Here is a 56,963-nt window from a genome sequence, read left to right as displayed (position 1 = left end):
CTCGCACCGCGGCAAAGGCCGAGGTTCTGCACAGTCAGGGAGCGGTCACTGCTGAGGTGTCGCTGTTTGATCGTGCCGGACTCGTAGAGGTTTTCCGCGGACATGACGCGGTCGTGAATCTGGCCTCGGCGCTGCCGCCTCCGGAGCGATTCATCATGAAATCGGCGTGGACCGAATGCCTGCGCGTCCGCGCCGAAGGGTCGGCTGCTGTTGTCGACGCGGCGCTGGCGTCCGGCGTCCGGCGCGTTGTCCAAGAGTCGGTCGCGATGATCTACCACGATGGCGCAGACCACTGGATCGACGAGGATTGGCCCGTCGACCGTTATCCGATCGCCGCGGGTAATCACGCCGCCGAGTTCAGCGCGCGGCGTTTCGCCGAATCAGGAAGTGGCGCAGTCATTTTACGATTCGGATTGTTTTACGGCGCGGGCGCCGCCCATAGCGAGCAGATCTTGAACCTCGCACGTCGACACATCGCATTCCAGGCGGGTCGGCCCGAAAGCTATATGTCATCGATCCATCTCGCCGATGCCGCCGCTGCGGTCGTCGCCGCGCTCGAATGTCCCGCGGGCATCTACAACGTCGTCGACGATGAGCCGGTCACCAAGCGACAGAACACCGCCGCGCTGGCCGGAGCCGTGGACGCCGCGGCTTGGCTTCGCGGGCCAGGCCGACTCGCACTGCTGCTTGGTGAGCGCACTACGTCGATGACTCGATCGCTGCGGGTGAGCAACGCGCGTTTCCGCACAGCCACCGGGTGGTCTCCGCGTTATCGCAGTGTGCGAGAAGGCTATCGATCGATGGCTCAGACGGCCGCATCGTCATGATCGGCGAGCCGAACGAGCCTGGCGGGAAGAGACGTCTGATCGCGGCCGGCGCGTTGATGGGTAGATTCGGGTCAGCTCAGGGCTTGGACACGTCCGGCGAAAGTGGCAGTCCATTCTTTCAGGTACTCGGCATCCGACGCGGGTGCCGATGAGCGGCGGAAGAGGTTGGCGGCGAAGCGTTCTCCAAGGAGGCTATTAACGCTGAGTGAGGCGAGAACCTTTGTCAGTTTCGGTGATGCCCGTGGGGCCCAGGCGCTGATCCAACCGTTCAGTTCGTCGCACAGTCCGTCGACGAGCGCGGCGTACGCGGTGTCAAGCCTCTCGGACAGTCCCGCCGGTGTGCGGGCGGCGATCTGCAGCAGCTCGCTTTCCTGGTCGATCACGGTGAGCAGGTAACGCCCCAACACGGTCAGCTCGCTGTGGAGGTCACCGAGGCCGGCGAACAATGCGCGGATATCGGCCATGGCTGAGCGACGGTCTAGCTGGCGGTCGATCCCGGCGGAAAGTAGCGCATCTTTGGATTTGAAGTGCCGGTACAACGCACCCGACCCCGCCGACAGGCCGGCCGCAGCCTCGATCTGGGAGACGCTGGTGGCTTCAAAACCTTTGTCGCTGAACAGTTTCATCGCCTCGGTCACCAGCCGTTCACGGGTAGGCGCGGCTGCCATCGTTGACCTCCTGCAAGTGATCACTTACTGTAAGTATGGATCCACTGTACTACGCGAGTTCGACCAAGTGGGAGCGATCCGATGCCACATCACGACACGCCAGTGCCGAAGGGCAGACTGCGCCGGACGATGCCCCTGGCCGGGTTCACCGCCCGCGCTGCAGGTGGCCGATTGGTGGCCGGACTGCGCGAACGAGGTGGCGATGACGGTGCAGTACAGCGGTTCCACGAACGCACCGCCGAGCGGTACACCGACTTGCTGGGGCACTCCAAAGGCGCGCTGATGAAGGCCGGTCAAATTCTCTCGATGGTAGACAGCAGCGCGGTGGGCACCGGTGGCTTCGCGCCATACCAAAAGGCGCTCTCCCGGCTGCAATCGAACGCGCCAACGATGCCCGGGGCCCTGGTAGAGGCGGTACTCCAAGACGAACTCAACTGCGGAACCGAGCATTTCGCCGAGTTTGACACCGAGCCAATTGCTGCCGCCTCGGTCGGGCAAGTCCATCGAGCTGTTCTGCGCGACGGTCGTCAAGTGGCTGTGAAGATTCAGTACCCGGGTGTGGCACAGGCAATCCGGAACGATCTTGCCAACGCGGAATTGCTCACCACGTTCATGAGGTTCGTGATGGCAGCGTCAGGCATGGTGGTGACTGATCTCCGCGGAGCGGTCGCCGAAATCGCGGCGCGCATCACCGAGGAAGTCGACTACCGGCACGAGGCGTCAATGATCACGCGGTTCGCTGACCTTTATCGCGGCCACCCCTTCATCCGGGTCCCTGAGGTGATCTGGGAGGCGTCGGGCGACCGGGTGTTGACCATGACTTACCTCGATGGCGTGGACTTGGCGACTGCCAGGCTCGTGGATCAGGATCTGAAAAACAGGTGGGCAGAGGTGGTCTTCCGGTTCGTCAACAGTAGTGGCAGACATGCCAATCTGGCCCAGGTCGACCCGCATCCCGGTAATTTCCGTTTCCATCCCGATGGCACAGTCGGATTCATCGACTTTGGTTGTGTGCAAGTCGCCGACGAGCGACAGCGATGGCTATATGTGGCATTGATGCGCGCTGGAATCGAGGCGCGTTACGACGATTGCCGAGCACTGATGATCGAGATGGGAGTGATACCTGCCGAATCAGCGTTGAGCGACAACAGTTTTCGACAATTGGTATTGGATATGACCGACCAGTTCACCCGGCCGCAGCCGGTGACCTACGGTCCGGACATGGTCGCGCAGAGTGTTAGGGCGATGTTTGGCGACGAAGACTTTATGCCGGCCACTCACGTGGAGGTGACGCGCGACTTCGTGTTTCTCCCGCGGATTTTGGTTGCCTGCAACCACATTGCCGCACGGTTGGGGGCAACGGTTCCTGCGCGGTCCATCATCGATGATCTCGACGGAGTCGCCGAACCCACAACCGAGCTCGGTAGGCAGCACCACGTGTGGAGGCGCGAACGCGGATTACCCTGCGGCTTGGACCACCACACGGCCGAGCCGAAATCGACTCGCCTGGAGGCGCGATGAACCCCTCGGACAATTTTGTGCCCCGCGGCCGGGTCCGCCGCACCATGCCGCTGGCTGGGTTCACCGCCCGTGCCGCCGGCGGCCGTCTGGTTGCGGGGCTACGGGAACGTGCCGGTAACGACGGAGCGGTCGAACGGTTCATCGAACGCACCGCCGAGCGGTACACCGACTTGCTCGGGCACTCCAAAGGCGCGCTGATGAAGCTCGGCCAGTTGTTGTCGATGGTCGACACCGGCGGACTCGGCACCGGCGGGTTTGCGCCCTACCAACAAGCCCTGACCCGGCTGCAGGCCTCCGCTCCGTCGATGGCGCCCGAACTGGTACGCGAGATTCTCAGAACCGAATTCGGCTCTACTGCAGCATACTTCGCCGACTTCACCCACACACCGATCGCCGCCGCGTCGATCGGACAGGTGCACCGGGCGGTACTACACGACGGCCGCCAGGTTGCAGTCAAGATCCAATACCCTGGCGTGGCGGACGCTATACGCCACGATCTGGCCAACACCGAACTGGTGGCCACGTTCCTGCGCTTCGCCACGTCGGCGTCAGGCATGGTGTTCGACCCGCGTGACATCGGTCGTGAGTTGACCATCCAGATCGCCGAAGAGCTCGACTACCGCCGCGAAACGGCCATGATGACGATGTTCAGCGACTTGTACCGCGGCCACCCGTTCATCCGGGTCCCGGAGGTCATCGACGACGCATCCACCGACCGGGTCATCACGATGACCTACCTCGACGGGATGGACTGGACCGCAGCACGCCAAGCCGATCAGGATCTGAAAAACACCTGGGCAGAAACGATATTGCGATTCGCGTGGGGCAACTTCCGGCACGCCAATCTGTTGCACGCCGACCCGCACCCGGGCAACTACCGCTTCCACCCCGATGGCACCGTCGGCTTCGTGGACTTCGGCTGCGTCAAGATCCTTCCTGAAGACAAGCGCCGACAGTGGGTTTCGGTGGTGCGCAACATCATCGAAAACAACAAGAATGAGCTGCGCTCCAACCTTGTGGCTGCCGGATTCATCGCGGCCGATTCGTCGCTCACGGCAGGCGATGTCCATGCCTTCTACGCGCAAGTGTTCTACGAGCTGATCGCCGAGCGGCAACCGGTCACCTACACGCCCGACAGTGGCGCCCGAACCACGCGCTGGCTGTTCGGCCTCGACTCTGCCAATCCCCTGACCCGGATGTCGGCACCAGCTGACTATGTGTTCGCCCCGCGGGTCCAGCAAGCACTGACCAACATCTGCGGTGGGCTCAGCGCCACGCTGCATGTGCGGTCGATCAACGACGACATGGACGGCGTCGCCGAACCCACCACCGAACTCGGCAAAAAACATCACGCGTGGGTGCGCGACCGGGGGCTGCCCTTCGGATTGGACCACCATGACCACCCCTAAACTCGCTACCCCTCAGCTGCCGTGGGACGCCGCTGACCCCTACCCGTTCTATGAGGCACGTCGCCGCGGTGGCGAGGTTGTCTGGGATGACACCGCGCAGGCCTGGCTGGTCCTGGGTTACCAGGCGGCCCGAGAAGTGCTCACCGGAGCCAACTGGACCAGCGATCCCCGCGCGAACATGGCCGTAGCCGGTGCGCCAATGCTGTTCAACACTGCCTTCGCCGAAGCCAGCATGCTGTTCACCGACGGGCCCGCCCACGAGCGGCTGCGCGGCGCGGTCCGCGACGTGTTTTCCCGCACATTCATCAGCCACCTCGCCGGCGGCATCGAATCCATCTGCCACGACACGGTTTCCACGATTCCCGCCGACCAGACCTTCGACGCGATGTCGCAGATCGCCCTGCCCCTGCCGATCGCGATCATCGGCGCCTGGTTGGGTCTGGACGCCGACCAATGCACAGCACTACGTGAGCACTCCCCCGGCATCATCCGCATCCTCGGCGGTATCACCGACGAAGCCGAACTTAAACACGGCATCGGTGCAGCGGCGGCACTGATGACCGTCATGCTGCCCGCGGCCGCCGATCGGCGCACCCACCCTGGCGACGACCTGCTCAGCTTCATCGCCGCCGACCCCAACCTCACCCTCGACGAAGTCGTTATCACGGCGATCCTCATCGCGGTCGCCGGACACGAAACCACCGCAAACTTGCTCGGCGCCAGCCTCATCCGACTCCTCGCCCCTGCTCTCGACGGCACCCGCGTCGCCGACCAGATCGACCCTGACGACCCCGCGGTACTTACCGAACTGCTGCGCCTGGACAGCCCGGTGCAGGCCGCCGCCCGCACCGCGATCGCGGACCAGACAGTCGCTGGCGTCGATATCAATTGCGGTGAAACGGTTCTCGTGTGCGTGGCGGCGGCCAACCGTGATTCCGGCGTTTACACAGATCCAGACCAGTTCCGTGCTGGCCGGCCCGGACCCGCCCCGCTGACTTTCGGGCACGGCGCCCACTACTGCCTCGGCGCCCCGCTCGCGAGGCTGGAAACCACCACTGCGCTGCGCCACATTTTGGTCCGACAGCCCGTCCTCGCCGGTATTCCCACCTGGCGCGACAGCCCTGCCATCCGGGGACCGTTGACCGTGCCGATCCGATTCGACCGGTGAGACGATGGTCGCCGTCGAAGGCGGCTTGGCCCGCCTAAGATCACGGTTCGAATTGAGCTCGCTTCGATGGCGCGCAAGGATCGCGCGGCAGCGAGAGCAACTCGCCACTGGCAGCGCGTCGGGCCGGCCCGACGCGAAACGGGCTACGCAACCGCACTTCCACGGTGAGCACGAAGCCCTTTTCCGGGATGCAGCTATGCAGCGCGAGATGTACCGGCTGTGAGGATGTTGCGCGCTATGGCGGGTACACGAATCATCCTGCGCTGGGCCGTTTGAGTCCTTCCAGGGCACAAAGGATGACCGTCTCGGCGTCGGCGGTCGCCGTCGTCGGGTCGGCTGCATCGGTGATGTAAAGGACGGCGTTGTAGAACATGCTGAAGAAGAGTTCGACGGTGGCTTCAATCGGCACCGGGCGCGCGTGGCCGTTGGCCACCAACCCTTCGAGTGCTGCACGCAGGAACGGCAGAGTCTGCTGCTCGTTGAGTTCGCGCACACGCTCCCATCCCAAGACGCTGACCACCTGGCGCAACAGTGCCCGCGCATCATCGTCCGCGACGTAGCTGCGCAGGAACAGACCAATCGCGTTCTCCACCTTTGGCCATGGGTGCCCGTCGGACCCGGTGGGCATCGCCTCGATGACTTTGGCGGTGATGTCTTGCTGGCTGGCCCGGAACAGTTCGGTGAAGATCGCTTGTTTGTCGCGGAAATGGTGGTACACCGCGCCTTTACTGGCTTGGGCCACCCGGGCGATCTCATCGACCGAGGTCGCGTCGAAGCCGTTGGAGACGAACAACGTTTTGGCGGCATCAAGTACCGCTTCGCACGTGAGTGCGGCATACCTGTCGCGCCGGCTGACCTTGACGTCGCTCACCATCGCGTCCACACTCATTGACTGATCGTCGCATACCGACTCATAGTTGGTCAACGATTGGGCGTTTGCCAACGGAGCGGCGCCGTCGAATAGAGAGGCTCCACATGACCATCACCCAAGAGGAACTGATCGCCGGAATCGCTGAGATCATCGAAGAAGTCACCGGGATCGAACCGTCCGAGGTGACGATCGAGAAATCCTTTGTCGACGACCTCGATATCGACTCGCTGTCGATGGTGGAGATCGCAGTGCAGACCGAGGACAAATACGGGGTGAAAATCCCGGACGAAGACCTTGCTGGCCTGCGTACCGTCGGCGACGTCGTCACCTACATTCAACAGCTGGCCGAGGAGAATCCCGAGGCTGCCGAAGCATTGCGCGCACAGTTCAGCAAGCGCGATGAATGACGGGCTAGCGGGACAATTGCCCCTACGGCCGAGGAAGTCACTAGATCCCTTCTGGGCCAGCGCTCTTCAGAGAGCAGTCGGACCAGTAGCAATCTTCAGAACGCCCAGCGGCGGGAGACGCTAACCGACCGGAGCCCACGTCGTCGACGACGCGTACTTCCGTGTCGGGCCTGTACTTAGCCGGAGGCAGCGTCCATCCCGGTGTACCCGGGTCTCTCGGGTCGGGCTACCTGGCCGCCGGGGCAGTCACTGCGGACCTCGGACTGAACCGATGGTGGCCCGAACCAGATCTCACCGCAGGCTAGACGGTGGCTGCGTGTATCTGTTCGGCGAGGATGTCGGCGTGACCAGCGTGTCGGGCGAACTCGGCGATCATGTTCACGTAGATGAATCGGAGGCTCACCCTGCCGACCAGACGATGAACACCGCTGTCGTCCAGCGTGTATCGCGCGGCGATCTCGTTCGAGCGTGCCCGTGCGGCAGCGTATTCAGCGAGCACATCGGCGAGGGTTTCGTCATCGGTGACGTGGAAACTGGGGTCGCCGCCGGTGGCCGCGTAGCCGTCGCAGTCTTCGACTTTCAGGCCTGCGAGGGTCCGTTGGAACCAGATGCGTTCGGCGACTGCGCAATGCTTGATCAGTGAGATCGGTGTGGTCAGCGATGGCACCAGCTTTTGGCGAGCCTGGGCGTCTGACAGCTGCTGGACGGCTCGGACAAGTTCGTCGCGGTTGAGTTCAAGGGTGTTCTCCAGCAGTTCGCGTTCGTCTCCGGTGAACGGGCGTCCGGCGTCGAGTGCTGCGGTCATAGCTAACTCCTGTTGTATTGAGTGTTGTTGAGGCGATTGAATTTTGGTGTGTGAGAGGCGGTAGGGATGGTGCCGGTCTCGGCAGTGTTGCCGCTGAATGTGAGGTGACCGACGATGGCGGCGCGGAGATTTGCGACTCGACAGGATGGCAACGCCGCGACTGGTGCAAACCCAGGGTGGCCCGTGATCACAAACCATTGGCAGGAGGCGTTCGGCTGCCAGCCGGTGCTGTGGGTGAATCTCCCGGAGAGATCTGATGTTTCGGCGGCCAATGCCGATATTCGCCGATAGCATTTCCGTAGTCAACTTGCGGGGGCAACAACGTGAATGTGGACTTCAAGACTCGGTCACACTGGCTGATGGGATATGGGCTGCCCCGTGCGACGCTGAAGCTGCTCGCCCGCCGGGGTGATCCGTTTTCCCAGCTGTTGCTCGATGACGACCGGCCTGATCGCGTGTATCCCCTGATTGAGCAGGTTCGCCAGCGGGGACGTATGTCGCCGGTGTTCAGGGGTAACGCGTGGGCCACCGCTGATCTGAAGCTTGTTCGTGAGGTCTTGCGCGACAACAGATTTCGAACAGCTAAGCCGCAGGACCGGTCTCCGTTCCGTACCGTCCAGCAGCTGCTCGAGAAAACCAATCCCGGTGTGCTCAATCCGGTGGAGCCACCGTCGCTGCTCATGGTCGACGCACCCGAGCATGCGCGACTACGACGCCTGGTGTCGCGGGCATTTACCCCTAAAGCGATCGATGGGCTTGGACACCGCATCCGTGAGGTTGCCGACGGCCTGCTCGACGAACTCAGCGACAGCCGTGACTGCGACTTGGTCGCAAACTAAGCTTCGCGGATCCCCATCGAGATCATCGCCGACATGCTGGGAATCCCCCGCAAGGAAACACCTCACCTTTACGAATTCGGCGACTCTGCCTCCAAACTGATTACCACCACAGCACCGTCCTGGCGCAACTTCCGGACCGCCATCGCAGCATTGCGCGAGTTCGAAAACTACCTCGCTATGCACATCGAGCGCCTCCGCGGCAGAAACACTGATGACAGCATTCTGTCTGCGGTCCTCCAGGACACGGAGCTCACCGATTTCGAGGTCAGGATGTTCGCGGGGTTATTGCTGGGGGCTGGGTTCATCACCACCGCTCATCAATTCGGCAATGCAGTCGTAGCGCTGGTCAGTCACCCGGATCAGCTGGGCCGGCTCCAGACAGATCCGGAGGGCTGGCCCAACGCCGTCGAGGAAGCATTGCGCTACGACTCCGTCTCACAAATCGGAGTGCGGGTGGCCACTGAAGAACTTCAGCTCGACGGTCACACCGTGCGAAGGGACACGGCCATCTTCTTGCTTATCGCCGGCGCCAACCGTGATCCGGCCGTTTTCGAACACCCAGACGAGTTCGACACTGCCCGTGCCAACGCCCGCGATCACGTCAGCTTCGGCACCGGTGTCCATGTCTGCCTAGGCGCTCCATTGGCTCGCATGGAATTGCAGATCGGCCTGCGAGCACTATTCGAACGATTCCCCGAGCTGGTACTCGCCGGCGCGCCGACGATGAACGACAGCTCGCTGTTGCGAGGAATGAACCATTTGCCTGTGTCCCTCGGACCCGCAAGGATCAGCCATGGCTAATCATATTGCAGTGGAGGGGAATTCAAAACATATGACGCTGCAGCACCGCAACAATCTCGTCCGCGCATCCCGCCGTAATTCCCGTCGCGGGGATTAGCGTTGTGTCATGAGTGAGGTTTCACCGAGCGATCCGCACTACACGCTGCCCAACGACTGGGATTTCGCTGACGAGCGCCTCGCGTTGCTAGGCGCAGCCTACGACCCGGAAAGCATTGCACTGGCCGAGCGACTGGGCGTGCGCGCGGGCAGCCGATGCCTGGAAGCAGGCGCAGGCGGCGGGTCTTTCGCGCGATGGCTCTGCGACACCGCCCTGCCGGGAGGTCGGGTGCTCGCTGTCGATGCTGACCCACGCCACCTCACAGACCTGCCCGACCGTGGCGGAGAGGTAGCCCAACTCGACCTTGTCTCGGGAGAACTTCCGAGAGGCCAATTCGATTTCGTACACACAAGATTCGTGCTCCTGCATATCGCGCAACGGGAGGCCGTCCTGGAGCGTTTGGTAGGGATGCTGGCACCCGGTGGTGTCTTGCTCGTTGAAGAAGGCGATGGGCTCGGTGTGCTCGACGAGATGCCGGGGCCGTTTGGGCACGTGTGGCGGGCGTTTGCCCGTTCGACGGAAATTGCTGGCGCCGATCAGTCGTGGGCCCGGAGGGTGCCGGCGCAATTGGAATCGCTGGACCTTGTCGATGTGCAAGCCAGCGCCGAGATTCAGATGTTCCGTGGCGGTTCAGCGCTCGCCCGGATGTGGAGCCTGACCTGGACCCAGGTCCGTAGCGCTCTGGTCGGGCACGGCGTTTCGTCCGGCGTCATTGCCGATGCGCAGGCAGAGCTGGCAGATGATCGGCGATGGTTCTACGCACCGCCCACGGTCCGGACGTGGGCCAGGGCGCGCGAATAGCGTTTCGTAACAGGGTAAGTGGGATCCCGTCGTTGCGATCCATGGTTGATTCGCGCGGCGCGGAATCTCGGCCACGGCGTCACAGTAACGACGACGGGCCTAGGGTGGCGTTGTGGACCTGCTCGATCGGCTCAAGATCGATCATCGAGTGGCACAGGCCGGCATGGGAAATATGGCCCCCGCGGCGTTGGCCGCTGCCGTCGCCCGTGCCGGAGGCTTGGGCACCATCGGAATGTGTGGGCCCTCGATGTTGCCCGCGGCCATCGATCGGGTGCGCCAGGAAGCGCCCGGCCGTGCGGTGGCGGCCAATCTACTGATGCCCTTCGCCCGGGCGGGCCACGTTGACGCCTGCATCAAGCACCGGGTCGACGTCGTAGTCCTCGCGTTCGGTGGCGATAGCGCTCTCGTTCAACAACTACGTGATGCCAAGATCATGGTCTTCATTCTCGTTGGCACCGAAGAGCAGACTCGGACAGCCTTTGACCTGTGGGGCGCAGACGGCGTGATTGCCCAGGGCAACGAGGCGGGTGGCCACCTTGTGGGGCGCGGACCAGCACGCGCCTTCCTGCCCGCGGCCCTCGCCATCGCAAGGGGGCGGCCTGTCCTGCTGGCCGGTGGTATCGCGGACGCCGCGGACACGCGGGTGGCCCTGGCTGCCGGCGCTGCCGCGGTGGTTGCGGGCACGCGATTTCTGCTGACCGATGAATCGGCCGCCCATGTTGAGTATCAACGACGAATTATGAATGCCGACAAGACAATTGAGACCACGCTGTTCGGACTCGGATGGCCCGCACCGCACCGCGTGATCCCCAACGACGCAACCCGCCGCTGGTGCCGCCCCGACGGGACTGCGAAGGCTCTCCCGGCGATGATCAACGCCAGAAGTGCCGCCCTCGCTCGTCTGGCGCCCGAGGAACCGGGAGACGGTGCGATTCTTCGGCTACAACGGCCGGCGTTCCCGTTCTTCAGCCCGGCAGCCCCGACCAAGGGCGTACCGGATCACTGGGTCGAACGATCGGCGCTGTACGCAGGCGAGTCGGCCCGGCGTATCGGCTCAGTCGTCAGCGCGGCGGAAGCCGTCGCGTCGCTTGCGCCCTAACGGCGACCGCGTAGTGAAATTACGACCTCAGGTAGGCGTTCTTCGCCTCCAGGCCGGACCGCCTGCGGGCGGCGTGCCGACGCGGCCGGCAATCTGCACGGCGTGGTCGGCAAATCGTTCGTAGTAGCGGCTCAACAACGTCGCGTCGACCGCGGCCGTAGTGCCATGCGGCCAGTCCTGTTCCAGGACAAAGGAAAACACCCGTCGATGCAATGCATCGAGGGCATCGTCGCGGGCGGCCAACTCGGCGCCTTGATCACCGTCGCCACGTTGCACGGCGGCACCTGCATCGCTCGCGAGGCGCACGGCGATGAGGCCCATCGCGGCGAACGATCCCCGTAGTTCGGCGGGGACGGCGTGGGCCGGATGGCGGCGCCTGGCGATCCTCGCGATGTGCAACATCAGCGCACTCATCCGCTGAACATCGGCGACACTTTTCAGCAGGCTCAGCGCCACGCGCTGATCGTCGATTGGCGCGCGCAGGGCCAGCGCGTTGAATGCTGTGGCTTCGAGCCGACCGCACTCGTACGCGATGTCATTCTGGCGGCCCAGCACCTCTTCGGCCAGCACCAGATCCGCCGTCGACAACGACACCGTGGCCTGCCTCATCGACTCACCCACCAGATCGCACAGTTGAGAGACCCCGGTCGTGAGGGTCTCCAGATGGCCGTGAAATGTCGTCGGCATTGACCTGTGCCCTCCTTTCGGCACCACCTGCTGTGCGCTCGGCTGCTTGGGTTGAGTCCGCCCGATCGGTGATGCACTCCGCTGAGACCCAAATATAGTTCGTACTATTCGTATGAATCCTGACAAGGTTGTCGCGGTCGGTGAAGCCTAGGCGTCGCCCCGAGTCCCTCGGGGCCCTACGGACAGTCGGCAAAATTAGCCACATTCAGAACTCAACGGCAATGACGTGCTTTTCTTCCATCCGTAGACATAGCTATTGCTGGCTGCTAGCGTGCGAGTTATCGGGCGGGGGATGTCGGCGCCCAAAATTTCTCATCGCGAACGGGGACCGATGTGTTGGCAAAGCTGCGCAGCTTGGCAGCGGTTGCCCCGTCGGCGCGCAGTTGGTGGTCCGAGCCTGTCGACTACGACACGCAGATCGGTTACTTCGCCCAGCGCGGGTTGCTCGATGGGGTGCAACTGCTGGTCGGGGGGTGCGCGGCGCTGCTAGCGGCGATCTCGGTCGTCATCCAATTCTCCCCGGCGGGACCCCACACGACCCCGTCGCGCGCCGTCTCATTGGTATTCGCCGCATCGGCGCTCGTATGGGCATTGGTGTGGTGGTTCGGACGTTGGCCGTCGCGATCGGTGTCCATCGCATTCATCGTCTACGCGGACGTCGGGATAGCCACCGTCGCGCTGCTGGACTCCAATCGCCTCGCCGGCTTCTTCGGCCTGAACGCGCTGCTCCTCATCTCGGCCTACGTCAAGTTCTTTGAAGGACCGAAAAGCCTTGCCCTACATACACTCTGGACTCTCATCGCGACTTGCGCATTCGCGGTCACCATCGCTTTTGGCCCACATGGTGATCCGTATCTCGCGGCCGCGAAGACGCTGGCAGCGGTCGGCTCGTTTGTTGTGCTGCCGGCGGTCGTCCAATTCGGTATCTGGGTGCTGCGCAATGACGCCAACGACTCGATCACCGACCAGCTCACCGGGCTGCTCAACCGTCGCGGCCTGAACCTACGGATCGGACACCTGCTGACCCACCACCGCGGTGAGACCGACGCGGGCGCGTGCCTCCTGGTGATGGTGATCGACTTGGACCGTTTCAAGGGCATCAACGACCGCTTCGGTCACGCGGTCGGCGACGCTGTTCTGGTACGCAGCGCTCGCAGAATCGTCCAGGCCTCGCGTCCAGATGCGCTGGTCGCCAGGGTCGGTGGTGAGGAGTTCGTAGTCGTCGACGTCGTTTCACTGAAGTACGTCACGGGTATCAGTGACCGCGTCCGGGGCGCCATCGCGGAAGCCGCGGATGAGGCTCCTGTGACGGCCAGTGTCGGCGTCGCGACCGTTGCACTGGAGGACATCTCTCACCGGGACGCCGACGTGCAGGGCCTGCTCGGCGCCGCGATCGACTGCGCCGACCAGGCGATGTTCGCGGCGAAGCGCACCGGCGGTGACGCCGCCATGCGACGGCCATTGCTCGTCGAAGGTGAGCCGGACTGCGACTGCGTCGGCGCACGCCTGAACGACGTGTGAGCCCCGGCGGCCCGATCCTGAGCCGCCGGAGGCACGGACGCGGTTGCGCGTCCGGGAGGTCTTAGTGCGGCGCCTTGACCCTCGGGGCCGCAAAAGTGATCGCGGGTTCGGTTCCCGCGACCGAGGGCATCTGTTCGGTCGGGCCGACGGTGGTCGCGCCCATGGACATGGCGGGTTGGGTCGGCGAGGTGTACTCCGGATCGCTGCCGTGGCGGGTCCGTTGTGCCGACGTGGTGTCATCGGTTCCTGGGGACAGCAGCGCCGCCGCGATGAGCGCGAGTGCCGCGGTCCCGCCGACCAGGGCGCTGACCGGCTTCGTGCGCTCTGTGGACGCAAAGCGGTGCCAGGTGAACGTCATGTGCTGCCTTCCGATGAGCCAGGTGTGCCATACGCACAGGTTGTTTGCGCCGTCGATGCTGGGCGAACCCGTCTCACCGCCGAATGGCGTTTACGAGTATGTCAATTGGTCGTTGAGAAATCGCTGAGAAGCAGGTAGTAATACCCTTTCAGGTGCGGATAGCTGGAATGACGCGATCAAGGGGCCTGCTTGGTCCGAAAAGCTGATCTTGATCGCGAAGGTCAAGAAATTTGCTGGAAGTTCACTACCGAGCGACTCGGACGTATTGTCGACGCTGGGGTGTCGGCGTCACTGACCCACTGAGATCCGGTTGCGCCCGCCGACTTTGGCTTTGTACAGAGCCTTGTCCGCCGCATCGAGCAGGGCATTCAACTGTGATCCGGAGTTGCCGGCGGTGATGCCGAAACTCGCGGTCACTGTGGTGATTTCGCCGCGCAGCTCGACGGGTTGGGAGGCCATCCGGATCCGCGCGGACTCGGCCCACTCGACCGCCGACTCCAATCCGGTGTGCGGCAGGAGCACGGCGAACTCCTCGCCACCGATGCGACCGACGATCTGGCCCGGCCCCGCGGAATCGAGGAGTATCCGAGCGAAGACGATCAAGATCTTGTCGCCACTGGAGTGTCCCAGGGTGTCGTTGACCGCCTTGAAGTAGTCGAGATCGGCCAGGATCAAGGTGCTGTGCTCGGTGGTTCGCAACGTCGCTTCCGCGCGGCGGTTGAATCCGCGGCGGTTGAGTAGGCCGGTCAGTTCGTCACAATCACGCTGTAGCCGCAGTTCACGCGCCATATCGATGACAGTGACCGCCAGCAGCGTGATCATGCAGGCGGGCAGCACGACCGTGCTGGACACGATCAAGCACAGCTCCAAGTGGGAGTGCATGTAGCTGTCCAGGTCTGCTGGCGTCACGAGCTCGCGCGGCACCGTCGAGAATTGCGCCGCCACCACGTCGATGCCAAGCGCGGTTACCAGCGTGACCGTGGCGACCAGCGCCGCCCGGTCGGGGCCGGTCTTCGGGGCGCGCTGCCAGAGCCTCCGCGCCACGATGCTGAGCAGCAGCGCCGTCCCGAGGTTCTGCGTGACGACCCGCCCGACCAAGAGTGGTGTGCCATAGGCGAAATACCAGACGATCACGATCATCGGGACCAGGTATCCGGCCATCGTGCGGCGCGGCAGCCGGTCCGCCACCCGGCGCAACAAGCCGTCGGCCAGTAGGACCATCGCGACAGGGAACAGGACGCCGTGGATAGACGACGCAAGTGCCGCTGTCGACGGCACCGACAGCGCGAGCGTCCCGGCGATATAGCAGCCGATGGCGCCGGCGAAGGCCGCGGCGCAGGCGCGGCTTCGGTCGATGGCCCAGACGACGACGAAGAGCAGTCCGATGCCCGCCATCGCGAACGACCCGAGGTCGACCGCGAGCAGCCAGTCCTGAGACATGACCACTCTCCTAGCTAACTACGTGAACCGAAATCCGCTTAACGATCCTTGCATTTCCAGTGGTTTGTACCAGATAATCGCGCATATATTCTGCTCAACGTTCGTTGTTGGCAAGCATCTGGGCAAACGCTGCGAATCGTTGACCGAGATCCGCGGCCGTCTGGTATCGACGATGTCGGAGGCGCCGGTCCCGGCACAGCGTCTGCTTATTTGTGACCGGGTCTCCCGACCTCAGTAATATGTCGATGGTGCTGGACTGGGGTGCAAGGATGGCCGAATTCACAGATGCCGACTACCTCCGTGGCATGGAACGCTTGGTCCTCGCAGTGCAGGAGTTATCGCTGGCGCGCAGCCTGGCTGACATTCAGTGCATTGTCCGAACCTCAGCCCGTGAACTCCTTGGCTGCGACGGAACGACCTTCGTCCTGCGCGACCACGACAAGTGCTACTACGCCGACGAGGATGCGATCGCCCCGCTGTGGAAGGGCAGTCGCTTCCCGATGGCCACCTGCGTCAGCGGGTGGGTCATGCTCAACCGCACCGCCGCGGTGATCCCCGACATCTACGTCGACCCACGAGTCCCCCACGAGGCGTACCGTCCGACCTTCGTCAAGTCATTGGCGATGGTGCCCATCCGGAAACTGGACCCGGTCGGGGCGATCGGCGCGTATTGGGCAGTGCAGCGTCAACCATCGGAGCGAGAGGTCTCCCTGCTGCAGGCCCTCGCCGATTCGACCTCGATCGCCATGGAGAACGTGCGGGTCTACTCGGAGTTGGAACAGCGGGTGCGCGAGCGCACCGTGGCGCTGGAGCGGGCCAATGCGGCGATTCACAAGCTCTCGCTCACCGATGATCTGACCGGACTGTGCAATCGCCGCGGCTTCTATCTGCTGGCCGAATCGGCTCTGCACTCCGTTCATCACAACGGTCGGCGGTGTCTGCTGGCTTTCATCGATGTCGATGGTCTGAAACAGGTGAATGATCAGCACGGCCATGAGGTCGGCGATGCGCTGCTGGCCGATATCGGCAAGTTGTTGCGTGAGACTGTGCACGAATCGGAATTCGTGGCCCGGATCGGTGGCGACGAGTTCTGCGTGCTGTTACCCGGATACGGTGCTGAACCAGAATTGTTGCGCCAGCGAATTATTGGTGCTTTCGACCGCTTCAACGCGGCGACCGCCCGGCCGTTCCGGCTGTCGGCCAGTATCGGTCTTGTGCAGACGCAACTAGGCGTCGCGAGCACGTTGGACGAATTGCTCAACCGGGCCGACAAGCTGATGTATGACGACAAGAAGAAGCGGGCCGCAACGCGGTGACGAAAAGGCCCGGCGCCCCATGAGGAGGTACCGGGCCTTCGATCTCGTTGTCTACGACTGCATTTGGCCCAGTGTGACTTGCACGGTGTGGGAGCCACCGGACGGGTCGTTGAAGGTCAGCGCGACGTTGTCGCCAGGAGCCTTGGAGCGGACCGCGGCGATCAGGGCATCGGGGCCGTCGATCGCTTTGTCGTCGACCTTGGTGATGACCGCGCCCTTGGGCAGACCGGCGGCCGCCGCCGGGCTGCCGTCGGCGACTCCGGCCACCGTTGCGCCCTGTGCGTTGTCGTCGGCCGCCAGCTGCACACCCAACGAGGCGTGCTGGACTGTACCGTTCGAAACCAGTTGGTCGGCAATACGTTTGGCCTGATCCACCGGAATCGCGAAGCCCAGGCCGATCGACCCGGCCTGCGCGCCCGCCGACCCCTGACCACCGCCCAGCGAGGCGATCGCGGAGTTCACCCCGATCAGGTCGCCGTTCATGTCCACCAGGGCACCGCCGGAGTTGCCCGGGTTGATCGGTGCGTCGGTCTGGATGGCGCTCATCACCGAATGCTGCCCGGACTGCTCGTCACCGGTGGCCACCGGACGGTCCAGCGCACTGATGATTCCCGTGGTCACGGTGCCCTGCAGCCCCAGCGGAGAACCGACGGCGACGACGCTCTGGCCCACCCGCACGTCCTTGGAGGACCCGATGGAGATGGGGGTCAGCCCGGAGATGTTCTGCACCTTGATGACCGCCACGTCGTCATCGGGGTCGGCGCCGACCACCGTGAACGGCGCGGTGCGGCCGTCCGCGAGGGTCACCGTCGCCTTCACGCCGCCACTGCTGCGGCCCGACGGCGCGGCGCTGCCCGGATCCTGTGCGTCGGGTCCGTCTTGGCCGCCGGGGTCCTGGCTGCCGAAGCTCGGTCCGCCGGGGAGCTGGCCGCCCGGGAACATGCCGCGCGGCAAGTTCGGCATCTGTTGGTTCGGCATCGCCTGGGAAGGCATCGGGCTCCGATTACCCGCGACGTCGGCCACCACGTGGTTGTTCGTCAGGATCAATCCGTCGGAGCTGAGGATGATGCCGGAGCCCTCCTCGCTGGCCTGCCCGGTCTGGATCTGAATCTTGACCACGCTGGGCAAGACCTTGGCGGCAACCTGCTCGACCGAACCCGCCGGCGCGGCATCCCTGGCCGGCGCGGCCGGCGCTGCCTTTGCCGGACCGGGCTTCTGGAGATTTGCCGGAGCCGGGACCTGTGAACCGGACGCCGGATGGTTGAGGTGATCGAAAGCCAGGGTCACACCGACCCCGGCGGTCAAGGCGATGGCAGCAGCGCTGATCACCGCGACACCGGTGCGAGAACGCTTCTGCGGCTGGGTATTTGGCTGCGCGGTCCGCGGTACCTGGAATTGTTGGGTGGCCGCGTTGGAGTACTGGGTGAAGTCGGTCGTGTCGTAGGGCTTCTGGTAGCGGTTCTGGCTCCAGTGCACCGGATTGGGCTGCGGTGTCGCGCTTCTGGGAGACCACGGGGAGTCGTCGCCCTGAGGCGAATAATCCGGCCGGTAGTTCATGGTTAGCTTCCTCTTTCTGGGGACGCCGACGAGTAGTGCGCCGCTCTCGGCGCGTGACTCCACCGTGCCGACGCGATCTGAGGCTTTGCTGAGAATGAGTTCGGTTATGCCCAAGACTTTTTACGGGGCCGTCAGCGTCCCGGCGTTCGGGAAGCTGCCCGTACTGTCCAAGCAGTGAGTCTGGTCCTACTGTTCGGCGTCGGAGTGCTGACCGGCGTCACCACGGTGTTGTTCGGCTTCGGCGGCGGCTTCGTCACGGTCCCTGCGGTGTATGTGCTGGCCGCGGCGTCTGGAAACAGTGACAGTGCCATGCACACCGCAGTGGCGACCTCGACCGCAGTGATGATCGTCAATGCCGGCTCGGCGACTGTCGCGAGCGCACGACAGGGGCGGCTGGCCGAGCAATACCTTTGGCCGATAACCCTGTTCATCGCGGTCGGTGCGGGTCTGGGTGCCTACGCCGCGATTCTGGTGCCGGGTTACGTATTGCACTGGTTGTTCGTGGTGTACATCGCGGTCACCATCGCCGACTGCCTGCTGCGTAGCGGCTTCGTCACCCGGTCGGGTCCCCGTGAGCCGCTCAGTGCGACGCAGAAAACGCTGGGCGGCACGCTGATTGGATGCGTTGCCAGCTTCCTGGGGGTGGGTGGCAGTGTCCTGACGGTGCCACTGTTGCGACGTAAAGGTGTTGATATGGCGACCGCCACCGCCATGGCCAACCCGCTCAGCCTCCCGGTCGCCGTCGTCGGAAGCCTGGTGTACGCCTTCGCGGGGCCGGTCAGCACGACCGCGGGTGAAATCGGGCACATCAATCTGATTGCAGCCGCGTCGTTGCTGGCCGGCTCGTTGCCGACCATCGCGGGACTCAAGCGCATCCTGGCCGGCCGGGCGATCCCTGACCGTGTGCATGCGGTCATGTATGTCGCATTGTTGGGCCTGGTCCTGGTGGCGATGGTGCTCCACCGCTGAAACTCGGCGCGATTGCCCGAGGTGTTCACCACAATGTTCCTATCAGTTCGGCAAGTTGAGTGGCCGGACGGAAAGCTGTGGTCCACCATCGGGGGGTGCCCATGAATCCCCTGGCCGCCGATGGCGAGATCCCCGAGACCGGCATTCCGACCGCCGTCGCATCGGGCCTGACGATGGCCGAGCAGTATGACTGGCATCAGAGCTACCTGCGCCGGCACCGGGTGTCACGACGAAACTTCCTGCGTGGCTCAGCCGCCGCGGCAGCCGTTGCAGCACTGGGTGTTTCACCGTTCGGTCGGCGGGCCTACGCCGAGGGAACGCAACTGGGAGTCGGTAACAGGCACGTGGGCTTCGGTGCAGACGCCTCCGGGCAGCTGCGGTTTGGTGCCCAGCTGTCCCGAAACCCGGGTACCACCAAGGTTTTCATCGACCACGGACCGACTGCGGATCTGGGTGCCACCGCGCAGGCCGAGATCCGAAACCTGATCACCCAGATTCCGTCGAGCGACGGCGGTGTGCTGGCGGCAGAACAGTTCTACGCCCACGTCCCGATCGATGGCTTGCCCGGCGGCACCCCACACTTCTACCGTTGGCGCACCGCTGATGGCTTCGTCAGCGACGTGCTGTCGGCCAGGACCGCGGTGCCGAGCGCACGCAATGCCCTGGTGCCGTTCCGTTTCACCATGATGGGCGATCAGGGCACCGATGAAACCCCAACGCAGCCAGCAGGTTTGAAGCGTGGCGATTACGACGACAGCTACTACAAGTCCGACGACGATCCTGACGTGTCACACACCGTCAACGTCCTCAACCAGATCGTCGCGGCCAGACCGGACTTTCACCTCTTGGCCGGGGACATCGCCTATGCGGATCCGTCCGGGATGGGCCGCCGGCCCTCGTTCGTCCCGTCGGGAAGCAATCCCGCGAGCGGATTCGACAAGTACAACCCGTTCGTCTGGGACGTATACCTGGGCTCGATCGAGGCCAGCGCCGCTACCACCCCGTGGATGTTCGCCACCGGCAATCACGATATGGAAGCCGCCTACTCCCATCACGGTTACGGCGGCCACCTGGCGCGACTGGACTTCCCGGCGAACGGGCCGTCCGGATGCCCGTCGGTGTATTCCTTCACGTACGGCAATGTGGCAGTACTGTCACTGGACGCGAACGACGTGAGCTACGAAATCCGTTCCAACACAGGATATTCCGGCGGCTCACAGAATGGCTGGGTACAGCGCACTCTGGCGGCGCACCGAGCCGACCTGAACGTCGACTTCGTCATCTGCTTCTTCCATCACTGTGCCTACTCGACCACGCAGTCACACGCCAGCGACGGTGGCGTCCGGAACGCCTGGGGTGCGTTGTTCGATCGGTACCAGGTTGATCTGGTGTTGCAGGGCCACAACCACGTGTTCGAGCGCACCGACCCGATCAGGGCGGGCCGGCCGACGACGGCCGCCGGCGACTACTCCACCGTCTACCCGGAAACGGACGGCACCGTCTACTACACCGTCGGCGCCGGCGGCCGGCCGCGCTACGAGTTTCAGCCCGGCGAACGGGAAAGCTACCGCGGCAACGAGATTCCGGATCTTTCGGTGCCGAACAGCTATGTATGGACACCCGACGGCGGTAAACAGGCAGAAGCCGTCGGCTGGTCGCGGGTGCGGTCCCGCAACTACTCCTTCATCAGGGTCGACGTACGCCCCGGACAGCTGCTCAGTGAGATGGACGTGATGGCCGTCGACGAATACGGCCGCGAATTCGACAAGGTCACCTATCGCCGCACGGTGCGCGCCTAGTCCGGGCGACCGGAAACCGTGGCAGGTCAGGCACCTGCCTCTTATGGTTAGCCCGTGGATGGGACACCGTTCGGCCGCTACCGGCTGGTGGAGCTGCTGGGCCGCGGCGGCATGGGCGAGGTGTGGAAGGCCTACGACACCACGATGAAGCGGGTGGTCGCGATGAAGGTGCTACCACCGAACTTCGCCGACGACGAGCAGTACCAGGTGCGGTTCCGCCGAGAAGCCCACGCGGCCGCCGGGCTCGATGAGCCGCACATCGTCCCCATCCACGATTTCGGCGAGATCGATGACCGGCTCTACGTGACGATGCGGTTGATCGACGGAAAGACCGTCCAACAACTACTCACCGACGGACCGCTGACACCGGAACGGGCGGTGTCCATCATCGAACAGATGGCCGCCGCGCTGGGTGCCGCGCACGGCGTCGGGCTGATACATCGCGACGTCAAGCCCGCGAACATCCTGGTGACCCCGGACGACTTTGCCTACCTCATCGACTTCGGCATCGCCCGGGCCGCCGACGAGACCAAGCTGACCAGCACCGGTGCCACCATCGGCACCGTCGCCTATATGGCACCCGAGCGCTTCACCACCGACCGCGCCGACGCGCGTTCCGACATCTACGCGCTGACATGCGTGCTGTACGAGTGCCTGACCGGGATGCAGCCGTTCCCGGGGGACAGCGTGGAACGGCAGATCACCGGCCACCTCTACCAGGAGCCACCGCGGCCATCGACGATGCGGGCGGGGATCTCGACGCAGATGGACCACGTCATCGCGTGCGGGATGGCCAAGGATCCCGACCGGCGTTTTGCCACGACCAAAGACCTGGCGACGGCCGCCCGCGCCGCGCTGAGCGCACCTGTTCTGCCGGTTCAGCCCGCCCCGCCGTCGGCGCCGGCTTGGGCCGCCGCGGTCCCCTACCCCGCCACCAACCCGACCGCGTACGCAGCGAGCGCGCACACACAGCACGCCGCCCCGGCGGGGCCACCGTCGTGGTCGGCGCCGCCCACGACGAACGGTCAACCACCGCAACGGTGGTGGCGAAACCCTGCGGTCGTGATCGTGGCGGCGTTGTTGGCTGTCATCGTGATTGCGGCCGCCGTGATCGTGGTCGCGGTCTGGCCCCAGGGTGATCGCTCAGTTGCGACGAATGAGACCAGCGGGCAACGCTTTTCGCCGACGTCGGAGGCGAACACATCGGGGTCGGACCCGCAATCGTCGGAATCGGCCGCGAGTACGTCCGCCGCGCCCGCCACCCCGGCGGGACCCGGCGAACTCCAGTCCGCCGACGGTCTGACCAACCTGCTGGCGACCATCCGCGCCAAGTTCGGGGACACCATGGGATTCAAGCTGGTGGTCTACCCCGATTACGCGATCATGGACCGGGCCGATCCGAAGAACAGCCACCTCGATCAGAGCTACATGTACCGCGGAGGTTGGAGCAACTGGGCGCCCGATTCGACGACCAGCTCCTTCGACGTGCTGGTCGATCTCGGCGCGTTCAACGTGCCTGCGGTGGCCGCCACGTTGGCCAACGCGCCCGGAGCCCTTGGCGCGCCCGGCGGCACCGGGACCTACCTCATCGTCGAAGGTGAGGACGGCGGCGGCCTGGGCCTGGCAATCCATTCCACAGCCCCGGGTACCGGCTATATGCAGGTCAACCCGGACGGCAGCGTGAAGCAGATCTATCCGCCGTAGCCCGCCGAATAATAACAGAGCGATTGCTCTGTTATGGTGGTGCGGTGCCCCGCCCGCGCGTATACGAACTGGACTCGGTGCTCGACGCCGCCGAGTCCCTGGCCGGACAGGCCGGTGCCGCAGGTGTGACGACGCGCGCGGTGGCCGCGGCGGCGGGAGTGTCCAACGGCGCGATCTACCACAATTTCGGGTCCCGGGCCGAGCTTGTCGCCCGCACCTGGTTGCGTGCGGCCGGCCGATTCCTTGATGTACAAACCGAATTGGTAGACGAGGTGCTTGCAACACCTGGTGTCGATCCGGTGGAGGCGGTGGTGGCCGCTGCCGACGCCCCGGCCGAATTCGCGCACCGGCACCCGCAGTCCTCTCGGCTGCTGTGGCGCATCCCCCGGGATCAATTGCTCGCGCCCGACCTGTCGGAGAGTCTGTCCGCCGAGCTCGGTGCGCTCGAATCCGACCTGATCGCGCTGATGATCAGGCTGTCGATGCTGCTCTGGGACCGGCGGGACGGCGTGGCCGTCGACGCCGTCACCCTCTGCATCGTCGACTTGCCCACGTCGATCATCTTGTCCCGCAACAGAATCACCAATACCTGGGCGCGCGACCGGTTGAAAGCCGCGGTGCGGGCCGTGCTGGCCGAAGAACCCACGAAAAGGAGCAAGAAATCATGACGATCAACCTGACCTATCAGGAAAACATCGCGATCCTGAACCTCGGCGACGACGAAAACCGTTTCAGCTTGGGCTTTCTCGACGATATCAACGCCGTGCTCGACGACGTACAGGCCAACGCACAGGGATTGGTCACCACTGGTGCCGGCAAGTTCTACTCCAACGGCCTGGACCTGGATTGGCTGATGGCGCACGGTGACCAGATGCAGTGGTACGTGGGCCGGGTGCACGCTCTGTTCTCCCGGGTCCTGACCCTGCCGATCCCCACGGCGGCGGCGGTCAACGGACATGCCTTCGGCGCCGGCGCGATGCTGGCCATGGCCCACGACTACCGGACCATGCGCGCCGACCGCGGCTTCTTCTGTTTCCCCGAGGTCGACATCCATATCCCGTTCACCCGCGGCATGGCGGCGTTGATCCAGTCCAAGCTGACCCCGCAGGCCGCGATCGCGTCGATGACCACCGGTCGGCGCTTCGGTGGTGACGATGCCGCGCGGTATGGCCTGGCCGACGCTGCGGCTGCCGAAGATGCGGTGGTCGCGGATGCGATCGCCATGCTGATTCCGTTGGTGGGTAAGGACTCTGGGACCCTGGGCGCGATCAAGGCGACCATGTTCGCCTCAGCGGTGGAGGCCCTGGCAGCAGACTAGTCGGCCCCGTGCTGGCCAGTGAAGGCTCCGCCTGATAGGGATAAGACGTGGGAACCAACGAGCGCAAGAAGATCCAGATGACCGACGACGAGGTCGCCGAGTTCATCGATCGCAGCCGGACCGCCACCATGGCCACGATCTCCCCTGGAGGCAAGCCTCATCTGGTGGCCATGTGGTACGCCCTGCTCGACGGCGAGATCTGGTTCGAGACCAAGGCCAAGTCGCAGAAGGCGGTCAACCTGCGTCGCGATCCGACCATCACCGTGATGGTCGAAGACGGTCTCACCTACGGCACCCTGCGCGGCATGGCCATCGACGGGCGGGCCGAAATCGTCGATGACCCAGACCAGTTGCTGCGCGTTGGCATCAGCGTGTGGGAGCGCTACACCGGCCCCTACACCGACGAGATGCGCCCGTTCGTCGATCAGATGATGAACAACCGAATCGCGGTGCGGGTGGTGCCGATCCGGGTCCGCAGTTGGGATCACGGCAAGCTGGGACTGCCGGACATGCCGGTCAGCGGGACCACTGCGCAGTACCTCAACCAGTGATCTCGGCGCGCTCCGTAACGATACGAAGCGCCGAGATCACTTAGGCCGGGTCGACCAGTGGGTCGTACTCGGGATGTTTGGCGAGGTAGCCGCTGACCATAGAGCAGGCCGGCACGATACGTAGACCTGCCTCGCGGGTGGCCTGCAGTGCCTCGGCCACCAAAATCGTTGCCAGACCGCGCCCTTCGTAGGCCGGCTGGACTTCGGTGTGCGGGAAGATGCGGCGGCCGTCGCGATCAACGAATTCGATCAGCCCGACGGTCTTGCCCTCGACCGCGATGGTGAAGCGGTCCGCTTCGACGTTGATGGTGGTTGGTGCGCCGGTTCGGTCGGAAGTGCTCACCCCGCCACGGTAACCGTGGCGGGGTGAGCTTCACGCAGGACCGCTCGCGCTGCCGCCCCCTCGATCGGCAGCGCGAGCGGTCGAAGATTCAGGCGACCTCGGCGACCTCGGTGAAGCGGCGCTTGCGGACCGGGTAGCCGTTGTGTTCGGCCAGCGACCGAAGTTGCTTGATGGCGAAGGTGCGGCCTCGGCCCTCTTCGGCGGGGATCATGATGCCGGCCCAAAGTCCTTCGGCGCGTGGCAATTCCACGGCCTCGCGGGCGCAGGCCCAACGCCGCGGGCACTGTCGACAGACGGTCTTTGCGTCGTCGTCAGCAAACGTCGTCCATTGCTCCGGGTTCTGCGTGCACTCGCCGAGCGGCAGTCCGTCCATACCCACTGCAGTCATCGGGTTGCTCCTTCGTTCTTGCGCCGCCACGGTCGGTCGCTGTTGAGCTCAATGTATAGCAGCGGACCGTAGTAATGCAACAGTTAAACCGTTGCACTGAATCGAAAACCGACGGATGGGATGAAAACGCAGGTAGAGGCGGTTTGGGCAGTGGGAAACACAGGAGCAGTGCGCGGTGGATGATGGCAAACTGCAGCAATGACAGCGCTGTGATTCGGTTTAGAAATCATCGACGCGACAGTTATGTAGCGGATGCGAACCGTCTAAGCTGTAACACACGCAGCGGCGCGCTTCAGGTTTTGCGTTGGGCACGCGAGCACGGACTGGAGGTGACACGGTTGGCCAACATCGATCCGGACGAGGCCACCGAGATCATCTCCCTGCCGCCGGTAGACCCGGGAATGGCACGGGCCGGCGCCGCCGCAGCTGCTCGCCGGCGCCAACTCGACATCAGCCAGCGAAGTCTGGCGGCCGACGGTGTCATCAACGCCGGCGCGCTCATTGCCTTCGAGAAGGGGCGCAGCTGGCCCCGCGACAAGACGCGTTCCCGTCTCGAGGAGATTCTGCAATGGCCGATCGGGACCATCGCCCGCATCCGTAGCGGTGAATCGGCCCCGGAGGCGACGGCGATGCCCGCAGCGCCCGCGCCGAACGCCCAAATCGGCGAAGTCCCATTGATCGCCCAGGCGGTGGTGGCGGCAGTCAGCACGTTGAGCGCCACGGCCGAGGCACTTCCGGCGATCGACCACTCCGAGTTCACGCCATGGATCACCTCGATCCTGATCGACCTTCGGCAGCTCGAGGGCGTGGCCGCCAGTGCGGCCCGACTGGGACCCGTTTCGCCGCCACTGATCAAGGCGCTGGGCCTGGTGCGGTCCCGCATCGACGAGCTGACGTTGCTCAGCGCAAAGTCACCCACCGCGACGCTGGGACAGCGGCTGTATGCGGCGCGGCGCAGTGCGAATCTGACCGTCGCCGAAACCGCCCAGGCCGCGGGTGTAGCCGAAGGCGTGGTGCTGGGCGCCGAAGCCGGGGCGCCGGTGCCTGCGGATGCCGCCCAGCTGGTCGAATCCCTGATCAGCCAGCTGGCCTAGGGCCGCCGCTCGCGGTGACGGTCGTCGCCGGTGGGGAAAAACGCTGCCAGGGCCGCGGCGACTTCGATGAACTTGCGGCGCGTCGCGCGGGACATCTCGCCGGTTCCGGCGATGACGCCACCCGGACGCAGATGCGCATCGAACGGCACCTCCACCACCGGCTGGCCCTGTCGGGCGAACTGTTCGGCCAGGCCTGATCGGGTCCGCTTGTCGGCGTGCCCATCGGAATCGTTGAGCACCACCACAGTTCGTTGCAGCAGGCCGCGTAGGCCGCGAATGGCCAGCCAGTCCAGCGTCTGGCCGGCGGCTGATGCTCCGTCGAGCCAGGGCGAAGACACCACGACCAGGGCATCGAGGTCGCGCAGGACCTCTTTGGTCACCGGGGTGTCCATGGTCGATCCGCAGTCGATGATCGAGATGGTGAAATGCCGGTCCAGCCGGGAGATCGCCTCGCGGTAGATGGCCGCGTCCAGCACCCGGCGGCGGGCGGGGTTGGCCTCGCCGGCCAGCACGTACAGGCCCGCGGCGTTGTTCCCGATCCGGTTCCGGATATCGGCGAAGGTCTCCAGATGCTGGTCGGAGGCCAACTCCCAATACGAGCCCACAACTTTGGGGTCGACCCGGTTGCCGAGCTTGCCGAAGGCAGTGTCGGCGTCGACGGCCACCACCCGGTCCTGGCGCAGTTCGGCGAAAACCGAACCTATGGAGGCGGACACGGTGGTCTTGCCCACGCCGCCCTTGCCCATGACGCCGATCTTGTAATGCCCACGCAGAACGGACCGGACCCGCGCTTCCAGCTCTGCCTCGTGGATCTCATCGGGCGACTGACCCAGGTTGACCAGCCCGAAGGTGGCCTGGAACAGCGTCTTGCGCCAGCCTCGGGTCGGCGCGGGTTTGCGCGGTGCCGGTTCGGCAGGCCGGATCAGCGCGGCGTATGACGCCGGCGGCCGAGGTGCGCCGAGGTCCGGAGGCTGCTGGCCTGGTCGAGGGCCCGGAGGTACCGGCCACTGACCTGGTACCGGTCCCTGGTGCGGACCAGGTCCGGGCCACGGCGGCTGTTGCGGCGGGCCGGGCTGACCATGATGTGGGGCGCGACCAGGCGAAACGGGCCCACGCTGCAGCGGTTCGGTGAGCTGGACAGGTCGCGGTGGTGTCTTCGGCGCCGCGGGCCAGGCGCGCGGGGTCGCGGGGCTGGGGTCGTCGAACGGCTCTGGGCGCGCGTCGTCGGCGTGCGGGGCGTCGTCGTGATCTGTCACCGGGCACGGCTTTCTCTTCGGGGCCATCTCGTCGGCATACAACAAGTATTCAACTACGGCCGGTGACCTAACCCCGGTAGCCGCCGCGGTCGGCCGGTGTCGCGGGCGGGTCGGACACCACCGCGGTGGCCGACCACTATCGGAGCTAAAGATGTTCTGCGCCAACATCGTTCGACTCTGCCAGAGTGCTTTGCGGCCGTCGAACGAGCGTCGTGCCGTTATCGAATCCGCTGATAAGCTCGATACGGCGTGGCGGTGATGCCGCGGGGGTCGGAGGTTCCGGAGCGTTTGACCGGGATGCCGGCGCCGGCGTTCGGGTCGCGTCGGACGGGGTTTTGTGACGGACTGGCCACCGGCGAGGCGGCGGCGGTCCGATACTGGGGTGAGGGCCCGCGCCGGCCGCGATGAGCGGCCGGTAACGGTGCCGCGAGTGCAGCTGGGGGTGCTTCATGTCTGGTCCGTACACCGCTGCGGCCAATGCCGCGGGCGGCATCGATGACGTCGTCGGTGTCGAGGTGACCATCGACGGGATTCTGGTGATCGCCGATAGCCTGCACCTGATGGAGTTCCCGACATCACTGGGAATCCGCCCGAACATCCCGCAGCTGGACCTGCGCGACGTGGTGTGGGACCAGGTCCGGCGGGACCTCACCGCGCAAGGCATCTTGGACATCTACGGTTCGGTGCACCCTGAGGTGGCGGCCATGGTCGACACCCTGAGCCGAGCGGACCGTGCGCTGGAGGGCCGTTGGTGGCGGCGCAATCTGGGCGGCAAGATGCTGCGATTCGTGGTGTGTCGTAAGGGCGAGCGGCACGTGATCGCCGCCCGCGACGGCGAGATGATCGTGCTGCAGCGCGTTGCCCCGCAGGTCGGCCTGGCCGGCATGGTGAACGCGGTGCTGGGCTCGGCGGCACCGGCCAACGTCGAGCCGCTCACCGGGTCCACCGAACGATTGGCCGCTTCCCGAGATCCCGAACAACTGACCCAGTTCGGCATAGCCCTGAGTTCGGCCCGGATCTACGCCGAGCTGGTCGGCAACCCGGACAGCTGGGTCGAGATCACGGCCAACGAACGGCATCCGGGCGGGACGTACTCGGGAGCCGATGTGGCGGCCGGTGTACTCGATTCCCGCCTCGGGCGCATCGTGTCGTTACCGCGCAAGGTCAGTGGTGAGTTGTACGGCAGCTTCCTGCCCGGCACAGACGAGAACCTGGAGCGCGCGCTGCAAGGGCTGGTCGAGTTCCTGCCGTCCCGCTCGTGGTTCGACCGATCCGGCGCCGACGGCGCCGAGGCGGAGTGAGAGGCCGACGACCTTGGTGGACCGCCCACGTCCCGACACTTCCGACGGGTTCGACGACGACGCGCCGGCAGACGGCCCGGACGAACCTGGTCACGGCCTGGACGCATTCGACTTCCTCTACCGCCCTGAGCAGGGTTCGGTGCAATCGGGCGCCGAGTCGTTCACCGTCACCAACCCGCCGCGGACGGTATCGGTCACGGCTCACCTGGACGGCAGGATCCAGCAGGTGAGGTTGTCGGCCGACGCGGCTGCCCTGTCGGAGGCCGAACTCTGCGAGGACGTCCTGGTGCTCGCCGATCTGGCGAACCAACAGGCCCGATCGGCCCAGCACGCGATGGCCCTCGAGGCGATGACGCAGTCCGGCCACGACACCGCGAGCACTCGCGACTTTTTGACCCGAAACCTTGACCTGCCGTCGCCAGAGGACGCCGCTGCCGCTCGGGCCCAGGTCTTCGCAACCCGATACCCAGGTGAATGAGACGAATGACAGAACAACTAGCTGCCGTATTCAACAGCGCCGTCGGCATGCTGAGCAGTTCGCCGGCCCGCTCGCTGCAACTGTTCTGTGAGATCACCGCGACCGACGAAGACGCCTGCGATGCCTGGGTCGGCCGGATCCGCTGCGGTGACTACGACCGGGCCACGCTGTTCCGGGCGTGGTACTCGCGGGGCAATCTCGGCACGTTGGCCGGTGCCGCGGAGGTGTCCCTGAGCGCCGTCGGCGCCCGGGTGCGCATCGGCGGTGAGTTCGGCGACATCACGTATCCGGTGGCGTCGGCGCTGGCCCTGACTCTGGCGTTCGCGATCAATGAAGCGGCCGAGGGTAATCACGGCGACGCTCTCGATGCGTTGGAGAACGCGCCGGCCACCGGGGCCGAGCATCTGGTGGCCTGGGCCAAGGCGGTGATCTATGCGTCCGGGCAGCGCTGGACCGACGTCATGGAAGTGCTCCGTACCTCCGAAGGTTGGCCGGACGCCTTCTTGGCGGCCGCTGCCGGGGTTGCGCGTGGTGTGGCGGCGGCCAACCTCGGCTTGTTCACCGAGGCCGAACGCAGGCTGGTCGAGGCCAATGACTCACCGGCCGGTCAGGCTTGCGCCCGCGCCATTGCTTGGTACCTGGCCATGACCCGGCGCAAACTCGGGAACGAAGACTCCGCGCGGGTGCTGCTGGAGTGGTTGCAGGCCAGCTACCCGGAGCCAAAAGTGACTGCTGCACTTCGTGATCCGAACTACCGGTTGGAGACCACCACTCCCGAGAAGATCGCTGCGCGGACCGACCCGTGGGACCCGGCCACCGTGGTTGCGGACACGGCGGAACGGGACCGCCTGCTGGCCGAGGCGGAGGCCGAACTCGAGCGGCAGATCGGCCTGGCGGAGGTCAAAGAGCAGGTCGAAACCTACCGCGCTGCAACACAAATGGCGAAGATCCGGGCGGCGCGCGGGATGAAGGTCGGGCAGCAGTCCAAGCACATGATCTTCACCGGGCCGCCGGGTACCGGCAAGACCACCATCGCCCGCGTGGTCGCCAACATCCTGGCGGGGCTGGGCGTCATCTCCGAACCCAAGCTGGTGGAAGCCTCCCGCAAGGATTTCGTCGGCGAGTACCTCGGGCACACCGCGGTCAAGACGTCCAAGACCATCGACCGGGCGCTGGGCGGCGTGCTGTTCATCGACGAGGCCTACACCTTGGTGCAGGACAGCCTGCAGGGCGGTGACGCCTTCGGCTCGGAGGCGATCGACACCCTGCTCGCCCGGATGGAGAACGACAGGGACCGTCTGGTGGTGATCATCGCCGGCTACGGATCGGACATCGACCGGCTGCTGGAGGCAAACGACGGCCTGCGATCTCGGTTCGCCACCCGGATCGAGTTCGAGTCCTACTCCCCCGAAGAAATCGTTGAGATCGCCAAAGTCATTGCCAAAAGCAATGACTCGTCACTCGACGAAGACGCGGCCAAGCAGGTATTCGAGGCCGCCACGCTGCTGAGCCAACGTGAACTGGGCGACAAGCCTGCCATCGATATCGCCGGCAACGGCCGATACGCCCGCCAACTGGTCGAGGCCGGCGAGCAGAGTCGCGACATGCGACTCGCGCGCTCAACGGATTTCGAGAATCTCGGCGTCGACCAGCTCAGCTTGATCAGCGGCGAGGACATGGCGAACGCCATTGCCGGTGTCCACCGACGTCTGAACATCGGCGAGTAACCCCATGGCAGATTTCCGGCTCACCACCAAGGTCCAGGTCAGCGGCTGGCGCTTTCTGCTCCGCCGCGTGGAGCACGCGATCGTACGGCGCGACACCCGGATGTTCGACGATCCCTTGCAGTTCTACAGCCGTTCGGTGTCACTGGGCTTGGTGATCGCGATCATCATCTGCATCGGCGCATTGATGCTGGCCTATTTCAAGCCGTTGGGTAAGCGCGGCAGCGATTCGCTGCTGGTCGACCGGACCACCAATCAGCTGTACGTCCTCATGCCCGGCAGCGATCAACTGCGGCCGGTGTACAACCTGACCTCGGCGCGGCTGATCCTGGGCAACAGCGGTGAACCACATGCGGTCAAGTCCGAAGAGCTGGCCGGCCTCCCCAAGGGAGCCGTCATCGGCATTCCCGGAGCGCCTTACGCCACACCGGTTTTCGGCTCGTCGTCGACCTGGTCGGTGTGTGACACGGTCACCAAGCCGGACAGCGTCACCCCGACCATCGAGACCTCCGCGTTGATCGAGCCACTGGACCTCGGCGGCGCGGTCGGTCCGATACGTCCCGACGAGGGCGTACTGGTGAAGTTCGGTGACAAGAACTGGCTGATCACCAAGGCCGGCCGCCATGAGATCGATCTGAGCGATCGGGCCGTCACGTCCGCGGTCGGTATACCGGTCGGGTCCAAGTCGGCGCCCATCTCGCCGGGGTTGTTCAACGCCCTGCCCAATGCCGGACCATGGCTGCTCACCCCGGTACCGGGCGCGGGCGCGCCGAATACCGTTGGGCTACCACCCAATCTGGTGATCGGTTCGGTCTTCCAGGTGGCCACCGACAGTGGCAAACAGCAATACGTGGTGCTGCCCGACGGCGTCGCCAAGGTCAACGACCCCACTGCGGCGGCGTTGCGGGCCACCAACTCATACGGGCTGGTCTCGCCGCCGTCGATCGAATCCAGTGACGTGGCCAAGATCGCCGAGCAGACGTACTACTCCCCGTTGCCCGCAGACGCGATGACCATGCTGCTGCCGCAGGATGATCCGACGCTGTGCTGGTCGTGGCAACGTGAGGTGGGCGATCAGTCGCCTAAGACCACGGTGATCGTCGGCCGTCACCTGCCGGTGTCGACGTCGGCGTTGAATTCGGGTATCAAACAGATCAATGGTGACGCAACCGTGTTCATCGACGGTGGCCATTACATCCGGCTGCAGTCGCCGGATCCGCGATACGGCGAGTCGCTGTATTACGTTGACCCGCAGGGCATCCGGTACGGAATCGCCGATGAGGCGACTGCCAAGGCGCTGGGCCTGACCGCGCCGCTGACCGCGCCGTGGCAGGTCGTCAGCCTGTTGGTGGAAGGCCCGGTGCTGTCGAAGGGGGCGGCCCTGCTGGAGCACGACACCTTGCCCGCCGATCCGCATCCCAACAAGGTGCCCGACGGCAGTGCGCCTGCGCCGGTCGCCCCGCATCCGGGAGGAGCGTCATGACAACCAGGAAGTTCACCCCGTCGATGAAGCGGGGACCACGGCTGACGCCGGGCGAGATCAATGTGACCCCGCCCGATGATCTGGGCATCGAGGTTCCGGCATCGGGGGTGCAGAAGGCACTGCCGTACGTCATGGGCGGCGGCATGCTCGGGATGATCGCGATCATGGTGTTCACCGGTGTGCGCCAGCTGTCGCCGTACATGCTGATGATGCCGTTGATGATGATCATGGGCACCGTCGGATACATGTCCGGTGGCGGCCCGGGCGGCAAGAAGGTGCCCGAGATCGACGCTGATCGGAAGGAATATCTGCGCTACCTCGCCGGTCTGCGCACGCGGGTCACCGCGTCGGCGTCCGCGCAGGTGACCTTTTTCGCCTACCACGCACCGCATCCCGATGATCTGGCCTCACTCGTGGGCGGCCCGAGGCAGTGGTCGCGCGGCAGCAATTCCGAGTTTCTGGGCGCTGCGCGGATCGGTATCGGCGCGGAACCGGCCGTCGACCGGCTGCTGAAGCCGAACATCAACTCTGATCTGGCCGGGCCGATGGCCGCGCCGCAGGCGCATCTAGAGCCGGTCAGCCACATGTGGGTGACCAAGTTCCTGCGCACCCACGGTCTGGTGCACGATTGCCCGAAGTTGGTGCAGCTCAAGGCATTTCCCACCATTGCCATCGGCGGTGATCCCGAGCAGTCCCGGGGTCTGCTCACCGCGATGATTTGTCATCTGGCGGTCTTTCATCCGCCGGACCTGCTGCAGATGCGGGTGCTGCTGGACGATCCGCAGGATCCGGACTGGGCCTGGGTCAAGTGGCTGCCGCACGTTCAGCACCAGGGTGATTCCGACGGTGCCGGTTCGACCCGTCTGATCTATACCCGCCCCGATGGTCTGGCCGACTTGACCGCACGCGGCCCGCACAGTGCCGATTCGATACCGACCGGTCCGTACGTGATGGTGATCGATCTGACGGGTGGCAAGGCGGGGTTCCCGGTCGATGGCCGGGCCGGGGTCACCGTCATCACCAAGGGCAATCACCGTGGTTCGGGGTACCGCATCAAGGCCGACCCTGACGGCACGGCCCACGACAAGCTACCCAACCAGCCCTATCGGTTGGTGACGAACGTGACCGACACGATGACGCCGACGCAGGCGGAACGGTTGGCGCGGAAGCTGGCCGGCTGGTCGATCACCGGCACCATCATCGACCGGGGTACCCGGGTCCAGAAGAAGGTCGCCACCGAGTGGCACCAGCTGGTGGGTGCCCGGACGGTCGAAGAAGTCACGCCGCGGCGCTGGCGGATGTTCGCCGACCAGGACCAGGACCGGTTGCGTATTCCGTTCGGGCATCAGCTCAAAACGGGTGACATCATGCACCTGGACATCAAGGAGGGCGCCGAGTTCGGTGCCGGCCCGCATGGAATGCTCATCGGAACGACCGGTTCGGGTAAGTCGGAATTCCTTCGGACACTGATCCTTTCGCTGGTGGCAACCCACCACCCGGACCAGGTGAACCTACTGCTGACCGACTTCAAGGGCGGTTCGACCTTCCTCGGCATGGAGAAGCTTCCGCACACGGCGGCGGTGGTGACCAACATGGAGGAAGAGGCCGAGCTGGTCGGCCGCATGGGTGAGGTGCTCACCGGTGAACTCGACCGGCGACAGTCGATCCTGCGCCAAGCCGGAATCAAGGTCGGTGCTGCCGGTGCGCTCTCCGGCGTCGCCGAGTACGAGAAGTACCGCGAGCGGGGCGCCGATCTCGCCCCGTTGCCAACGCTTTTCGTGGTGGTCGACGAGTTCGCCGAGCTGCTGCAGAACCACCCCGACTTCATCGCGCTGTTCGACCGGATCTGCCGCGTCGGCCGATCACTGCGGGTGCACCTGCTGCTGGCGACGCAGTCGCTGAACACCGGTGGTGCCCGCATCGACAAGCTCGAGCCGAACCTGACTTACCGAATCGCGTTGCGTACCACCAGCTCTGCCGAATCAAAGGCGGTGATCGGGACCCCAGAGGCCCAGTACATCACCAACAAGGAAAGCGGTGTGGGATTCATGCGGGTGGGCATGGAGGACCCGGTCAAGTTCAAGAGCGTCTATACCGGCGGCAACTATGTGCCCACCGTCATCGACGACGACGGCGGTGACACGCCGCGGGTGGTACCGCAGAACACCTTCCGGATTCGTCCGTTCACCGCGGCGACGATGGTCGACTCGGGGACGCGCTGATGACCGATATCGAATTGGCCGATGCCGACCAGCGTGTGCTGCGCGAAGTGGTGCTCGAACAGCTGACCACCGGTGAGAGCCGGGCTTACAAGATGTGGTTGCCGCCGCTCTTCGATCCGGTGCCGGTAAACGAACTCGTCGAGCGGGGCCGGCGGGATCCGCTGTGGTTCGGGCTCGGGATCATGGATGAGCCCAGGCGGCACCGCCAAGAGGTGTGGGGTATCGACGTGTCCGCGGCCGGCGGCAACATCGCGGTCGGTGGGGCACCACAGACCGGCAAGTCGGTGTTTCTGCAGACCTTGATCCTGTCTGCGGCAGCCACCCACACCCCGCGCCAGGTGCAGTTCTATTGCGTCGATCTCGGCGGCGGTGGCCTGATGTATCTGGAAGACCTGCCGCACGTCGGCGGAGTGGCGACCCGGTCCGAACCGGACCGGGTGAACCGCCTGATAGCCGAGATGAAAGCTGTTCTGCGGCAACGTGAAGCGATGTTCAAGGAGCACCGGATCGGCTCGATAGCGAGCTATCGACAGCTCCGCGAAGACCCGAATCACCCGGCGGCGGCGGATCCGTTCGGTGATGTCTTTCTGGTGATCGACGGCTGGCCGGCCTTCGTCAACGAGTTCCCGGAGCTGGACGCGACGGTGCAGGACCTGGCCGGGCAGGGACTGGCCTTCGGCGTGCACGTCGTCATCTCGACGCCCCGATGGACCGAGCTGAAGTCCAGGGTCCGGGACTACCTCGGTTCCAAGGTCGAGTTCCGTCTCGGCGATGTCAACGAGACCCAGATCGATCGGATCACCCGGGAGATTCCGGTCAACCGGCCTGGTCGCGCGGTCTCGGCGGAGAAACACCACCTGATGATCGGTGTGCCGCGGCTGGACGGGATACACAGTGCCGACAACCTCGCAGCGGCGATGACCGAGGCGGTGGACCACGTCGCGGCACGCCATACCGACATGGCACCGCGCGTCCGGGTCCTGCCCGACCGGATCTACCTGCACGAGGTCGATCCGAACCCGCCCGGTCCGGACAGTGACTACCGCACGCGGTGGACCGTCCCGCTCGGGGTGTGCGAGTCCGACTTGTCGGTCGCCTACGACCAGATGCACACCACTCCGCATCTGCTGATCTTCGGGGCGCCCAAATCCGGCAAGACCACCATCGCTCACGCGGTGGCCTCGGCGATCTGTTCCAGGAACAGCCCCGAGCAGGTGCGGTTCATGCTGGCGGACTTCCGCTCGGGTCTGCTCGATGCGGTGCCGCAGAGCCACCTGCTCGACGCCGGCGCGATCAACCGCAACATCGCGAGTCTGGAGATGTCGATCAAGGCGCTGGCAGCCAACCTCCAGAAGCGGCTGCCACCGCCTGATCTGACCACCGCGCAGCTGCGCGCGCGGTCGTGGTGGTCGGGACCGGATGTCGTGTTGTTGGTTGACGACTGGCACATGATCACCGCAGCCAGCGGCATGATGCCGCCGATGACGCCGTTGAGCCCGTTGTTGCCTGCGGCCGCCGATATCGGCCTGCACATCATCGTGACCTGCCAGATGAGCCAGGCCCAGCGCGCGACCATGGACAAATTCGTGGGTACGGCCTACGGCGCCGGTACGCCGACGATGTTCCTGTCCGGCGAGAAGATGGAGTTCCCGACCAGCGAGTTCAAGCTGCGGCGCAGACCGCCAGGTCAGGCACTTTTGGTGTCACCTGACGGCAAGGAGGTCATCCAGGCGTCGTATGTCGATCCACCCGCGGAATAAGTGTCGGCGACCCGGTCAAATCGCCGGTACTATCAATTCGTACGGCCAGCAAAGAAGTCATTCGCTGGCCAGAACTGGGGGAACGGGGGTTCCATGGGTGGACTTCTGATTTCAATTCCCGTTGTCTTGTGAACAACTTCATACCGCGCTTTCAATAGGTAAGGAGAACAGCAATGCAACCTCTGGAGCACAACCCCGGCGCGATCGGCGTCGGAACCGAGGTAGTAGCGAACGGTGCGCGCGGCCTGGCCACTGGTACTGCCGCAACGACCGAGGCCAGCGCGTTGGTACCGGCCGGCGTCGACGAGGTGTCGGTCCAGGCCGCTCTGGCTTTCGCGACCGAAGGTATTGAGGCGTTGGGTCTCAATGCGTTAGCGCAAGAGGAACTGGCGCGTACCGGTGCGGCCTACGTCGAGGCGTCCACCATCTATGAAGCAGTCGACGGCGCCAACGGCGCGACGCTCCTCTAGCGCCTTCATTGAGCACCTGCCCCGGAGCCTGAGGACAGCAAACTATGTCGGCCGTGCCCGCAATGCTGGCAATGTTCTACGGAGCGTTGCCGCCGGAGATCAACACCGGTCGTTTGATGGCCGGTGCCGGGCCGGCACCTATGTTGCAGGCGGCTGCGGGCTGGGAGGCACTGGCGATCTCGCTGGAGACCCAGGCAGAAGAATTGGCCAGCAGCCTGGCGGCGCTGAGTGAGAACTGGGCCGGTGAGGCAAGCGAGAACGCGGTGGCGTCGACCATCCCGATGGTGACTTGGCTGCAGACCACGGCGATACAGGCCCAGAAGCGGGCGATGCAGGCCATCGCGCAGGCCACGTCGTACAGCACGGCGTTGTCGACCACGCCGCAGCTGCCCGAGATCGCGGACAACCAGATCACGCACATCGTGCTCGAGGCCACGAATTTCTTGGGGATAAACACCATGCCCATCGGCTTCAATGAGGCCGATTACGCGCGGATGTGGAGCCAAGCGGCCGGCGTGATGGAGTCCTATCAAGCCGAGACCAGCTTGAACACCGTGTTCGAGCCGATCATGCCGGCCCAACCCGTGGTGGTGCCGGGCGTCGGTGAGAGCACGGCGGCGGCGGTCATGGCCGAGACCGCTGCCACCGTGCCCGGGGGACTGGCACGGGACCTCATCTTGGCCCAGGTGACCGGCCAGGGAGTGTTCGACAACGCGAGGGCCCTGGCCGGCGATGCCATCAGCGCCGGTACCTTCGCCGGCGACCGTGCCGAGGGCGCAGCGCAGATCGCGCAGTCGCATGCGCAGAATGCGGGCAACCAGCAGGCGAAGCCGCAGCAGGCTGCGCAGCAAGGCGGCCAGATGATGATGCAGATGGCCAGTCAGGTCGGCTCGCAGGTTGCACAACTACCCCAGCAGCTCGGCCAGCTGATCACCCAGCCGGTGCAGCAGCTGAGCCAACCCCTGCAGCAGATGACGCAGATTTTCACCCAGCTGGGTAGCAGCTTCGGCAGTCAGAACGGACCGCAGATCGGGTTACTCGGTGCCAGCCCGTTCTCCAACCATCCGCTGGCCGGTGGATCGGGAGCGGCTTCAGGGGTCGGCCTGGTGCGGGCGGCATCGTTGCCGGGCATGGGTGGCACGGCGACACGTACTCCGCTGATGGCGTCGCTGGTCGGCAGTACCGAGAGTGCGCCGGCACCAGCGGGGGCCGGGGTAGGGGCAGCGCCGGGTGCGTCGACGGCTGGTCGTGCTCCGGTGAGTAGCGGGGGTGGGTCGCCGATGGGGATGAGCGGCAAGGCGGATAAAGGCACGACCAAGCAAGAGCTCAAGGCCCCGGGACTGCTCGTCCAGGACCTCGATGACGAAGACGACGACTGGTGAGTTGTCGCCACCAAATAGCGCTTTCCGGCCCCGGGGGGTCGGTTAGGACTCGCCATTCATTCCAGTGGTGAGGACACAGGATGAGAAAGGTGAAGTGATCAAATGGCATTGCAAGCAGATGTTGCGGTACTGGCAAGTGAGGCATCGAATTTCGACCGCATCGCCGTCGAGTTGCAGGGCGTGATGGCGCGTGTGGAGCAGGTCGGCGCCGACCTGGCCACACACATGAAGACGCCTCAGGCTGGCATGGCAGCGCAGGCGGCACTGGCCCGGTTCAACGCCGCGGCGCATCAGCAGAACCAGCTGTTGATTGAAATCTCGCAGAAGATCCACGTCAGCGGCGTGAAGTATTCGACGACCGACGACGACAACTTTCAGCACATTCAGTCGACGATGAACATCTGATCGCAGTCCGTGAGTCTGTAACCACCACCCGGAATATCAAAAGGACAATCTGATGACAGACATGACATACAACTTCGCAGGGATTGCCGATTCTGCGTCGGGGATCATGCAGGCTGTTGGCACCACCCAACACCTGCTTGACGAGGGCAAGGGTTCGTTGGCCAAGCTCGGTGCCGCGTGGCACGGCGATGGCCAGGGTGCCTACGAAGCCGAGCAGATGAAGTGGGACAGCAACGCACTTGAGCTCAACGAAGCCCTGCAGCAGCTGGCGCAGGCTGTTGCCGGCGCAGGCGAGCACATGATGAGCACCGAGCAGGGCGTGACCGGGTCCTTTCACGGGTAGTTTTGACTACCTACATGAGGTGGGCAGGCCGGCGTAGGGTCGACCTGGCCCGCCTCATGTGCGCTCTGACGTAATACCAACAGGAGAGGTACCCATGTCCGCCGACTACGACCGGCTTTTCCACAACTCGGACTCGGGTCAGGCCGACAACGAGGAAGCGACGCGAACGGTCGACCGCGCGACTCTTGCTGCCGCAGTTCAGATGTCGGCCGACGCCGCCGCTGCGGCGCCGACCGCGGGAGCAGAGCCCTCGTCGGGTCCGCCCGTCGGCGGTCCGCTCGCACCGCCACCGGTGGCCGCGCCGCCGCCCAAGCCGGCCGAGATCACCAGCCAACTGCCGCCCACTCCCCCAGTGGCCGCGCCGCAGTACCCGCCGAACCGACTCCTGCGGAATCCGCAGGGGCCGGGCCCCACCGGCGCCCAGTACGAGCAGCCCGCCCCGCCGCCGCTCCCCCAGCACAACTTCGCCCCGCCCATGCCGCCGGCTCCCCCGCAATATCTGGCAGAGCCGCAGGCCGACGTGCGGTGGACCGAGCAACAGATGCCGGACCAGACCTCGGCCGCCACCATCGGCAACCACCGGGCAATCGATGCGCTGTCCCATGTCGGCGTGCGCACCGGTGTCAAGGCACCTTCGCAACGCGGCTGGCGGCATTGGCTGTACCTGATGACGAGGATCAATCTGGGGCTGTCGCCAGACGAGCTGTATGTGCTGGATCTGTATGCGCGGATCCGCCGAAACGCCCGGGACTCGTACCAGATCGGCGTGCTCGGCCTCAAGGGCGGAGTTGGAAAGACCGCGGTGACGGTGGCGCTTGGTTCGATGATGGCGAAGGTCCGCGGTGACCGGATCTTGGCGGTCGACGCCGACCCGGATGGCGGCAACCTGGCTGATCGAGCCGGGCGGCAGTCGGCGGCGACAGTGTCGGATCTGTTGTCCGACAAGGATCTTGATCGCTACAACGACATCCGCGCGTACACCAGCATGAACGGCTCCAACCTTGAGGTGCTCTCGTCCGCCGAATACAGCGTGGCCCGAAGGGATTTCAACGAGGAGGACTGGAAGGGCGCCGTCGGCGTCGTCTCCAGGTACTACAACCTGGTGCTGGCCGACTGCGGTGCGGGCTTGTTCCACTCGGCCTCGCGCGCTGTGCTTTCGACGGTCTCGGGTTTGGTCATCGTGGCCAGCGCCTCGATCGACGGTGCCCGGCAGGCTGCGGTGACGATGGACTGGTTGCGGCAGAACGGGTATCAGGACCTGCTGAGCCGCTCGTGTGTGGTGATCAACCACGTGACGCCGGGCAAGACGAACATCGACGTCGAGGATCTGGTGCAGCAGTTCGAGCGGCACGTACAGCCCGGACGAGTGGTGGTGCTCCCCTGGGACAAGCACATCGCCGCCGGCACCGAGATCCAATTGGACTTGTTGGACAAGACGTTCCGGCGTCGGATCACCGAACTGGCCGCGGCCTTGTCCGATGACTTCGACCGGCTCGAGCGGCGTTGACCGCCACCGCCGGTCCCGCGACCGTAGCTCCCAGCGAATCGGGCGCGGCTGCAACGCGGCAGTCGACCACCCGGGTGACCATCCTGACGGGGCGACGGATGACCGACCTGGTGCTGCCCGCTTCGACGCCGATCGAGACCTATATCGACGAGACGGTCGATGTCCTGACTGAATTGCTCGATGACGCTCCGGCCGAAGTGTTGGCCGGATTCGATTTCAAAGCCCAGGGTGTGTGGGCATTTGCCCGGCCTGGGGCGCCGCCGCTGAAGGCCACCGAGTCGCTCGACGACTCCGGAGTGGTCGACGGCGCCTTGTTGACGCTGGTGTCGGTGAGCCGCACCGAGCGGTATCGGCCACTGGTCGAAGACGTGATCGACGCCATTGCGGTGCTCGACGAGTCGCCGGAGTTCGACCGGCCCGCACTGAATCGCTTTGTCGGCCTTGCTATTCCATTGGTGACCCTGATCATTGCCGGCACTGCGCTGTGGGTGTGGGTGCAGTCCGGGCACGGCTGGTGGTGGATCGCGGCGCTCGGGCTGCTCGGTGTGGGGGTATTGGCCGGCAGCTTTGCCGCGCACAGCCGTTACCAGAACATCGATCTGGCCGAGAGCCTGCTGGTGGCGTCCCTGCCGCTACTCGCCGGTGCGGCGGCTCTGGCGGTACCACTGCCCCGAGGCGTCAACGGCCTGGGCGCACCCCAACTGGCCGGTGCGTCGGCCGTGGTGCTGCTGATCGTGCTGGCTACTCGCGGTGGGCCGCGCAAGCGCTCCGAAGCGTCGGCCTTCTTGGCCGTCGTCGCCACTGCCGTGACTGCCGCCGCCATTGCCTATGGGTATGGCGGCCAGTCCTGGGTGCCCGCAGGCGCGATCGCCCTGGGTCTGATCGTGGTGACCAACGCGGCCAAGCTGACCGTTGCGGTGGCGCGAATTGCGTTGCCGCCCATCCCCGCTCCGGGCGAGGTGGTATCCAACGAGGAACTGCTCGATCCGGTGGCGGCGAGCAGCAACGTCACCGACGAAGAATCGGCGACCTGGCGCGCCATCATCGATTCGGTACCGAGTTCGGCGGCGCGGCTGACCGAGCGCAGCACGCTGGCCCGGCAGTTATTGGTGGGGTTCCTCAGTGCCGGCGTGCTGGTGCTGACCTTGGGCGCGATTGCCGTGGTCCAGCAGGGACACTTCTTCATCCACTCGCTGATCGTGGCTGCGCTGGTGACCGTGGTGTGCGGGTTCCGGTCCCGGCTGTACGCCGAACGTTGGTGCGGCTGGGCGCTGGTGGCGGCGACGGTGGCGATCCCCACCGGCGTCATGGTCCGGCTATGCCTGTGGAATCCGCACGGGGCCTGGCTGGTGCTGGCGCTCTACGTGGCCGCGGCCCTGGTGGCCCTGGTGATGGTCGGCGCGACTGACGGTGTCCGGCGCGTATCGCCGGTCACCAAACGCATTCTGGAGTTGTTCGACGGTGCGGCGATCGCGGCGGTGATTCCGTTGTTGCTGTGGATCGGCGGGGTGTACGACCTGATCCGCAATATCCGGTTCTGAGCGCCGCTCAGGCGTTACCGGTGATTTCGGCGACGATCCCGTTGAGCCGTTCGCGGTCGAGTTGAATAGAGGCCGACGCCAGCGCCGTGGCATTGCCCAGGGCTTCGTTGATCCGTGCTTGAACGGTCGCGACGCCGAGCCGCAGCAGGCCGTCCTCGATGAACAGATCGGTCAGCCAGTGGTGACCGTTCAGCGTCACCTCGACGGTCCTGGCTTCGTCGGTAGCGGTGAACGTCTCGGAGTTCATCTTGGCCAGCTGGTCGTCCATCGCGGCTTGCAAGCGTTGTGCCTGTTGGAGGATCGCCGCGACCTCAGGATGCATCTCGATCACTTCGACTCCTTCGGGTCGTCGATTCTGGTGCGCCGGGTGTGGCCGATGACCGGATCGGTGTAGTCGCGGTCTTCGACGTAGAGGGTCTCGTCGAGCGACAGGTTGGGATTGCGCTTCTTCTCCTTGCCGCTTTCCCGGTTGCCGCCGTGACCCATGCCGCCCATGGGACCGCCCATGACGCCACCTGCGCCGCCGCCACTGCCGGGCGCTCCGCTGTGGCTCGTACCGCCCGCTGCCGGGGCGACCCCCAGTGCCGGGGCGGATGCCGCCGGTTGTAGCGGCTGCCCACCGGATCCGCCACCACCGGATCCGCCGCCCCCGGCCGAGGCCGGAGCAACACCGGCGTCGCTGGGTAAGCGTCCGGCGCCGTGTTGAGATCTGCTGTCATGATCGCCCGGACCGCTCGGCAGCCCGCCGCCTGAGCCGCTTCCCGAGCCACCGGAGGGGGATCCGCCAGACGGCGTACCGCCGCCGGCCTGGCCGCCATCCCGCTTCTGCGGCGAATCACCTTCGGCCGCTGCAGGTTTGACACTTGCCGAATCCGGTTGTGGAGTACCAGCCGGCCCCGCTTCCCCGCCCGACGGCGCGCTACCGCCGGGCTGGCCATTCCCACCGGGCGAGCCCGCATTGGCCCCGGTGTTGTTCCGGGTACGTGCGGCGACCTCGCTGGTCTTCACCGGCTGCGAGGGATAGGCGCCGGCAGGTGGTCCGTTGAAGGTGAGGTCGGCAAAATTGACCCGGTTGGCGTAGCTGCGCCGGACCCCGTCGGATTGGTTCTGCTTCGCCGAATACGCAGTGACCCAATCGGATCCGGTCAGCCGGCTGACCGCATCAACGTCGGACTGGGTGGGGTGCTGGGGGTGTTCTGAGATGTGCACATCGGTGAAGTCCTGGGCCTGTTTGGCCAACGTCTGGGCCTGCGCGGCCAGGTCGTAGAGCCAGGACTCGTGGCGGCGCAGGGCGCCTTCGGCGGCTTCGGCCGCGCCGCCTTCCCAATGGACGTTGCCCATCGAAAACTTCTTGCCGTGGCTGACGAGGTCGTCCGACAGTTTGTACAACGCATGTGCGAAGTCCAGTAGTGAGGTGCCTTGATCGCCGGAATTGATCTGTGCCACCGCGCTGACCCAATCAACGCCTGGATCTTCCGGCGGGGCCGTGCACCGAGCCGGCGGCCCGGCGGTGGCGGCCGGCGGCAACACCGGATTGACTGACACTGCATCGGAACCTGTTGGTGCCCGGCCTGATTCGATCGCCGCCCCGGCGAGCACGTCGGCCTCGTCATAGGCTCGGGCGGCCGCTTCCAGACAGGCCGCCAACCGGGCCGCCTCGGCCTTCCCGGCCGACAGGGCCGCCGTCAGTTGTTGGTAGTTGTCATCGATCTTGCGTGCGGCCAGGCCGGAGACGAGCAGCATGCATGGCGGCCCAACCGTGGTCGACATGGTCGGGTAGCCGGTGGTGATGTCGGCCGCCTTGGCCGTCAAGGTCGAGGAGTCGACCTTGACGAAGGTCTGATCAGCGCCCATCCCGCGACCTCTCCCTATGGTTCCAACGCCATCTGGAAGCGACTTTCCTCACGCGGGTTGATCAGCCGAATCGGTAGCTGCCGATGTCGCGGAGTGTCGATGAAGTTGTGTCGCAGCAGAATTCGTGACACGCCAGGATGTGGTCCCAGGTATGTGGTGGCGTTGGGCCAGGCCACCATGGGGACATTGCCGATCCGGGCGTTGATGAAGCCGGCGAACTCGCGGAATTGCGGCGCGAGGGTCACCACGGCTCCGGCGGCCGCCGACCGCACCACGAACTGGGTGAACAGATGCGCATCGCCCAGGTTGACGGTGGCATCGACATTGTCGAACGGCATGTAGACCGGGTAGCGGTCCGCGGTCTCACCGACCAGGACGCCCGCCGAGCCGATGGGCAGCTCGTAATGCCGGTCGCTGATCGGGCTGATCCCTTCCAGTGCCGCTCGCTGGCCACCGAACAGGCACGAAAAACCCCGCGGTGTAGTCGGATTGGCGAGCGTGGTCAGTAGCACGGTGGTGGTCGGCGCCGATCCGGGCCGTACCCGGACCTGGGTGATGGTGTGGTCGGCCCGGGCCGACCACCACGCGTTCGGCCCGCCCGGCGCAGAGTATGCGGCCGTGAATGTGCTGCGGCCCTTGATATGGGACCAGGTCTCACGTTCGAAGCTGATTTCCGTTGCGCGGTCGAACTCTTCGAAACTGCGGCCGCAGATGGCGTCGATTCCGTTGCTGGCCAATTGATCTGCGATGCGGGTGGTGGTGGCTACCAGGTAGCCGGCCAGGCCGGCGATACCGGTGTCACGGCGCTGCGCGGACCTGCGGGTCCGCTCGGGATAGGCGCGGAGCACCACCCACGTCCGCCTATTGGCCGGCGCCGGGTACGGGCCGACGACCTGTTCGTACAGCGCAACCACGCTGGAGGGAGCCGTCTTTCCGACGCGGTAGCCCGATGACACGACGTCGGCTTCCAGATCCGGCGCATGCGAGGCCAGCAGTTGCTCGACCAGCCGGGTATCGATCTTGTCGTCGGTGAAGGCCTCGCCATTGACGATCACCGTAGGGGTGAAAGGCCGAGGTATCAGCTCGATGATCGACATCAGGTGATCGCCCTGCCAGCGCACGCCCACGTGGTCGCCGGGCAGTACGGTGGTGCCGACCGACGGTTCGGAGGGGTCCGGCGGCGCGGTCTTGCGCCGGCGTCGCCAGGCGAACAGTGCGGCGATCCAACCGGTGACTCGGCGGCCCCGGATGGTCAGGACCGATATGACGGCGATCAGCGAACCCAGCGTGATACCCAACCACAGCAAGTGAATTCGTGGGCCGATCAGAACACACGCGGGGATGAGTATCCCAGCCCACAACAGATGACCGGTGCTGAAACGGAATCCGAAACGACTGAGCAATCCCCTCATCGGCGCCTCAACGCGCGTCGGGTCAGTGCACCGAGACCCAGCAGGACGGCCAGCGCCACACCGCTGATCACCACGATATTCATCGGACCGCGGTCTGGTGGTGGCACGTAGGGCGGTGGCGGAAGCTGCTTGATCTGGTAGGGCGCCTGCTGCGGCCCGTCGGGCACGTCCCAGGTCAGCGCGGCCACCGGATCGATGACGCCGGCGCCGACGAAGTTGTCGACACCTCCCCCGGGATGCCGGGCGGTCGCGGTGATCCGATTCATGATCTGGGCCGCAGTCAGATTCGGAAAGCGTTGGCGCAGCAGGGCTGCCAACCCGGACACGTATGCCGAGGCAAACGACGTGCCGTTGATCGGGATGGGTCCGTCCTGGCCGTTGAGCGCGTTGACCGGGTTGCCGTCGTAGCCCAGCGCGACGATGTTCTCGGCGGGAGCGGCCACCCCGACCCACGGGCCGGACATCGAGAAATTGCTCGGCTGACCGGTCTGGCCGATGCCGCCCACAGTGAGGACCAGCGGTGAGTACCAGGCCGGCGACACGATGGTCTGCACCTGCTTCCAACCGCGCGGATCAGCCGGCACGCCGGCATCCGGCGGCGGGTTCTGCGTGCACTCCTGCCCGGTGTTGCCGGCCGCGGCCACGATCACCGCATTCTTGACGTTCACCGCATAGGCGATGGCCGCGCCGACGGTGGTTTCGTTGATGGCGCGGGTGACCTTGTAGCAGGCGGCTTCGCTGATGTTGATCACCTGGGCGCCCAGGTTCGCCGCGTGCACGATGGCTCGGGCCAGGCTGCGCAGCGAGCCCGCGGTCTGGGTGGAGTTGGGATCGTTCGGGTCGGCGCGGGAGCCGCTCAGCTGGAAGGCCTCGGAGGTCTGCCGCAACGAGACCAGCTTGACGTCGGGTGCGACACCGATGAAGGCGTCGGTCGGTGCGGGCCGGCCGCCGATGATGGACGCGGTCAGGGTGCCGTGGGAATCGCAGTCGGACATGCCGTTGCCGCCCTTGTCGACGAAGTCGCCACCGGGCACTGCCGGAACCCGGGGCGATCCGTTCACCCCGGTGTCGATCACCGCAACGGTGATCCCAGCACCGGTGGCGAACTTCTGGGCATCGGCGATGTGCAGGTAGTCGTTCGCCCAGGGTTTGTCATTGAAGTTGGCGCCGGGCAACACCGCCGGCGTCGAGCACACCTTGCGCTGCTCCATCGGCTGGTCAGGGCCGGTGTCGTCCGGTGGCACGGCGCCGGGATCGATCGCGGGCGGTTCGACGGCCAGGGCCGGCGGCGCGCTGGCGACGATGACCAGAAGGGAAGCGACGAGGGCGGTCAGCCGGCGCACGGACCGGCACCCCTGGTCGGGCTACGGTCGCTCGTCCTGTGAGTCCCCCGTAGCAGGTTTGCAGTCGCCTCCCCGGCGCGATCCCCGCGTACCAATTGCACGCATTGAATCCTAGTCGGGCTACAGATGAGCCCACCGCGCTTTTTGCCGCCGACGCGGGGACGCGACCGGTGCGCGCGTTCGTGCGCTGAACCAACTGTCACGGTGCCTGCAGCTCGATACGATCCGGTTGTTCAGTGGCGCGAGCGAGGGGGAAGCAGATGTCCACACTGTTGATTCGTGCGGCGGCAGCCGCGGTGGGAGTCGGAGCTCTGCTGGGCGGAGCGGCCGCTCCGGCCTGGGCCTGGCCGATACCGATCACATCGGAGGAGCAGAACTACATCAACCGGGCGCACGCGACGGGGTTCCCGGGCGACGACGACCAGATGTTGATGGCCGGCCGCCAGGCCTGCCAGATGCTGATGACGGGGCAGAACACGCAGGGTGCGGCTGATGCGCTCGCCGGCCAGTACGGCGCTGATCCCGGCCAGGCCGTGGCCTTGGTGCGGGCCGCGCACGGCATCCTGTGCACCTCGGCGCGCGGCTGACCTCAGGTCAGATTGCGGGCTGGGCGTACAACAACTCCAATTCGCCCAGGCTTGCGGCGACCGTCACCAACGGCAGGGCGGCTTCGACGGCCAACGTGGTGCCGGCCGCCTCGGCGCGCAGCGCGCGGACGAAATCGTCGCTGATCGGTGGCAGGCCATCGGTTCCGTGCCCGGCGATGCGGTCGCGAATGATCGCCGTGTGCGCTTCCAGGACAGTCCGAACGGACGGGTAGGCCTGCAGCGGTGGTGGCACCACGTCCGCGATCATGTCGGCCGAAGTCCGAAGCCGGACCGTCTGATTGGCTGCCCGGACCACCGGGGCGCGTTGGTCGCTGGACCCGCTACTTTCCGAAAGCACATGGCGCACAGCATCGTCCACCGTGCGCGCCGCGGACAGTGCGTCATAGCTGAGGGCATGCACGCGGTCGGTGGCGGACTCCGAGGCGCCGCGGGTCACCCGCCGTACGGCCGCGTCGAGGTACCGGGCGCAGATCGTCCGAGACTGATCTAGCGCGCGTGTCACCACTGCGGCCGCGCCGCGCGGCCACAGCAGCAGCGAGACGACGATACCCACCGCGGCCCCGACGAGGACGTCCTCCAACCGCACCAGGCCCACCCGCCACCCCGTCGGGTTGAGCAGGTTGTAGATCGTCAACACGAGCATGGTGTACAGCGCCTGACCGGCCGTGAAGGAGAACACGTCGGGCACGTACGCCGAGCCGAATGCGACCACCGGCAGCAGCGCCCACATCAGGGCGGGATGCACACCGAGCAGTTCCACCAGGACCGCGCCGAGGACGAACCCGGCGACGGTGCCGGACACGGCTCGAAGCATCCGGGTGCCGGTGGTCAGGGCGCTGCTGCGCAACACCGAGGATGCGGCCAGCACCACCCAGAACCCGTGTTGCACCGGGAACGTGTGCACCACCACGACGGCGGCCGCCAGGCCCAAGCCGGTGCGAATGCTGTTGCGTACCACCACGGCTCGCGTCGTCAGGAAACCCGACGGGATGCTGGCCACCGCCTGCGATTCGGACAACACGCGGTCGGCAATACGGGTGGTGGGCAACCGTCGACCCAGCACCCGCGCCCACACCGGCCGGGCGTCTGCATCTGCGGCGACCCCGATCACCCGCCCGATCACCCCGACACATGCCGAAAAAGTGCGTAGCTGCAACAACTTTCGACCGACAGCAGCGGCCTTGAGATCGTCGGGCTCGCCGAGGATCTCTTCGATGTCTTCGCGGTAGCGGCCGTGTGCGGACTCGGTATGGGCGGTCAGCGCCGCCGTCAGATCGGTCCGGCGCAGGTCGCGTCCGTCAGCGCGTGAGGTGGTGAGCACCAGGGCGCAATCGGTCAGCACTCGGACCACGGGCCCGCGCATCTCGCCCAGCAATGCACCGGTGTTGTCGGTGACACGGTCGCACAGCCACTGCAGGTCGTCGACCACCCGAACCAGAGCACGGCTACCGGCGGTCAGGCCAACCGGGCGGAAGTCGGCACCCAGGAAGTTGTCGTGCAGAGCGGTCATGGCATCGGTGACTTGGGTCGCGGTGGCCGTTCCGGTAAGCCGGGCCGCCAGCACCCGGCACACCTCCGCGGCGTGCCGGCGCAGCTCGTCGTGGTGGGTCGGCGGAAACAGCAGCAGGGCGGCCGGTACCGCGACCACCCAGGCGATCGCCCAGCCCAGGAGCCGGTCCGGGATCGGTCCGGGTGGGGTGCAGACCGGCAAGATGAACGTCATCAGGGTGGCCCGCTGACCGGCGGCGACGATCTCGCTGAGCACACCGGAGAAGGTCACCGCGACACCGATCACGAACATGCTCACCACAGCCAGCACCGGCATCGGCGACACCAGGGTGCCCAGCGTAATCAGCACGGCGCCGTTGAAACCCAACCCGCAGTACGCGACCGCCCGGGCCGGGCGGTTACCCGGAAAGTCGGCGACGATCAGCAGTGCCACGGACCCGAACAGCGCGAACAGCGTGGTCTGTGAGCCGCCACCGACGACAACGCCGGCCAGCGCTGCGACCGGCAGCGTCAGAGCTGCGCGCGATGCGCGCCGCAGGGCGTCTCGCTCGGGATCGCGTTCTGCCATTCGCGCCACGACGGCGCGCCACTTCGCGACCGGCGCTTCAGCCACCCGGCACCGTCGAAAAGCGGCCCGAGTCGAGTGCGTCGAGGAGCTGTTCGGCGATCCAGTGCAGGTCGGCGGTGGTGGTGTGCTTGAGCGTCGACTGTTCGTACCCGACCAGCACGTACAGCCCCCACGAGGCGAAGACGTTGGCCTGGTGGCGGTCGCCGAGGATCTCGAAAGCGGCCTCCGACATGGCATCGAAGCGCTGTTGATCGACCGCGCTCTGCACGGCGTGGACCTTCGGGTCGAGCGCGCTCCAGATCCGGATGGCGGCCTCGGCACCGTGCGGGAGAGCCAGCGCGCGCCGGATCAAGGTGTCGATGCGAACCCGCGGGTCTGGCTCCCCCTGCTGCGTCTCGTCGACCTTCATGGACCGGGCCTCAGCCCAGTGTTCCAGGAGTGCGTCCGTGTAGGCCGCCCAGTTCGGGAAGTAGTGATAGAACGAACCGGTCGTGACACCCAAGCGCCGGCACACTTCGGCCAGTTTCAGGCCGTTGTAGCCGGCCTCTGCCAGTGCCTCGACTCCAGCTTCGAAGTACGACTCCCGCGAAACGCCCCCCACCATGGCGTCTGAGCGTAGTGGTCAAACCTGGAGGGCAGGTCGAACTCCGGTAGACAGACCGTTCACAGGCAATCATATGAAAGTGGCTGCAGCCACCACTTACCTTTACTGAACAGGTGCAAACACGGAATTGACGCCTGTGAATATTTGCTGATTTCGACTTTCGCGGCACGTATTAGCAAATGTGGTACTCGAGGTACCCGTGAACTGTGGCACAATTTGACGATGCCGTATATCGCCACCCGAGGTCCGGGACGCCCGCCTGCAGCTAAGGCGGCGGAAACCCGTGAGCGGATCGTGCGCGCGGCCCGCGAGGTTTTCAGCGAACTCGGATATGACGCCGCCACGTTTCAGGCGATCGCCATCCGGGCCGATCTGACCCGCCCGGCCATCAATCATTACTTTGCAAACAAGCGTGTGCTGTACAGCGAAGTGCTCGAACAAACCAACTCCATGGTGGTTGCCGCCGGCCGTGCGCGAGCCGAAAGCGAGACGAGCTTCCTCAAAAGATTGTCGGCGTTTTTCATCTCGACAATGCAGGCCGAGTCCGACGATCGTTCAGCCGCGGCGTTCCTCGTCACGTCGATCCTGGAGTCGCAGCGGCACCCCGAGTTGGGCCAAGAGGAACACAACTCGTTGAAGAACTCCCGTGAGTTCGTGACCTGGGCCGTCACCGAGGCCATCGACCGTGGTGAGTTGACCACCGATACCGATGTCACGGGTGTGGTCGAGATGCTGGTCGCCGTGATGTGGGGTATGGGTTTCTACGCCGGGTATGTCGGCACCAATCAGGAGCTGGTCGGGGTGCTGAACCGGCTGGAACTGCTGCTGTCCAACAAACTCTGGAAAGTCGCCGACTGAACACGGTGTGACCGGGGTCACCGAGCCGTCTAGCTGGGCTAAGCTTCTGGGCACTACATCACCGGACCACCTTTAGGGACACGGCCATGAGCACAGCCCGCACCCACGATGACACCTGGGACATCGCCACCAGCGTCGGAGCCACGGCGGTGATGGTGGCCGCCGCCCGTGCCGGTGAGACCGAGCGTCCCGACGCGCTGATCCGCGACCCGTACGCCAAGATCCTGATCGCCGGCGCCGGCACCGGGGTGTGGGAGACGATCCTCGACGGCGATTTCAACGACAAGATGGCCGACGCGGACCCCGAAGTGGCCATGGTGCTTGAGCACATGGGCAACTACCAGGCGGTGCGCACGCACTTCTTCGATGCGTTCTTCGCCGGCGCCACCGCCGCGGGTATCCGCCAGGTGGTGATTCTGGCCTCCGGCTTGGACTCGCGGGCCTACCGGTTGGACTGGCCGACTGGAACCACCGTGTTCGAGATCGACCAGCCGAAGGTGCTGGAGTACAAGGACGAGACCCTTCGGGCGCATGGTGTCGAGCCACTGGCGCAGCTGCACCAGATACCCGTCGACCTGCGTAATGATTGGCCAAAAGCATTGCGGCAAGCGGGTTTTGATGTGGCATCACCTACGGCGTGGTTGGCCGAAGGGCTGCTGATGTACCTGCCCGCCGACGCCCAGGACCGGCTCTTCGAGAACATCACCGAACTGTCCGCGCCGGGCAGTCGGGTGTCGGTCGAGACTGTCGGTGAACACGCCGCCGAACGGCGCGAGCGGATGCGCGACCGATTCGAGAAGTTCGCCGGCCAGCTCGGTGTCGAACGGACGGTGAATGTTCAAGACCTCATGTACGACGACCCCGACCGGGCTGACGTCGCAGGCTGGCTGGACTCGCGCGGCTGGACTTCGATATCGGTGACTTCGCAGGACGAGATGCAGCGTCTGGGACGGTGGGCGCAGATCGGTGACGTCGACGAGAAGGCGTATTCCACCTTCGTCACCGCTGAGAAGAACTGACCCAGGATTCTCAGACCCTTCAAACCAACTGGCTGGTTGGCTAGGATTTCGGTGTTGCCTGGCTCACGTAAGGACACCGTAATGACCACCGAATCCGTCGCATCCGCGCGCGTCACCACAGATATCCCGGCCCTTGTCGCCGGTCTGCGTAAGACCTACGCCACCGGGCGCACCCGGCACCTGGCCTGGCGCCGCAAGCAATTGCTGGCGCTGGCACAAGCGATGGAGGAGAACGAGGCTGCCATCGCCAAGGCCCTGGAGGCCGATCTGGGCCGCAAACCTTTCGAGGCCTGGCTGGCCGACAGCGTCGGCACCATCGCCGAGGCCAAGGACGCTGCCAAGAACCTGGGCAAGTGGACCAGGCGTCGCTATCGACTGCTGGAGCGTTCGCAGCTGCCCGGCCGCGGTTGGGTGGAGTACGAGCCGTACGGCACCGTGCTGATCATCGGTGCGTGGAACTTCCCGTTCTATCTGACCCTGGGCCCGCTGGTCGGTGCGCTCGCCGCGGGAAACACGGTGGTACTCAAGCCATCTGAGCTCGCGCCGGCGTCGTCCCGGGTGATGGTCGAATTGATGACGCGGTACCTGGACAATGACGCGATCGCGGTCGTCGAAGGCGACGGAATGGTCAGCCAGGAACTCATCGCGCAGGGCTTCGACCGGATCATGTTCACCGGCGGCACCGAGATCGGCAAGAAGATCATGGCAGCGGCCGCACCCCATCTGACCCCGGTCACGCTGGAGCTGGGTGGTAAGAGCCCGGTGATCGTGGCGGCCGATGCCGACATCGACGTCGCCGCCAAGCGCATCGCCTGGACCAAGCTGGTGAACTCCGGGCAGATCTGCGTCGCACCGGATTACGCGATCGTCGACGCGTCCGTGAAGGACCGCTTCGTCAGCAAGGTCCTCGATGCCATCGAAGCATTCCGCGCACAGGACGGTGCCGGTATGCCGATCGTCAACGAACGGCAGTTCAACCGGCTCAGCGGATATCTCGGCAGCACCGGGGGACAGGTGGTGCTCGGCGGCGGATCGGACCCGGCCACCCTGACCATCGAACCGACCGTCGTGGTGGACCCGCCGCTGGACGAGCCGCTGATGACCGAGGAGATCTTCGGCCCGATCCTGCCGATCATCACCGTCGACTCCATCGACGAAGCCATCGGATTCGTCAACGCCCGGCCCAAGCCATTGGCCGCGTACCTGTTCACCAAGACAAAGGCCGTGCGCGAGAAGGTGATTGCGCAAGTGCCGGCCGGCGGCATGCTGATCAACCACCTGGTGTTCCAGGTGTCGACGTCCAAGCTGCCGTTCGGCGGTGTCGGACCGTCCGGTATGGGCGCCTACCACGGCAAGTACGGGTTCCTGGAGTTCAGCCATTGCAAATCGGTGATGACCAAGCCGACCCGCCCCGACATCACCGGATTGATCTACCCGCCCTACACCGATAAGGCGTGGAAGCTGGCCCGCAAGTTCTTCTAGAAGCGGACCCGACCATGCGGTGGTCAGGTGACCGCCGTATACACAAGGGGGCGCCCACCATGGTGGGCTGCCCTGACCTTTCAAGAGAGGAATCCCATGCCCGGAGTGCAGGATCGCGTCGTCGTCGTCACCGGTGCCGGAGGTGGACTGGGCCGCGAATACGCGCTGACCCTGGCCCGCGAAGGCGCTTGCGTCGTGGTCAACGACCTCGGCGGTGCCCGTGACGGCACCGGTGCCGGCCACAACATGGCCGACCAGGTGGTCGACGAGATCAAGGCCGCCGGTGGCCGTGCCGTCGCCAACTACGACAGCGTTGCCGAGCCCGAGGGCGGCGAGAACATCGTCAAGTCCGCCATCGAGGCCTTCGGCAAGATCGACGGCGTGGTGAGCAACGCCGGCATCTTGCGGGACGGCACCTTCCACAAGATGACGTTCGAGAATTGGGACGCCGTGCTCAAGGTGCACCTGTACGGCGGCTACAACGTCATTCGCGCCGCCTGGCCGCACTTCCGCGAGCAGAGCTTCGGCCGCATCGTGGTGGCCACCTCCACCAGTGGCCTGTTCGGAAACTTCGGCCAGGCCAACTACGGCGCTGCCAAGCTCGGCCTGGTCGGTCTGATCAACACGCTGGCCCAGGAAGGCGCCAAATACAACATCAAGTCCAACGCCATCGCGCCGATCGCCGCCACCCGGATGACCCAGGACATCCTGCCGCCGGAGGTCTTCGAGAAGCTGACACCCGAATACGTGGCGCCGGTGGTGGCCTACCTGTGCACCGAAGAGGTGCCCGACACGGACTCGGTGTTCATCGTCGGCGGCGGCAAGGTGCAGCGCACCGCGCTGTTCCAGAACGACGGTGTGACCTTCGGTAGCGTGCCCTCGGTCGACGATGTGGCCGCCAAGTGGGGCGAGATCACCGATCTATCCGCCGCTCAGGCCGCCAGCTTCGCCCTCGGCTGATAGGTGAAAGCGCTTGTAGCGCAGTCGCTTACCGGTCCGTCCGGTCTGGCCTACATCGATGTCGATGATCCCGTGTCTCCGGATGCGGTGGTCATCGACGTCGGTGCGGCCGGCGTCTGCTTTCCCGACCTGCTGTTGATCCGCGGCGAGTATCAGCTCAAACTGCCCCCGGGGTTCACCCCGGGTATGGAGGTCGCCGGCACCGTCAGATCCGCCCCGGACAGCTCGGGTTTCGTTTCCGGTCAACGGGTTTCGGCGTTCACCATGATGGGCGGATACGCCGAGCGGGCATTGGCCTTACCCTCGTCGGTGATCCCCACGCCCGACGGTCTGGACGACGCCGAGGCGGTCTGTCTGCTGGGCAACTACTACACCATGTACTTCGCGTTGGCCCGCCGCGGCGGACTGTTGGCGGGGGAGACGGTGCTGGTCCTCGGCTCGGCCGGCGGCATCGGCGTGGCCGCTATTCAGGTGGCCAAGGCCATGGGTGCCAAGGTGATCGCCATGGTGCACCGGACCGGCGCCCAGGAATTCGTGGCCGGAGTCGGCGCTGATGTGGTGCTGCCGCTGACCGATGGCTGGCGTGATGCTGTGCTGGAGGCCACCGGTGGCCGCGGAGTGGATCTGGTGGTCGACCCGGTCGGTGGGGATGCCTTTGATGACGCGATTCGCGTTCTGGCCCCGGAGGGCAGGTTGCTGATTCTGGGTTTCGCTGCGGGACAAGGTATTCCGACGGTCAAGGTGAATCGGCTGTTGCTGCGCAACATCAGCGTGGTGGGTGTGGGTTACGGCGAGTTCATCAACAAGGTGCCGGGCTCGGCCGCGGAGGTCGGTGCGGGGCTGGCTACGTTGGTGCAAGCCGGGCTGCGGCCGCCGGAACCGGTGCGCTTCCCGCTGGCTTCCGGTGCGGATGCACTGCAAGCCTTGGCGGACGGCAAGATTCACGGCAAGGCGGTTCTGGAGCCGGCCCAGGGAGGCTGGTGAGCACTGTCGGTTTGGTGCTGGTGGCGCTGTTCATCGCCATCGGCCTGGTGTGCATCGTGGTGCCGGTACTGCCCGGCGGGCTGGTGGTCTTTCTGGCGATCACGGTCTGGGCGCTGGTGGTGCAAAGCACTGCCGCCTGGGTGGTACTCGGCATTGCGGCGGCGCTGTTTCTTGCCGCCGAGATCATCAAATACGTCTGGCCGATGCGCCGGATGCGACGCGCGGACGTCGCCACCCGAAGCTTGGTCGTGGGTGGAATCCTCGGCATCATAGGATTTTTCGTGATCCCCGTGCTGGGGCTGGCGCTCGGCTTCGTGCTGGGTGTCTACCTGGCGGAGTTGACCGCGCGCGGTGACCGGCGCCGGGCCTGGGCGTCCACCGTGCATGCCGTCAAGGGCGTGGCGCTGGCCATGGGAGTGGAACTGACGGCCGCGCTGCTATCGACGGTGGCGTGGCTGGTCGGGGTGCTGGCCTGACGGGAAGCGAACTTTTCCGGTCGAACCGGGCCATGGGAACAGGACGGTCATCGTCGAGGGCTCAGCCCACCAGTGAGCTCCGCAAGCGGTTCACCTGCTCGTCCGTAACGCCAATGGCCGCAAGATAATTCGATACCGAGCCGTACTCGGCATCGACCACGCCCAGGGCCGCGTCCAGGTACTCCTCGCGCACCCCGAGCACTTCCTCGGTGAGCCGGGCCTCGGCGAAGGTGAGCACCTCGGCCGTTTCGCCGGCCCGAGTGCGGAGGGTTTCCAAGATGCTGTCGCGCAGTTGCGGTACTGCGGCATTGCTCCGCAGGAAATCGGTGAGGATCCGGTCGCGGGAGATCCCGACGGCCGACAGCGTCACGGCGACGGTGAACCCGGTACGGTCCTTGCCGGCGAAGCAGTGCGCGATCACCGGCTTGGCATCGGCCAGCATCGAAATCACTTGCCGCAGTGCCAGATGCGCGCCGGCCAGCGTCGGAAATCGGCGGTACTCATCGACCATGAACCGACCCGCAGCCGCAGCGACGTCCTCGTCCGCGGGCTTTTCGATCATCATCTTCTCGAAGGTCTGCTCGTGCGGCGCACCATCGGCAGCGGCGTCAGTGGCCAGTTCGTGGAACGGCAGCAGGTGCACGGCCACCCCGTCCGGAACCTGGCCGGGACCGCGCCGCTGTACCTCTTTGAGGGACCGCAGGTCGGCGACATCGGTGATGCCCAAGTGGGCCAGGGCATTTCGGCCGTCCTCATCCAGAGCACTGAGCTCGCTGGACCGGAAGAACGCCCCAGGGACGATGCCGGCCTCCTCGGCGACGTCCCGGAAATTCCACGCGCCGGAGAGCTCCAGCCCGGTGGACCGCATCAGTGGGCCGCCTTGAGCGCCGCTGCCGCTAGTGTTGACTTTTCCCGGCCGAGTTCAGCGCGGGCGATGGAACGCATGTGTACCTCATCGGGTCCGTCGAACAGTCGCATCGCCCGATGCCAACCGTAAAGCCGCGCCAACGGCACATCATCACAAACCCCCGCCGCACCATGGACCTGAATGGCCCG

General features: G+C 65.4%; 55 protein-coding genes (1 of these 55 running past the window's edge). 37 read left to right on the top strand and 18 right to left on the bottom strand.

Features of this window, described 5'->3' with window-relative positions; translation table 11 throughout:
• Positions 1–827: the 3' portion of an NAD-dependent epimerase/dehydratase family protein gene (locus ABIA30_RS23440; RefSeq protein WP_370069869.1), read on the top strand. The gene continues 91 nt to the left of window position 1, outside the view; 827 of the gene's 918 nt are visible here — the last part of the coding sequence; its start codon lies beyond the left edge, outside the window; its stop codon occupies positions 825–827.
• Between the two features lie 71 nt (positions 828–898).
• Here ABIA30_RS23440 and ABIA30_RS23435 read toward each other — a convergent pair whose 3' ends face one another.
• The gene (locus ABIA30_RS23435; RefSeq protein WP_370069867.1) at positions 899–1,495 is read right to left on the bottom strand and encodes a TetR/AcrR family transcriptional regulator; all 597 of its coding nucleotides are present in this window, start codon (positions 1,493–1,495) and stop codon (positions 899–901) included.
• Positions 1,496–1,576: 81 nt separating this feature from the next.
• On the opposite strand from ABIA30_RS23435, the gene ABIA30_RS23430 reads away from it, so the two are divergent.
• From ABIA30_RS23430 to ABIA30_RS23420, 3 genes are read left to right on the top strand one after another with little or no spacing between them, the layout of a single operon-like run.
• Positions 1,577–3,016: an ABC1 kinase family protein gene (locus tag ABIA30_RS23430; protein WP_370069865.1), complete on the top strand. Its 1,440-nt coding sequence runs from the start codon at positions 1,577–1,579 to the stop codon at positions 3,014–3,016.
• Positions 3,013–4,425 (top strand): ABC1 kinase family protein, encoded by a 1,413-nt coding sequence (locus ABIA30_RS23425; protein WP_370069863.1) that lies wholly within the window; start codon positions 3,013–3,015, stop codon positions 4,423–4,425. Before ABIA30_RS23430 ends, ABIA30_RS23425 begins: the two co-directional genes overlap by 4 nt.
• Positions 4,412–5,593 carry a cytochrome P450 gene (locus ABIA30_RS23420; RefSeq protein ID WP_370069862.1) on the top strand — a complete coding sequence of 394 codons (1,182 nt, stop codon included), beginning with the start codon at positions 4,412–4,414 and terminating at the stop codon, positions 5,591–5,593. Before ABIA30_RS23425 ends, ABIA30_RS23420 begins: the two co-directional genes overlap by 14 nt.
• A gap of 253 nt (positions 5,594–5,846) precedes the next feature.
• Here the strand turns inward: ABIA30_RS23420 and ABIA30_RS23415 are convergent, their stop codons facing one another.
• Positions 5,847–6,482 (bottom strand): TetR/AcrR family transcriptional regulator, encoded by a 636-nt coding sequence (locus tag ABIA30_RS23415; protein WP_370069860.1) that lies wholly within the window; start codon positions 6,480–6,482, stop codon positions 5,847–5,849.
• A gap of 86 nt (positions 6,483–6,568) precedes the next feature.
• Between ABIA30_RS23415 and acpM the strand changes: the two genes are divergently transcribed.
• Positions 6,569–6,871: a meromycolate extension acyl carrier protein AcpM gene (acpM, locus tag ABIA30_RS23410; RefSeq protein WP_370069858.1), complete on the top strand. Its 303-nt coding sequence runs from the start codon at positions 6,569–6,571 to the stop codon at positions 6,869–6,871.
• A gap of 301 nt (positions 6,872–7,172) precedes the next feature.
• Here the strand turns inward: acpM and ABIA30_RS23405 are convergent, their stop codons facing one another.
• Complete coding sequence (locus tag ABIA30_RS23405; RefSeq protein WP_370069856.1) at positions 7,173–7,676, bottom strand: DinB family protein; 504 nt, start codon at positions 7,674–7,676, stop codon at positions 7,173–7,175.
• Between the two features lie 329 nt (positions 7,677–8,005).
• Here ABIA30_RS23405 and ABIA30_RS23400 point away from each other — a divergent pair, with 329 nt between their 5' ends.
• From ABIA30_RS23400 to ABIA30_RS23385, 4 genes are all read left to right on the top strand, one after another.
• On the top strand, positions 8,006–8,515 hold the full coding sequence (locus ABIA30_RS23400) for a hypothetical protein (protein ID WP_370069854.1): 510 nt from the start codon (positions 8,006–8,008) through the stop codon (positions 8,513–8,515).
• A gap of 33 nt (positions 8,516–8,548) precedes the next feature.
• Entirely contained in the window at positions 8,549–9,316 is a 768-nt protein-coding gene (locus ABIA30_RS23395; RefSeq protein ID WP_370069852.1) for a cytochrome P450, read from the top strand.
• A gap of 106 nt (positions 9,317–9,422) precedes the next feature.
• Complete coding sequence (locus tag ABIA30_RS23390) at positions 9,423–10,214, top strand: class I SAM-dependent methyltransferase (RefSeq protein WP_370069850.1); 792 nt, start codon at positions 9,423–9,425, stop codon at positions 10,212–10,214.
• Positions 10,215–10,326: 112 nt separating this feature from the next.
• The gene (locus tag ABIA30_RS23385) at positions 10,327–11,313 is read left to right on the top strand and encodes an NAD(P)H-dependent flavin oxidoreductase (RefSeq protein ID WP_370069848.1); all 987 of its coding nucleotides are present in this window, start codon (positions 10,327–10,329) and stop codon (positions 11,311–11,313) included.
• Between the two features lie 27 nt (positions 11,314–11,340).
• Here the strand turns inward: ABIA30_RS23385 and ABIA30_RS23380 are convergent, their stop codons facing one another.
• Entirely contained in the window at positions 11,341–12,000 is a 660-nt protein-coding gene (locus ABIA30_RS23380; protein WP_370069846.1) for a phosphate uptake regulator PhoU, read from the bottom strand.
• A gap of 354 nt (positions 12,001–12,354) precedes the next feature.
• Between ABIA30_RS23380 and ABIA30_RS23375 the strand changes: the two genes are divergently transcribed.
• Positions 12,355–13,521, top strand: a complete 1,167-nt coding sequence (locus ABIA30_RS23375) for a diguanylate cyclase domain-containing protein (protein WP_370069844.1) — start codon at positions 12,355–12,357, stop codon at positions 13,519–13,521.
• Positions 13,522–13,582: 61 nt separating this feature from the next.
• On the opposite strand, the gene ABIA30_RS23370 is transcribed toward ABIA30_RS23375, so the two are convergent.
• The gene (locus tag ABIA30_RS23370; protein ID WP_370069842.1) at positions 13,583–13,879 is read right to left on the bottom strand and encodes a hypothetical protein; all 297 of its coding nucleotides are present in this window, start codon (positions 13,877–13,879) and stop codon (positions 13,583–13,585) included.
• 288 nt (positions 13,880–14,167) lie between these two features.
• On the bottom strand, positions 14,168–15,319 hold the full coding sequence (locus ABIA30_RS23365; protein ID WP_370069840.1) for a diguanylate cyclase domain-containing protein: 1,152 nt from the start codon (positions 15,317–15,319) through the stop codon (positions 14,168–14,170).
• Between the two features lie 269 nt (positions 15,320–15,588).
• On the opposite strand from ABIA30_RS23365, the gene ABIA30_RS23360 reads away from it, so the two are divergent.
• On the top strand, positions 15,589–16,635 hold the full coding sequence (locus ABIA30_RS23360; protein WP_370069838.1) for a diguanylate cyclase domain-containing protein: 1,047 nt from the start codon (positions 15,589–15,591) through the stop codon (positions 16,633–16,635).
• A gap of 51 nt (positions 16,636–16,686) precedes the next feature.
• Here the strand turns inward: ABIA30_RS23360 and ABIA30_RS23355 are convergent, their stop codons facing one another.
• Positions 16,687–18,192: a S1C family serine protease gene (locus ABIA30_RS23355; protein WP_370069836.1), complete on the bottom strand. Its 1,506-nt coding sequence runs from the start codon at positions 18,190–18,192 to the stop codon at positions 16,687–16,689.
• Positions 18,193–18,366: 174 nt separating this feature from the next.
• On the opposite strand from ABIA30_RS23355, the gene ABIA30_RS23350 reads away from it, so the two are divergent.
• The 6 genes from ABIA30_RS23350 (at position 18,367) to ABIA30_RS23325 (ending at position 24,533) form a co-directional block, all read left to right on the top strand.
• Positions 18,367–19,161 carry a sulfite exporter TauE/SafE family protein gene (locus tag ABIA30_RS23350; protein WP_370069834.1) on the top strand — a complete coding sequence of 265 codons (795 nt, stop codon included), beginning with the start codon at positions 18,367–18,369 and terminating at the stop codon, positions 19,159–19,161.
• A gap of 95 nt (positions 19,162–19,256) precedes the next feature.
• Positions 19,257–20,960 (top strand): metallophosphoesterase, encoded by a 1,704-nt coding sequence (locus ABIA30_RS23345; protein WP_370069832.1) that lies wholly within the window; start codon positions 19,257–19,259, stop codon positions 20,958–20,960.
• A gap of 54 nt (positions 20,961–21,014) precedes the next feature.
• Positions 21,015–22,664, top strand: coding sequence for a serine/threonine-protein kinase (locus ABIA30_RS23340; protein ID WP_370069830.1), 1,650 nt, complete (start codon positions 21,015–21,017; stop codon positions 22,662–22,664).
• 44 nt (positions 22,665–22,708) lie between these two features.
• Positions 22,709–23,332, top strand: a complete 624-nt coding sequence (locus ABIA30_RS23335; protein WP_370069828.1) for a helix-turn-helix domain-containing protein — start codon at positions 22,709–22,711, stop codon at positions 23,330–23,332.
• A complete protein-coding gene (locus ABIA30_RS23330) occupies positions 23,329–23,982 on the top strand; it encodes an enoyl-CoA hydratase-related protein (protein ID WP_370069826.1) in 654 nt (217 codons plus the stop codon). Before ABIA30_RS23335 ends, ABIA30_RS23330 begins: the two co-directional genes overlap by 4 nt.
• Positions 23,983–24,029: 47 nt before the next feature.
• The gene (locus tag ABIA30_RS23325; RefSeq protein ID WP_370069824.1) at positions 24,030–24,533 is read left to right on the top strand and encodes a pyridoxamine 5'-phosphate oxidase family protein; all 504 of its coding nucleotides are present in this window, start codon (positions 24,030–24,032) and stop codon (positions 24,531–24,533) included.
• Between the two features lie 40 nt (positions 24,534–24,573).
• Here the strand turns inward: ABIA30_RS23325 and ABIA30_RS23320 are convergent, their stop codons facing one another.
• Positions 24,574–24,876 (bottom strand): GNAT family N-acetyltransferase, encoded by a 303-nt coding sequence (locus tag ABIA30_RS23320; RefSeq protein ID WP_370069822.1) that lies wholly within the window; start codon positions 24,874–24,876, stop codon positions 24,574–24,576.
• An 88-nt stretch (positions 24,877–24,964) separates the two neighbouring features.
• Positions 24,965–25,264 carry a WhiB family transcriptional regulator gene (locus ABIA30_RS23315; protein ID WP_370069820.1) on the bottom strand — a complete coding sequence of 100 codons (300 nt, stop codon included), beginning with the start codon at positions 25,262–25,264 and terminating at the stop codon, positions 24,965–24,967.
• A 338-nt stretch (positions 25,265–25,602) separates the two neighbouring features.
• On the opposite strand from ABIA30_RS23315, the gene ABIA30_RS23310 reads away from it, so the two are divergent.
• Positions 25,603–26,358, top strand: coding sequence for a transcriptional regulator (locus ABIA30_RS23310; protein WP_370070079.1), 756 nt, complete (start codon positions 25,603–25,605; stop codon positions 26,356–26,358).
• Here the strand turns inward: ABIA30_RS23310 and ABIA30_RS23305 are convergent.
• Positions 26,355–27,614 (bottom strand): MinD/ParA family protein, encoded by a 1,260-nt coding sequence (locus ABIA30_RS23305; protein WP_370069818.1) that lies wholly within the window; start codon positions 27,612–27,614, stop codon positions 26,355–26,357. The two genes, ABIA30_RS23310 and ABIA30_RS23305, sit on opposite strands and share 4 nt — an antisense overlap.
• A gap of 449 nt (positions 27,615–28,063) precedes the next feature.
• Between ABIA30_RS23305 and ABIA30_RS23300 the strand changes: the two genes are divergently transcribed.
• From ABIA30_RS23300 to eccD, 12 genes are all read left to right on the top strand, one after another.
• Entirely contained in the window at positions 28,064–28,915 is an 852-nt protein-coding gene (locus ABIA30_RS23300; protein ID WP_370069816.1) for an ESX secretion-associated protein EspG, read from the top strand.
• Between the two features lie 16 nt (positions 28,916–28,931).
• Positions 28,932–29,393 carry a YbaB/EbfC family DNA-binding protein gene (locus ABIA30_RS23295; protein WP_370069814.1) on the top strand — a complete coding sequence of 154 codons (462 nt, stop codon included), beginning with the start codon at positions 28,932–28,934 and terminating at the stop codon, positions 29,391–29,393.
• Between the two features lie 5 nt (positions 29,394–29,398).
• Positions 29,399–31,120 carry a type VII secretion AAA-ATPase EccA gene (gene eccA / locus ABIA30_RS23290; protein ID WP_370069812.1) on the top strand — a complete coding sequence of 574 codons (1,722 nt, stop codon included), beginning with the start codon at positions 29,399–29,401 and terminating at the stop codon, positions 31,118–31,120.
• Between the two features lie 4 nt (positions 31,121–31,124).
• The gene (eccB, locus tag ABIA30_RS23285; protein ID WP_370069810.1) at positions 31,125–32,600 is read left to right on the top strand and encodes a type VII secretion protein EccB; all 1,476 of its coding nucleotides are present in this window, start codon (positions 31,125–31,127) and stop codon (positions 32,598–32,600) included.
• Complete coding sequence (gene eccCa / locus ABIA30_RS23280; RefSeq protein WP_370069808.1) at positions 32,597–34,822, top strand: type VII secretion protein EccCa; 2,226 nt, start codon at positions 32,597–32,599, stop codon at positions 34,820–34,822. The genes eccB and eccCa overlap by 4 nt, the downstream gene beginning before the upstream one ends.
• Complete coding sequence (gene eccCb / locus ABIA30_RS23275) at positions 34,822–36,582, top strand: type VII secretion protein EccCb (RefSeq protein ID WP_370069806.1); 1,761 nt, start codon at positions 34,822–34,824, stop codon at positions 36,580–36,582. Before eccCa ends, eccCb begins: the two co-directional genes overlap by 1 nt.
• A 173-nt stretch (positions 36,583–36,755) precedes the next feature.
• Positions 36,756–37,052: a PE family protein gene (locus ABIA30_RS23270; protein ID WP_370069804.1), complete on the top strand. Its 297-nt coding sequence runs from the start codon at positions 36,756–36,758 to the stop codon at positions 37,050–37,052.
• Positions 37,053–37,096: 44 nt separating this feature from the next.
• Entirely contained in the window at positions 37,097–38,434 is a 1,338-nt protein-coding gene (locus ABIA30_RS23265; protein WP_370069802.1) for a PPE family protein, read from the top strand.
• 102 nt (positions 38,435–38,536) lie between these two features.
• The gene (locus tag ABIA30_RS23260; protein ID WP_370069800.1) at positions 38,537–38,839 is read left to right on the top strand and encodes a WXG100 family type VII secretion target; all 303 of its coding nucleotides are present in this window, start codon (positions 38,537–38,539) and stop codon (positions 38,837–38,839) included.
• A 52-nt stretch (positions 38,840–38,891) separates the two neighbouring features.
• Positions 38,892–39,182 carry a WXG100 family type VII secretion target gene (locus tag ABIA30_RS23255; RefSeq protein ID WP_370069798.1) on the top strand — a complete coding sequence of 97 codons (291 nt, stop codon included), beginning with the start codon at positions 38,892–38,894 and terminating at the stop codon, positions 39,180–39,182.
• Between the two features lie 94 nt (positions 39,183–39,276).
• The gene (locus ABIA30_RS23250; RefSeq protein WP_370069796.1) at positions 39,277–40,689 is read left to right on the top strand and encodes a MinD/ParA family protein; all 1,413 of its coding nucleotides are present in this window, start codon (positions 39,277–39,279) and stop codon (positions 40,687–40,689) included.
• Positions 40,686–42,230, top strand: coding sequence for a type VII secretion integral membrane protein EccD (eccD, locus tag ABIA30_RS23245; RefSeq protein ID WP_370069794.1), 1,545 nt, complete (start codon positions 40,686–40,688; stop codon positions 42,228–42,230). Before ABIA30_RS23250 ends, eccD begins: the two co-directional genes overlap by 4 nt.
• Before the next feature lie 7 nt (positions 42,231–42,237).
• On the opposite strand, the gene ABIA30_RS23240 is transcribed toward eccD, so the two are convergent.
• From ABIA30_RS23240 to mycP, 4 genes are read right to left on the bottom strand one after another with little or no spacing between them, the layout of a single operon-like run.
• A complete protein-coding gene (locus ABIA30_RS23240; RefSeq protein WP_370070077.1) occupies positions 42,238–42,552 on the bottom strand; it encodes a YbaB/EbfC family nucleoid-associated protein in 315 nt (104 codons plus the stop codon).
• 5 nt (positions 42,553–42,557) lie between these two features.
• Positions 42,558–44,084 carry a hypothetical protein gene (locus ABIA30_RS23235; protein WP_370069792.1) on the bottom strand — a complete coding sequence of 509 codons (1,527 nt, stop codon included), beginning with the start codon at positions 44,082–44,084 and terminating at the stop codon, positions 42,558–42,560.
• A 14-nt stretch (positions 44,085–44,098) separates the two neighbouring features.
• Entirely contained in the window at positions 44,099–45,496 is a 1,398-nt protein-coding gene (eccE, locus tag ABIA30_RS23230; RefSeq protein WP_370069790.1) for a type VII secretion protein EccE, read from the bottom strand.
• Positions 45,493–46,839 carry a type VII secretion-associated serine protease mycosin gene (gene mycP, locus ABIA30_RS23225; RefSeq protein ID WP_370069788.1) on the bottom strand — a complete coding sequence of 449 codons (1,347 nt, stop codon included), beginning with the start codon at positions 46,837–46,839 and terminating at the stop codon, positions 45,493–45,495. The genes eccE and mycP overlap by 4 nt, the downstream gene beginning before the upstream one ends.
• 260 nt (positions 46,840–47,099) lie before the next feature.
• On the opposite strand from mycP, the gene ABIA30_RS23220 reads away from it, so the two are divergent.
• Complete coding sequence (locus tag ABIA30_RS23220) at positions 47,100–47,426, top strand: DUF732 domain-containing protein (RefSeq protein ID WP_370069786.1); 327 nt, start codon at positions 47,100–47,102, stop codon at positions 47,424–47,426.
• A gap of 7 nt (positions 47,427–47,433) precedes the next feature.
• On the opposite strand, the gene ABIA30_RS23215 is transcribed toward ABIA30_RS23220, so the two are convergent.
• Both ABIA30_RS23215 and ABIA30_RS23210 read right to left on the bottom strand, forming a co-directional pair.
• Entirely contained in the window at positions 47,434–49,524 is a 2,091-nt protein-coding gene (locus tag ABIA30_RS23215) for an FUSC family protein (RefSeq protein WP_370070075.1), read from the bottom strand.
• Positions 49,525–49,561: 37 nt separating this feature from the next.
• Positions 49,562–50,128: a TetR/AcrR family transcriptional regulator gene (locus ABIA30_RS23210; protein ID WP_370069784.1), complete on the bottom strand. Its 567-nt coding sequence runs from the start codon at positions 50,126–50,128 to the stop codon at positions 49,562–49,564.
• Positions 50,129–50,350: 222 nt separating this feature from the next.
• Here ABIA30_RS23210 and ABIA30_RS23205 point away from each other — a divergent pair, with 222 nt between their 5' ends.
• The 6 genes from ABIA30_RS23205 (at position 50,351) to ABIA30_RS23180 (ending at position 55,907) form a co-directional block, all read left to right on the top strand.
• Entirely contained in the window at positions 50,351–50,986 is a 636-nt protein-coding gene (locus ABIA30_RS23205; RefSeq protein ID WP_370069782.1) for a TetR/AcrR family transcriptional regulator, read from the top strand.
• Between the two features lie 86 nt (positions 50,987–51,072).
• Positions 51,073–52,005, top strand: coding sequence for a class I SAM-dependent methyltransferase (locus tag ABIA30_RS23200; protein ID WP_370069780.1), 933 nt, complete (start codon positions 51,073–51,075; stop codon positions 52,003–52,005).
• Between the two features lie 81 nt (positions 52,006–52,086).
• Entirely contained in the window at positions 52,087–53,487 is a 1,401-nt protein-coding gene (locus ABIA30_RS23195) for an aldehyde dehydrogenase family protein (RefSeq protein WP_370069778.1), read from the top strand.
• Between the two features lie 96 nt (positions 53,488–53,583).
• On the top strand, positions 53,584–54,447 hold the full coding sequence (locus tag ABIA30_RS23190) for an SDR family oxidoreductase (RefSeq protein WP_370069776.1): 864 nt from the start codon (positions 53,584–53,586) through the stop codon (positions 54,445–54,447).
• Between the two features lie 3 nt (positions 54,448–54,450).
• Positions 54,451–55,431: an NADPH:quinone oxidoreductase family protein gene (locus ABIA30_RS23185; RefSeq protein ID WP_370069774.1), complete on the top strand. Its 981-nt coding sequence runs from the start codon at positions 54,451–54,453 to the stop codon at positions 55,429–55,431.
• On the top strand, positions 55,428–55,907 hold the full coding sequence (locus ABIA30_RS23180; RefSeq protein ID WP_370069772.1) for a DUF456 domain-containing protein: 480 nt from the start codon (positions 55,428–55,430) through the stop codon (positions 55,905–55,907). The genes ABIA30_RS23185 and ABIA30_RS23180 overlap by 4 nt, the downstream gene beginning before the upstream one ends.
• 61 nt (positions 55,908–55,968) lie before the next feature.
• Here the strand turns inward: ABIA30_RS23180 and ABIA30_RS23175 are convergent, their stop codons facing one another.
• Both ABIA30_RS23175 and ABIA30_RS23170 read right to left on the bottom strand, forming a co-directional pair.
• Positions 55,969–56,775, bottom strand: coding sequence for a tyrosine-protein phosphatase (locus ABIA30_RS23175; protein WP_370069770.1), 807 nt, complete (start codon positions 56,773–56,775; stop codon positions 55,969–55,971).
• On the bottom strand, positions 56,775–56,963 hold a 189-nt coding region (locus ABIA30_RS23170), incomplete at its 5' end, for an acyl-CoA dehydrogenase family protein (protein WP_370069768.1). The genes ABIA30_RS23175 and ABIA30_RS23170, both read right to left, overlap by 1 nt.

Origin of the sequence: Mycobacterium sp. MAA66, assembly GCF_041261665.1 — a bacterium.
Taxonomy (GTDB): Bacteria; Actinomycetota; Actinomycetes; order Mycobacteriales; family Mycobacteriaceae; genus Mycobacterium.
This window is presented reverse-complemented; position numbering and strand designations above follow the sequence as displayed.

Bases quoted from the DNA above. Each gene is read 5' to 3' on its own strand.
- ABIA30_RS23435 (WP_370069867.1), bottom strand. From the start codon at position 1,495: ATGGCAGCCGCGCCTACCCGTGAACGGCTGGTGACCGAGGCGATGAAA.
- ABIA30_RS23430 (WP_370069865.1), top strand. From the start codon at position 1,577: ATGCCACATCACGACACGCCAGTGCCGAAGGGCAGACTGCGCCGGACG.
- ABIA30_RS23425 (WP_370069863.1), top strand. From the start codon at position 3,013: ATGAACCCCTCGGACAATTTTGTGCCCCGCGGCCGGGTCCGCCGCACC.
- ABIA30_RS23420 (WP_370069862.1), top strand. From the start codon at position 4,412: ATGACCACCCCTAAACTCGCTACCCCTCAGCTGCCGTGGGACGCCGCT.
- ABIA30_RS23415 (WP_370069860.1), bottom strand. From the start codon at position 6,482: ATGAGTGTGGACGCGATGGTGAGCGACGTCAAGGTCAGCCGGCGCGAC.
- acpM (WP_370069858.1), top strand. From the start codon at position 6,569: ATGACCATCACCCAAGAGGAACTGATCGCCGGAATCGCTGAGATCATC.
- ABIA30_RS23405 (WP_370069856.1), bottom strand. From the start codon at position 7,676: ATGACCGCAGCACTCGACGCCGGACGCCCGTTCACCGGAGACGAACGC.
- ABIA30_RS23395 (WP_370069852.1), top strand. From the start codon at position 8,549: ATGCTGGGAATCCCCCGCAAGGAAACACCTCACCTTTACGAATTCGGC.
- ABIA30_RS23390 (WP_370069850.1), top strand. From the start codon at position 9,423: ATGAGTGAGGTTTCACCGAGCGATCCGCACTACACGCTGCCCAACGAC.
- ABIA30_RS23380 (WP_370069846.1), bottom strand. From the start codon at position 12,000: ATGCCGACGACATTTCACGGCCATCTGGAGACCCTCACGACCGGGGTC.
- ABIA30_RS23370 (WP_370069842.1), bottom strand. From the start codon at position 13,879: ATGACGTTCACCTGGCACCGCTTTGCGTCCACAGAGCGCACGAAGCCG.
- ABIA30_RS23365 (WP_370069840.1), bottom strand. From the start codon at position 15,319: ATGTCTCAGGACTGGCTGCTCGCGGTCGACCTCGGGTCGTTCGCGATG.
- ABIA30_RS23360 (WP_370069838.1), top strand. From the start codon at position 15,589: ATGGCCGAATTCACAGATGCCGACTACCTCCGTGGCATGGAACGCTTG.
- ABIA30_RS23355 (WP_370069836.1), bottom strand. From the start codon at position 18,192: ATGAACTACCGGCCGGATTATTCGCCTCAGGGCGACGACTCCCCGTGG.
- ABIA30_RS23330 (WP_370069826.1), top strand. From the start codon at position 23,329: ATGACGATCAACCTGACCTATCAGGAAAACATCGCGATCCTGAACCTC.
- ABIA30_RS23315 (WP_370069820.1), bottom strand. From the start codon at position 25,264: ATGACTGCAGTGGGTATGGACGGACTGCCGCTCGGCGAGTGCACGCAG.
- ABIA30_RS23300 (WP_370069816.1), top strand. From the start codon at position 28,064: ATGTCTGGTCCGTACACCGCTGCGGCCAATGCCGCGGGCGGCATCGAT.
- eccA (WP_370069812.1), top strand. From the start codon at position 29,399: ATGACAGAACAACTAGCTGCCGTATTCAACAGCGCCGTCGGCATGCTG.
- eccB (WP_370069810.1), top strand. From the start codon at position 31,125: ATGGCAGATTTCCGGCTCACCACCAAGGTCCAGGTCAGCGGCTGGCGC.
- eccCa (WP_370069808.1), top strand. From the start codon at position 32,597: ATGACAACCAGGAAGTTCACCCCGTCGATGAAGCGGGGACCACGGCTG.
- eccCb (WP_370069806.1), top strand. From the start codon at position 34,822: ATGACCGATATCGAATTGGCCGATGCCGACCAGCGTGTGCTGCGCGAA.
- ABIA30_RS23270 (WP_370069804.1), top strand. From the start codon at position 36,756: ATGCAACCTCTGGAGCACAACCCCGGCGCGATCGGCGTCGGAACCGAG.
- ABIA30_RS23265 (WP_370069802.1), top strand. From the start codon at position 37,097: ATGTCGGCCGTGCCCGCAATGCTGGCAATGTTCTACGGAGCGTTGCCG.
- ABIA30_RS23260 (WP_370069800.1), top strand. From the start codon at position 38,537: ATGGCATTGCAAGCAGATGTTGCGGTACTGGCAAGTGAGGCATCGAAT.
- ABIA30_RS23255 (WP_370069798.1), top strand. From the start codon at position 38,892: ATGACAGACATGACATACAACTTCGCAGGGATTGCCGATTCTGCGTCG.
- ABIA30_RS23250 (WP_370069796.1), top strand. From the start codon at position 39,277: ATGTCCGCCGACTACGACCGGCTTTTCCACAACTCGGACTCGGGTCAG.
- ABIA30_RS23240 (WP_370070077.1), bottom strand. From the start codon at position 42,552: ATGCATCCTGAGGTCGCGGCGATCCTCCAACAGGCACAACGCTTGCAA.
- ABIA30_RS23235 (WP_370069792.1), bottom strand. From the start codon at position 44,084: ATGGGCGCTGATCAGACCTTCGTCAAGGTCGACTCCTCGACCTTGACG.
- eccE (WP_370069790.1), bottom strand. From the start codon at position 45,496: ATGAGGGGATTGCTCAGTCGTTTCGGATTCCGTTTCAGCACCGGTCAT.
- ABIA30_RS23220 (WP_370069786.1), top strand. From the start codon at position 47,100: ATGTCCACACTGTTGATTCGTGCGGCGGCAGCCGCGGTGGGAGTCGGA.
- ABIA30_RS23215 (WP_370070075.1), bottom strand. From the start codon at position 49,524: ATGGCAGAACGCGATCCCGAGCGAGACGCCCTGCGGCGCGCATCGCGC.
- ABIA30_RS23210 (WP_370069784.1), bottom strand. From the start codon at position 50,128: ATGGTGGGGGGCGTTTCGCGGGAGTCGTACTTCGAAGCTGGAGTCGAG.
- ABIA30_RS23205 (WP_370069782.1), top strand. From the start codon at position 50,351: ATGCCGTATATCGCCACCCGAGGTCCGGGACGCCCGCCTGCAGCTAAG.
- ABIA30_RS23200 (WP_370069780.1), top strand. From the start codon at position 51,073: ATGAGCACAGCCCGCACCCACGATGACACCTGGGACATCGCCACCAGC.
- ABIA30_RS23195 (WP_370069778.1), top strand. From the start codon at position 52,087: ATGACCACCGAATCCGTCGCATCCGCGCGCGTCACCACAGATATCCCG.
- ABIA30_RS23190 (WP_370069776.1), top strand. From the start codon at position 53,584: ATGCCCGGAGTGCAGGATCGCGTCGTCGTCGTCACCGGTGCCGGAGGT.
- ABIA30_RS23175 (WP_370069770.1), bottom strand. From the start codon at position 56,775: ATGCGGTCCACCGGGCTGGAGCTCTCCGGCGCGTGGAATTTCCGGGAC.